52 protein-coding genes and 2 pseudogenes (2 of these 54 cut by a window edge) are annotated in these 55,936 nt (G+C 72.2%); 29 read left to right on the top strand and 25 right to left on the bottom strand.

Annotation, left to right across the window (positions count from 1 at the left end):
- Both ACFY0D_RS05835 and ACFY0D_RS05830 read right to left on the bottom strand, forming a co-directional pair.
- Positions 1-79 carry the start of an epoxide hydrolase family protein gene (locus ACFY0D_RS05835; RefSeq protein ID WP_390797156.1) on the bottom strand. Its footprint begins 1,094 nt before the window's first position, so 79 of the gene's 1,173 nt are visible here — the first part of the coding sequence; it begins with the start codon at positions 77-79; its stop codon lies off the left edge, out of view.
- Between the two features lie 46 nt (positions 80-125).
- Entirely contained in the window at positions 126-1,064 is a 939-nt protein-coding gene (locus tag ACFY0D_RS05830) for an MBL fold metallo-hydrolase (RefSeq protein WP_390797155.1), read from the bottom strand.
- Between the two features lie 102 nt (positions 1,065-1,166).
- Here ACFY0D_RS05830 and ACFY0D_RS05825 point away from each other — a divergent pair, with 102 nt between their 5' ends.
- A complete protein-coding gene (locus ACFY0D_RS05825; protein WP_390797154.1) occupies positions 1,167-2,234 on the top strand; it encodes an AraC family transcriptional regulator in 1,068 nt (355 codons plus the stop codon).
- 147 nt (positions 2,235-2,381) lie between these two features.
- Here ACFY0D_RS05825 and ACFY0D_RS05820 read toward each other — a convergent pair whose 3' ends face one another.
- Positions 2,382-3,125 (bottom strand): TetR/AcrR family transcriptional regulator, encoded by a 744-nt coding sequence (locus ACFY0D_RS05820; RefSeq protein ID WP_390797153.1) that lies wholly within the window; start codon positions 3,123-3,125, stop codon positions 2,382-2,384.
- A 98-nt stretch (positions 3,126-3,223) separates the two neighbouring features.
- On the opposite strand from ACFY0D_RS05820, the gene ACFY0D_RS05815 reads away from it, so the two are divergent.
- Positions 3,224-4,486, top strand: coding sequence for an FAD-dependent monooxygenase (locus ACFY0D_RS05815; protein WP_390797152.1), 1,263 nt, complete (start codon positions 3,224-3,226; stop codon positions 4,484-4,486).
- Between the two features lie 179 nt (positions 4,487-4,665).
- Positions 4,666-5,310 (top strand): ScbR family autoregulator-binding transcription factor, encoded by a 645-nt coding sequence (locus tag ACFY0D_RS05810; RefSeq protein WP_390797151.1) that lies wholly within the window; start codon positions 4,666-4,668, stop codon positions 5,308-5,310.
- Between the two features lie 98 nt (positions 5,311-5,408).
- Here the strand turns inward: ACFY0D_RS05810 and ACFY0D_RS05805 are convergent, their stop codons facing one another.
- Entirely contained in the window at positions 5,409-6,623 is a 1,215-nt protein-coding gene (locus ACFY0D_RS05805) for a hypothetical protein (protein WP_390797150.1), read from the bottom strand.
- A 144-nt stretch (positions 6,624-6,767) separates the two neighbouring features.
- Positions 6,768-7,706, bottom strand: a complete 939-nt coding sequence (locus ACFY0D_RS05800) for an alpha/beta fold hydrolase (RefSeq protein WP_390797149.1) — start codon at positions 7,704-7,706, stop codon at positions 6,768-6,770.
- A gap of 135 nt (positions 7,707-7,841) precedes the next feature.
- Between ACFY0D_RS05800 and ACFY0D_RS05795 the strand changes: the two genes are divergently transcribed.
- The 3 genes from ACFY0D_RS05795 (at position 7,842) to ACFY0D_RS05785 (ending at position 13,446) form a co-directional block, all read left to right on the top strand.
- A complete protein-coding gene (locus ACFY0D_RS05795; RefSeq protein ID WP_390797148.1) occupies positions 7,842-8,447 on the top strand; it encodes a TetR/AcrR family transcriptional regulator in 606 nt (201 codons plus the stop codon).
- Between the two features lie 260 nt (positions 8,448-8,707).
- Positions 8,708-10,390 carry a glycosyltransferase family 2 protein gene (locus tag ACFY0D_RS05790; RefSeq protein WP_390797147.1) on the top strand — a complete coding sequence of 561 codons (1,683 nt, stop codon included), beginning with the start codon at positions 8,708-8,710 and terminating at the stop codon, positions 10,388-10,390.
- Between the two features lie 14 nt (positions 10,391-10,404).
- Positions 10,405-13,446 carry an acyltransferase family protein gene (locus tag ACFY0D_RS05785; RefSeq protein ID WP_390797146.1) on the top strand — a complete coding sequence of 1,014 codons (3,042 nt, stop codon included), beginning with the start codon at positions 10,405-10,407 and terminating at the stop codon, positions 13,444-13,446.
- A 133-nt stretch (positions 13,447-13,579) separates the two neighbouring features.
- Here the strand turns inward: ACFY0D_RS05785 and ACFY0D_RS05780 are convergent, their stop codons facing one another.
- Positions 13,580-13,942: a subtilase-type protease inhibitor gene (locus tag ACFY0D_RS05780; protein ID WP_390797413.1), complete on the bottom strand. Its 363-nt coding sequence runs from the start codon at positions 13,940-13,942 to the stop codon at positions 13,580-13,582.
- A 459-nt stretch (positions 13,943-14,401) separates the two neighbouring features.
- Here ACFY0D_RS05780 and ACFY0D_RS05775 point away from each other — a divergent pair, with 459 nt between their 5' ends.
- Both ACFY0D_RS05775 and ACFY0D_RS05770 read left to right on the top strand, forming a co-directional pair.
- The gene (locus tag ACFY0D_RS05775) at positions 14,402-15,571 is read left to right on the top strand and encodes an alpha/beta hydrolase family protein (RefSeq protein WP_390797145.1); all 1,170 of its coding nucleotides are present in this window, start codon (positions 14,402-14,404) and stop codon (positions 15,569-15,571) included.
- Positions 15,572-15,631: 60 nt separating this feature from the next.
- The gene (locus ACFY0D_RS05770) at positions 15,632-16,246 is read left to right on the top strand and encodes a class I SAM-dependent methyltransferase (RefSeq protein ID WP_390797412.1); all 615 of its coding nucleotides are present in this window, start codon (positions 15,632-15,634) and stop codon (positions 16,244-16,246) included.
- Positions 16,247-16,364: 118 nt separating this feature from the next.
- Here ACFY0D_RS05770 and ACFY0D_RS05765 read toward each other — a convergent pair whose 3' ends face one another.
- Positions 16,365-17,336, bottom strand: coding sequence for a helix-turn-helix transcriptional regulator (locus tag ACFY0D_RS05765; RefSeq protein ID WP_390797144.1), 972 nt, complete (start codon positions 17,334-17,336; stop codon positions 16,365-16,367).
- Between the two features lie 136 nt (positions 17,337-17,472).
- On the opposite strand from ACFY0D_RS05765, the gene ACFY0D_RS05760 reads away from it, so the two are divergent.
- A complete protein-coding gene (locus ACFY0D_RS05760; RefSeq protein WP_390797411.1) occupies positions 17,473-17,868 on the top strand; it encodes a RidA family protein in 396 nt (131 codons plus the stop codon).
- Between the two features lie 193 nt (positions 17,869-18,061).
- On the opposite strand, the gene ACFY0D_RS05755 is transcribed toward ACFY0D_RS05760, so the two are convergent.
- From ACFY0D_RS05755 to ACFY0D_RS05740, 4 genes are all read right to left on the bottom strand, one after another.
- Positions 18,062-18,640, bottom strand: a complete 579-nt coding sequence (locus ACFY0D_RS05755) for a GNAT family N-acetyltransferase (RefSeq protein WP_390797143.1) — start codon at positions 18,638-18,640, stop codon at positions 18,062-18,064.
- A gap of 250 nt (positions 18,641-18,890) precedes the next feature.
- Complete coding sequence (locus ACFY0D_RS05750; protein WP_351160224.1) at positions 18,891-19,115, bottom strand: hypothetical protein; 225 nt, start codon at positions 19,113-19,115, stop codon at positions 18,891-18,893.
- Between the two features lie 154 nt (positions 19,116-19,269).
- A complete protein-coding gene (locus ACFY0D_RS05745) occupies positions 19,270-21,063 on the bottom strand; it encodes a WG repeat-containing protein (protein WP_390797142.1) in 1,794 nt (597 codons plus the stop codon).
- A 309-nt stretch (positions 21,064-21,372) separates the two neighbouring features.
- Positions 21,373-22,359, bottom strand: a complete 987-nt coding sequence (locus ACFY0D_RS05740; protein ID WP_390797141.1) for an aldo/keto reductase — start codon at positions 22,357-22,359, stop codon at positions 21,373-21,375.
- 351 nt (positions 22,360-22,710) lie between these two features.
- On the opposite strand from ACFY0D_RS05740, the gene ACFY0D_RS05735 reads away from it, so the two are divergent.
- From ACFY0D_RS05735 to ACFY0D_RS05725, 3 genes are all read left to right on the top strand, one after another.
- The gene (locus ACFY0D_RS05735) at positions 22,711-23,004 is read left to right on the top strand and encodes a DUF1905 domain-containing protein (RefSeq protein WP_390797140.1); all 294 of its coding nucleotides are present in this window, start codon (positions 22,711-22,713) and stop codon (positions 23,002-23,004) included.
- A gap of 440 nt (positions 23,005-23,444) precedes the next feature.
- Positions 23,445-24,236, top strand: a complete 792-nt coding sequence (locus ACFY0D_RS05730; protein ID WP_390797139.1) for a TSUP family transporter — start codon at positions 23,445-23,447, stop codon at positions 24,234-24,236.
- Positions 24,237-24,476: 240 nt separating this feature from the next.
- Positions 24,477-25,889 (top strand): amidohydrolase family protein, encoded by a 1,413-nt coding sequence (locus ACFY0D_RS05725; protein ID WP_390797138.1) that lies wholly within the window; start codon positions 24,477-24,479, stop codon positions 25,887-25,889.
- A gap of 188 nt (positions 25,890-26,077) precedes the next feature.
- Here the strand turns inward: ACFY0D_RS05725 and ACFY0D_RS05720 are convergent, their stop codons facing one another.
- Positions 26,078-26,812: a hypothetical protein gene (locus ACFY0D_RS05720; RefSeq protein ID WP_390797137.1), complete on the bottom strand. Its 735-nt coding sequence runs from the start codon at positions 26,810-26,812 to the stop codon at positions 26,078-26,080.
- 216 nt (positions 26,813-27,028) lie between these two features.
- Positions 27,029-27,688 carry a maleylpyruvate isomerase N-terminal domain-containing protein gene (locus ACFY0D_RS05715; RefSeq protein ID WP_390797136.1) on the bottom strand — a complete coding sequence of 220 codons (660 nt, stop codon included), beginning with the start codon at positions 27,686-27,688 and terminating at the stop codon, positions 27,029-27,031.
- A 671-nt stretch (positions 27,689-28,359) separates the two neighbouring features.
- On the opposite strand from ACFY0D_RS05715, the pseudogene ACFY0D_RS05710 reads away from it, so the two are divergent.
- Positions 28,360-28,926, top strand: a pseudogene (locus ACFY0D_RS05710) (FkbM family methyltransferase); the annotation flags it as partial.
- A gap of 689 nt (positions 28,927-29,615) precedes the next feature.
- Here the strand turns inward: ACFY0D_RS05710 and ACFY0D_RS05705 are convergent.
- A complete protein-coding gene (locus tag ACFY0D_RS05705; protein WP_390797135.1) occupies positions 29,616-31,784 on the bottom strand; it encodes a PQQ-binding-like beta-propeller repeat protein in 2,169 nt (722 codons plus the stop codon).
- A 350-nt stretch (positions 31,785-32,134) separates the two neighbouring features.
- Positions 32,135-32,543 (bottom strand): annotated as a pseudogene (locus ACFY0D_RS05700) (GNAT family N-acetyltransferase); the annotation flags it as partial.
- A 157-nt stretch (positions 32,544-32,700) separates the two neighbouring features.
- Here ACFY0D_RS05700 and ACFY0D_RS05695 point away from each other — a divergent pair.
- Positions 32,701-33,936: an IS701 family transposase gene (locus tag ACFY0D_RS05695; RefSeq protein ID WP_390797410.1), complete on the top strand. Its 1,236-nt coding sequence runs from the start codon at positions 32,701-32,703 to the stop codon at positions 33,934-33,936.
- Positions 33,933-34,274, top strand: coding sequence for a hypothetical protein (locus ACFY0D_RS05690; RefSeq protein WP_390797134.1), 342 nt, complete (start codon positions 33,933-33,935; stop codon positions 34,272-34,274). Before ACFY0D_RS05695 ends, ACFY0D_RS05690 begins: the two co-directional genes overlap by 4 nt.
- A gap of 68 nt (positions 34,275-34,342) precedes the next feature.
- Here ACFY0D_RS05690 and ACFY0D_RS05685 read toward each other — a convergent pair whose 3' ends face one another.
- The 5 genes from ACFY0D_RS05685 to ACFY0D_RS05665 all read right to left on the bottom strand — a co-directional run bounded on the left by ACFY0D_RS05685 (position 34,343) and on the right by ACFY0D_RS05665 (position 39,058).
- On the bottom strand, positions 34,343-36,391 hold the full coding sequence (locus tag ACFY0D_RS05685; RefSeq protein WP_390797133.1) for an MMPL family transporter: 2,049 nt from the start codon (positions 36,389-36,391) through the stop codon (positions 34,343-34,345).
- A 307-nt stretch (positions 36,392-36,698) separates the two neighbouring features.
- On the bottom strand, positions 36,699-37,352 hold the full coding sequence (locus ACFY0D_RS05680; RefSeq protein ID WP_390797132.1) for a DinB family protein: 654 nt from the start codon (positions 37,350-37,352) through the stop codon (positions 36,699-36,701).
- Positions 37,353-37,511: 159 nt separating this feature from the next.
- On the bottom strand, positions 37,512-37,988 hold the full coding sequence (locus ACFY0D_RS05675; protein ID WP_390797131.1) for a hypothetical protein: 477 nt from the start codon (positions 37,986-37,988) through the stop codon (positions 37,512-37,514).
- Complete coding sequence (locus ACFY0D_RS05670) at positions 37,985-38,353, bottom strand: MerR family transcriptional regulator (RefSeq protein ID WP_390797130.1); 369 nt, start codon at positions 38,351-38,353, stop codon at positions 37,985-37,987. The genes ACFY0D_RS05675 and ACFY0D_RS05670 overlap by 4 nt, the downstream gene beginning before the upstream one ends.
- Before the next feature lie 189 nt (positions 38,354-38,542).
- Positions 38,543-39,058 carry a winged helix-turn-helix transcriptional regulator gene (locus tag ACFY0D_RS05665; RefSeq protein WP_390797129.1) on the bottom strand — a complete coding sequence of 172 codons (516 nt, stop codon included), beginning with the start codon at positions 39,056-39,058 and terminating at the stop codon, positions 38,543-38,545.
- A 101-nt stretch (positions 39,059-39,159) separates the two neighbouring features.
- On the opposite strand from ACFY0D_RS05665, the gene ACFY0D_RS05660 reads away from it, so the two are divergent.
- From ACFY0D_RS05660 to ACFY0D_RS05650, 3 genes are all read left to right on the top strand, one after another.
- On the top strand, positions 39,160-40,569 hold the full coding sequence (locus tag ACFY0D_RS05660) for an MFS transporter (RefSeq protein ID WP_390797128.1): 1,410 nt from the start codon (positions 39,160-39,162) through the stop codon (positions 40,567-40,569).
- Positions 40,570-40,735: 166 nt separating this feature from the next.
- A complete protein-coding gene (locus ACFY0D_RS05655; RefSeq protein WP_390797127.1) occupies positions 40,736-40,897 on the top strand; it encodes a hypothetical protein in 162 nt (53 codons plus the stop codon).
- A gap of 119 nt (positions 40,898-41,016) precedes the next feature.
- Positions 41,017-41,457: a VOC family protein gene (locus ACFY0D_RS05650; protein WP_390797126.1), complete on the top strand. Its 441-nt coding sequence runs from the start codon at positions 41,017-41,019 to the stop codon at positions 41,455-41,457.
- A 57-nt stretch (positions 41,458-41,514) separates the two neighbouring features.
- Here ACFY0D_RS05650 and ACFY0D_RS05645 read toward each other — a convergent pair whose 3' ends face one another.
- The 4 genes from ACFY0D_RS05645 to ACFY0D_RS05630 all read right to left on the bottom strand — a co-directional run bounded on the left by ACFY0D_RS05645 (position 41,515) and on the right by ACFY0D_RS05630 (position 45,009).
- Positions 41,515-41,802, bottom strand: a complete 288-nt coding sequence (locus tag ACFY0D_RS05645) for a hypothetical protein (RefSeq protein WP_390797125.1) — start codon at positions 41,800-41,802, stop codon at positions 41,515-41,517.
- Between the two features lie 127 nt (positions 41,803-41,929).
- Complete coding sequence (locus ACFY0D_RS05640) at positions 41,930-42,733, bottom strand: trypsin-like serine peptidase (protein ID WP_390797124.1); 804 nt, start codon at positions 42,731-42,733, stop codon at positions 41,930-41,932.
- Between the two features lie 366 nt (positions 42,734-43,099).
- A complete protein-coding gene (locus ACFY0D_RS05635) occupies positions 43,100-43,999 on the bottom strand; it encodes a hypothetical protein (RefSeq protein WP_390797123.1) in 900 nt (299 codons plus the stop codon).
- A complete protein-coding gene (locus tag ACFY0D_RS05630) occupies positions 43,996-45,009 on the bottom strand; it encodes an SPFH domain-containing protein (RefSeq protein WP_390797122.1) in 1,014 nt (337 codons plus the stop codon). The genes ACFY0D_RS05635 and ACFY0D_RS05630 overlap by 4 nt, the downstream gene beginning before the upstream one ends.
- A gap of 232 nt (positions 45,010-45,241) precedes the next feature.
- Here ACFY0D_RS05630 and ACFY0D_RS05625 point away from each other — a divergent pair, with 232 nt between their 5' ends.
- The 8 genes from ACFY0D_RS05625 (at position 45,242) to ACFY0D_RS05590 (ending at position 53,138) form a co-directional block, all read left to right on the top strand.
- On the top strand, positions 45,242-46,654 hold the full coding sequence (locus ACFY0D_RS05625; protein ID WP_390797121.1) for a lamin tail domain-containing protein: 1,413 nt from the start codon (positions 45,242-45,244) through the stop codon (positions 46,652-46,654).
- Positions 46,655-46,992: 338 nt separating this feature from the next.
- The gene (locus ACFY0D_RS05620; protein ID WP_390797120.1) at positions 46,993-47,229 is read left to right on the top strand and encodes a hypothetical protein; all 237 of its coding nucleotides are present in this window, start codon (positions 46,993-46,995) and stop codon (positions 47,227-47,229) included.
- A gap of 323 nt (positions 47,230-47,552) precedes the next feature.
- Positions 47,553-48,200 (top strand): hypothetical protein, encoded by a 648-nt coding sequence (locus ACFY0D_RS05615; RefSeq protein WP_390797119.1) that lies wholly within the window; start codon positions 47,553-47,555, stop codon positions 48,198-48,200.
- A gap of 178 nt (positions 48,201-48,378) precedes the next feature.
- The gene (locus ACFY0D_RS05610; protein WP_390797118.1) at positions 48,379-49,014 is read left to right on the top strand and encodes an isochorismatase family protein; all 636 of its coding nucleotides are present in this window, start codon (positions 48,379-48,381) and stop codon (positions 49,012-49,014) included.
- Positions 49,015-49,037: 23 nt separating this feature from the next.
- Complete coding sequence (gene argB, locus ACFY0D_RS05605; RefSeq protein WP_390797117.1) at positions 49,038-49,943, top strand: acetylglutamate kinase; 906 nt, start codon at positions 49,038-49,040, stop codon at positions 49,941-49,943.
- 212 nt (positions 49,944-50,155) lie between these two features.
- Positions 50,156-51,553 carry a lysine N(6)-hydroxylase/L-ornithine N(5)-oxygenase family protein gene (locus ACFY0D_RS05600; RefSeq protein WP_390797116.1) on the top strand — a complete coding sequence of 466 codons (1,398 nt, stop codon included), beginning with the start codon at positions 50,156-50,158 and terminating at the stop codon, positions 51,551-51,553.
- 115 nt (positions 51,554-51,668) lie between these two features.
- A complete protein-coding gene (locus ACFY0D_RS05595) occupies positions 51,669-52,883 on the top strand; it encodes a condensation domain-containing protein (RefSeq protein WP_390797115.1) in 1,215 nt (404 codons plus the stop codon).
- Positions 52,884-52,931: 48 nt separating this feature from the next.
- Positions 52,932-53,138, top strand: a complete 207-nt coding sequence (locus ACFY0D_RS05590) for an MbtH family protein (RefSeq protein WP_030386649.1) — start codon at positions 52,932-52,934, stop codon at positions 53,136-53,138.
- 87 nt (positions 53,139-53,225) lie between these two features.
- On the opposite strand, the gene ACFY0D_RS05585 is transcribed toward ACFY0D_RS05590, so the two are convergent.
- The gene (locus ACFY0D_RS05585) at positions 53,226-53,726 is read right to left on the bottom strand and encodes a GNAT family N-acetyltransferase (protein WP_390797114.1); all 501 of its coding nucleotides are present in this window, start codon (positions 53,724-53,726) and stop codon (positions 53,226-53,228) included.
- Between the two features lie 204 nt (positions 53,727-53,930).
- On the opposite strand from ACFY0D_RS05585, the gene ACFY0D_RS05580 reads away from it, so the two are divergent.
- The 3 genes from ACFY0D_RS05580 to ACFY0D_RS05570 form a co-directional block, all read left to right on the top strand.
- Positions 53,931-54,170 (top strand): phosphopantetheine-binding protein, encoded by a 240-nt coding sequence (locus tag ACFY0D_RS05580; RefSeq protein WP_390797113.1) that lies wholly within the window; start codon positions 53,931-53,933, stop codon positions 54,168-54,170.
- A 36-nt stretch (positions 54,171-54,206) separates the two neighbouring features.
- On the top strand, positions 54,207-55,574 hold the full coding sequence (gene entS / locus ACFY0D_RS05575) for an enterobactin transporter EntS (protein ID WP_390797112.1): 1,368 nt from the start codon (positions 54,207-54,209) through the stop codon (positions 55,572-55,574).
- Between the two features lie 103 nt (positions 55,575-55,677).
- Positions 55,678-55,936, top strand: the 5' portion of a protein-coding gene (locus ACFY0D_RS05570) for an amino acid adenylation domain-containing protein (RefSeq protein ID WP_390797111.1). Its footprint extends 14,036 nt past the window's final position; only the first 259 of its 14,295 coding nucleotides appear in the window; its start codon is at positions 55,678-55,680; its stop codon lies beyond the right edge, outside the window.

The raw sequence follows: 55,936 nt of genomic DNA, 5'->3' as shown, positions 1-55,936 counted from the left end.
GCCGCTCCCGCAGGTCGTCCAGCTCCCCCTGCCCCACATCGAGCCGGAACCCGTGCAACCGCTCGTCAAGATCACTCATGCCCCGCATGCTAGGGCGTGTCATGGGGCCGCGCTGGGGGCGCAGGTCAGGGGTGCTGCGGGGCGGCCGTGTCGTCGGAAGGGGGCCAGGAGGCCCAGCGGGCGGGGGCGAAGGTGTCGGCGGTAGCGCGGATGTTCAGGGCGCCCGGGCCGGCGAAGTGGGCGGGGACGACCAGTTCCCGCTCGTCCGCGGCCCGTTGGAGGACGCGGCGGCGGCTGGCCGCCGCCTGTACCGGGTCCAGACAGAAACAGCTGTTGCAGGAGGGCTGGACGATCTGCACCGGGCTGTGCATGAGATCGCCGACGAACACGGCCCGCTCACCTTGGGAGGCCAGACGCAGGACGCAGGAGCCGGGGGTGTGGCCGGGAGCCGCCTCCAGGGTGAGGTGTTCGTCGATGCGGTGGGCGCCGTCCCACAGCACGGCCTGTCCCGCCCGGTGGATGGGCGCGATGCTGTCCTCGTAGACCAGGGCGTCGTCCGGGTCTCGGCCCTGCCCCGAGGAGTTGTCCGGCCCGAAGTGGAAGTCGTCCGCCGCAGGGATGAGGTAGCGGGCGCGGGGGAACGTCGGGACCCACTCTCCGCCCACGTCGTGGGTGTTCCAGCCGACGTGGTCGGCGTGGAGGTGGGTGTTGACCACGACGTCGACGTCCTCCGGGTGGACGCCGGCGCCGGCCAGGGCGCCCAGGAAGTCGGTCTGCCAGTGGTGGAAATGGGGGGTGTGGGGGCGTTCGCGGCCGTTGCCGACCCCGGTGTCGATCAGGACGGTCTGGCCGGCACTGCGCAGGACCCAGGACTGCAGGGCCATCACAGCCTGGTCCTGCTCCGGCTGCCAGTGGTCCGGAGCCAACCAGTTCCTGTTGTCCTCCCACACCGCGGCGGAGTCCGGCACCAGGTCGCGGGGGGAGGTGAAGAAGCCCTGCCACTCGCGGACCCGGATGACCTCGACATCGCCCAGCCGGATCGACTGCTTGTTCTCATTCGTCATGCCACGACCCTAGAAAGAATCCGGTGAGCTCCTCAATGCCCATCCGGCTCACAGCAATACGCGAGCGTCTCATACCGGGCGTCGGCCCGGTAGCGTGACGGGATGGACGTGGTGAGTGATGCGATCTCGACCGTACGGATCGGGCGGCCCTCCTCGCAGCGGGTGCGGGTGAAAGGGAGTTGGTGCGCCCGCCTCGACCCGTACGACGGCGCCGGGTTCCACATCGTGCTGGAGGGCAGCTGCTGGCTGCTGCCCGACGGAGGTGGTGCGCCCCTGTCACTGGGCGTGGGGGACGCGGTGCTGCTGCCGCACGGGGCGGGCCATGTGATCGCCGACCGTCCGGCCGGTGCACGGGAGTTGGAGCGGGCGGTGCCGTTCCGACAGTGGGACGCGGTACGCACGACAGGCGTACCGGGGCGGGAAGTCGGAGCGGGCCGGCGCGGGGGGCCTGAAGCCGGGGGTGAACCCGGCGAGCCTGGCGGGCTCCGGGGCGGGCCTGGTGGTGTGGTGGAGATGCTGTGCGGCAAGTACCGGCTCGACCGCAGCCGGGCGCATCCGCTGATGGCGGAGCTGCCGCAGATCGTGCACCTGCCTTCCCGGGTGGGGGCGCGGCCCGAACTACGGTCCGCCATCGACCTGCTGGGGCGTGAGCTGGGCGAGCAGCGCCCTGGTTCCGGCATCGCGGTGCCCGGCCTGCTCGACCTGCTGCTCGTCTACATGATCCGCTCCTGGGTGGCCGAGGGCGGGAGCGGGACGTGGCCGGCGGTGCTGGGCGATCCGGTGGCGGCCGGCGCGCTGCGGGCCCTGCACGCGGACCCGGCCGCGCCGTGGACCAACGAGCGTCTGGCGGCGCAGGTCGGGGTGTCCCGGCCCACCCTGGCCCGGCGTTTCGCCTCCCTGGTGGGCCGGCCTCCGATGGCATACCTGACGTGGTGGCGGCTGAGTCTGGCCGCGGCGGCACTGCGCGAGTCCGAGGAGCCGCTGGCCGCGGTGGCGCGGCGGGTCGGCTACGGCAGCCCGTACGCCCTCTCGCACGCCTTCAGCCGCGAGTTCGGCACCACCCCCGGCCGCTACCGGGCTCAGGACCGGCCGGAAACAGGCCCGGAGACGGAAGCCGGTGCCGGGACCGGTGTCTCGGGGGTGGTCAGCGGGGGGCCTTTCGCAGGGTGAGCAAGGTACGGGCGCCGGCGTCGGGCAGGGCGTCGGCACTGCTCGAAGCTGCCCGACACGGGTCACGCCGGCGTCACGCCACTGCCGGAAGCGGTTGTGAACAGTCGGCCGACCGCCGGACTCCCCCGGCCGGCCGACGCGTTGACGTCAGCGCGCGCCCGCGCGGCGGGTCATCAGCAGTTCGAGCCCGTCCAGGATGCGCCCCAGCCCGAACTCCAGGGCCTGGTCCCGCCCGCCGTGTTCCGCCGCCGAGGCCAGCGCCGCGCCGAGTGCGGGGAACCGCTCCCCGTGCGTGCGCATCACCTCGCCCAGCATCGCCGCGAGTTGGGCATCCGGGCCCGCCCCCGCGGCCCCGGACCCGGACCCCGCGCCGGCGGCCCGCTCCTGCTCCGCGATGCCGCGTACGTGCCCGGCGAGCAGCACCACCGCGTCCATCGCCTCGGCCCCGGTCAGCCCGCAACCGTCGAGCGCGGCGAGCGCCTGCTCCATCCACTCCAGCTCCCGCGGGCCCATGACCCGTACGCCGACGGTCGCCTCCACCAGCCACGAGTGGAGCCGAAGGCCCTCCAGCAGCCCCCGCGCCCATTCCTCAAGCCGCTCCCGCCAGGAGCCACCCGGCGACTGCGCCACCGCGGGCATGGCGCCCTCCACCATCAGCGCCACCAGTTCGGCCTTCCCCGGCACGTACCGGTACAGGGCCATCTTGGTGACGGCCAGCTCCGCGGCCACCCGCTGCATCGACGCGCCGCCCAGGCCCTCCGCGTCGGCGATCTCGATGCCCGCCCGGGCGATCCCCTCCAGCGTGAGCCCCCGCTTCGGTCCGCGCGCGGGCCCGGCAGCCGGCGGCCCCCACAACAACCGCACGGCCGGGCCCCACTGATCGCTCGTCATCGCCTTCGCCTTGCGCTCGCACGGAAACTGCGTCTACCGTACACGGAATCGAATCAGTGTCCGTCGGACACAATTAAATCTCAGGCCGGGAGTCCTCCATGACCGCACCGTTCGACCAGACCGGGGGCCCGCGCCCCGCGGCCCGTACCGTCCTCATCTCGGGCGCCGGCGTCGCAGGCCCCGCCCTCGCCCACCGGCTCGGCCGCCACGGCCTGCGCCCCACCGTCGTCGAGGTCGCCCCCGCCCTGCGCCCCGGCGGCCAGGCCGTGGACTTCCGCGGCGGGACCCAGCTCCACGTCCTTCGGCGGATGGGGATCCTCGACGAGCTCCACCGCGTCCGGACCGGCGGCAGTCCGATGACCTTCGTCGACGCCGATGGCCGCGAACTCCTGCACCTGCCGGCCGAGTTCGCGGGCGGAGACATCGAGGTCCTGCGCGGCGACCTCTCCCGGATCCTCTACGAGGCCTCGCTCGCCACCGGCGCCGAGTACCTCTTCGGGGACTCCCTCACCTCCCTCACCGAGACGGCCACCGGCGTCGACGTCACCTTCCGCCACGCCCCGCACCGCACCTTCGACCTCGTCATCGGCGCCGACGGCCTCCACTCGAACGTCCGCCGCCTCGCCTTCGGCCCGGATGCCGACCACGTCACCCACCTCGGCCACTACGCCGCCACCTGGAGCCTGCCCAACCACCCGGACCTGGGCGTGGACCTGCGCCCGGGCACCGGCTCCATCGGCCACAACACCCCCGGGCGTCTCGCCAGTGTCGCCGCGGACCACACCGACCCGGCCCGGGCCCGCGCCTTCCTCGTCTTCGCCTCCCCGGAGCTCGCGTACGACCGCCATGACCCCGAGGCCCACAAACACCTCCTGCGCGAGGCGTTCGCGGGCCTGCCCTGGAAGGTGGACCGCCTCCTCGACTCCCTCGGCACCGCCGACGACCTCTACTTCGACTCGATCAGCCGCGCCGACTCCCCCGTCTGGTCCACCGGCCGGATCGCCCTCCTCGGTGACGCCGCCTGCGGCGCGACCATCGGCGGGATGGGCACCGGCACGGCGATCCTGGGCGCGTACGTCCTGGCCGGTGAACTCTCCCGCTCGCCCGCGGACCACCGGGCCGCCTTCACCCGCTACGAGTCCCTGCTGCGCGCCTACGCCCAGGACCGCCAGAAGGGCGGAGACCGCACGGGCCGCTTCCTCGCCCCCTCGTCGAAACCGGGCCTGCGCCTGCGCAACACCCTGCTCGGCAGACGGCGCATCCTCACCTGGATGCTCAAGGCGGCGAAGGACGGCACCGCACTCGCACTCCCGGACTACCCGGACCTCCCGGCCAACTCGCCTTCGGCACAGGTCCATTGACGTCCAGGGGCGCTCGCCGCTGAAAAAGAATCACGCAAAGGGCCACACAACTCCCCGAACCGCTCCCCGCCTCCGCAAAAAAGTACCTGCCGACTGGTTTCGTTTCGCATTGCCCGACTACATTGACGGCACACCGCGGCGAACACCGCTCGGGCAGTGACCAAGGGGACGAGCAGAACGTGGCGAGGGCCAGACAGGAGCGGGCCGAGATCACCCGCCAAGCCATACTCGACGGCGCGGCGACCGCCTTCGACCTCGGCGGGTTCGAGGGCACCAGCCTCAGCGACGTCGTCAAGCACGCCGGAGTCACCAAGGGCGCCCTCTACTTCCACTTCCCGTCCAAGGAAGCCCTCGCCCGCACCCTGATGGACGAGCAGTTCCAGGTCTCCGAACACCTCCCCGCCGTCGAGAACCCGGGCTTGCAGACCGTCATCGACCTCACCCACCGGATGGCCCACGGGCTGCGCACCGACGTCCGTATCCGCGCCGGCATCCGCCTGGTCATCGAGTTCGGCTCCTTCACCCACCCCGACCCGACCCCCTACGACGCCTGGATCGACACCTGCCGCAGTTGCCTGACCCCCGCTCAGCAGCGCGGTGACATACACCCGTCGCTCGACGTCCAGGACTTGTCGACCCTGCTCGTCGGAGCCTTCACCGGCATCCAGGTCGCCTCGCACGTCCGCACCCGCCGCGAAGACCTCCACACGCGCGTCACCGACCTGTGGAACTTCCTCCTCCCCGCACTGGTCCCCCCGCAGCGCATCACCCATTTCCACCCCACGGGCACGCCCGAGGCGGCCCCGCCCTCCCCCACCCGCTGACGCAGGGCGGCCTCGCACACGCCGTGGCGAACCACGGGGGTGCTCGCCACGGCGTGCCCGAGACCGCCCTGCCCCGAGCGAAACGAACCGCACCGGCCCTACGGCCGGGGGCTCTCCAGTACGTACGCCTGCTTGGACGCACAGGTCCAGATCACCGGCCGGACCCGGTTCTGCGCGTCCAGCGCGGCTCCGCCGACCCGGTCGTCGTCCGTGACGGCGAAGGCGGCGGTGAACAGGGACGGGCCCAGTCCCGGCAGGACGCGCATCGGCCCCTTGCCGGTCCAGTACTGGGCCCGGGCCGGCGGGCTGTCCGGCGGGCGCGGCGACGCGTAGGTGAACTCGGCCAGGCCGACCGCGATGCCGGTCTTCGGGCTGATCGAGTCGAACGTTCCGCCGATCGCGCCGGGTGCCCAGGGTGCGTACACCGCAGGGCCGTCGGGTCGGTTCCACACCACGGCGAACTCCGCGCTGTCGGGCCCCTTGCCCCGCCGCGCGTAGCCGACGATCCGTCCCGTGTCGTCGATCTCCCGGGTGACGTGGTGGTCCCCCGTGTCGTCGAAGGGCGCCATCACCGAGGGCGCCGAGTCCGGGTACGCGGGCCAGTAGAGCCCCGGGGCGGCGAGGAACTGGGCGCCGGGGCGCCGTTCCAGCTCCCAGCCGTTGCCCGATACCTGCCCGGCGTTGTTGAGGCCCGACGTCTCGTAGAGCATGTATCCGGCGGGCGAGGGCAGTTCGCGGCGCGGCCTGCCGTGCGACCATTCCACGCCGACGGTCCGGTTCTGGGCGGCGTCCCGGAGACTGCCGACGATGACGCCGCGGTCGTTGACCCCGCTCGCCTCGTCCCCGCCGGGCAGTACGGTGATGGCGGGATCGCCGTGCCGGTAGCTGAACGCCTTGCCGCCCTCGCGGGTGGTCACCTGCCCGACCATGAGGCCGGACCGGTTGACGTCGACGACCCGGCCCGTGCCGGAGCCCTCGGGCACCGGCACCGCGTACACCTCTTCCCCGATCCAGTACGCCGGCTTCATGCCGGACATGCCGACCGCCAGGCGCGAGGGCCCCGGTGCGATGGCCGAGACCTGGGTGTGGCGCACCCAGGGGCTCGGATGCGGATCGTCGGTGCCGGGCAGCGTCTGAAGGATCTGGATGGCCGGCTTGCAGGATGCGGCCGTCGCCCCCTCGGCCGCCTGCGCGGGAGCCGTCATACCGAGTGCGGCGAGGAAACTGCCCGCCACGGCGAAGCCCGTACGGCTCGTACGCCGCGTACGTCCCGTACCCCTCGTGTTCCTGGTGCGTCGCGTTCTCGTTGTCATGAATCCCCCCGGATCACGTCACGTGGAAGCCGAATCGCAGGGAGACATCCTTGCCCCACCGGATCGGGATGAACAGCGACGATCCGGACAAGCGACACGTCAGTTCCGGACCTGTCCGCGCGATCCGGCGGCACCGGGCCCGGTTCAGGCGCCGGTGGGGGCGAGGGAGTCGACGTCCTCCATGAAGCTCAGCATCCGGGCGTTGACCAGCTCGGGGTGGTCGATCTGCGGGCCGTGGCCGGTCGCGGCGACGATCTCGGCGCGGGCGCCGGGTATCAGGCGCGGCACGCGTTCCAGCTGACGCTTCGGGTGTACGAGCAGGCTGCGCTTGCCCAGGACGAGGTAGAGCGGGGTGCGGATGGAGCGCAGCGCGTCCTCGGCCAGCGGCAGGGGTGCGGGGCGTCGGATCCGGAAGGCGCGGGCACCGAGCTGGACCCACTTGCGCAGCTCGGGCACGACGATGACCGGCTGCTCCAGCCAGGCGGCGAGGCGCGGGCGCAGCGCCTTGGGCGCGAAGCTGGCGAAGAGGCTGACGAAGACCCAGGCGAAGAAGCGCAGGCCCACCTTCTCCAGGCCGCCCGGGTCGAGGAGCGTGACGGAGGCGAGCCGGCCGGGCCGTCGGTGCGCCTGGTTGAGCACGAGCCAGCCCCCGTAGGAGGAGCCGACGAGGTGAACGCGGTCGAGGCCCAGTTCCTCCAGTGCCTCGTCGAGCCACTGGGCCGCGCGCTCGGGCTGCCACATGGGTTCGCGGTGGATGCTGCGGCCGGCGTCGCCCGGGGTGTCGAGCGCGTAGACGGGGCGTTCGGCGCTGAGTGCGGGGGTGTTGGGGTACCACATGGCCGAGCAGTAGCCCGCGCCGTGGATCAGGACGACCGGGGTGCGGGACTCGGCGGCCGGGTCGTCGGGGCCGTAACGGTAGACGTGCGTGGTGCCGAAGCTGGTCGCGACGTCCGTCTCGTGGCGGGCGGGTGCGCCCATCGCGTAGAGCGCGTCGCCCGCGGCGAAGTACCGGTCGCGCAGCTCGTCGTTCACATAGCGGCCGACGTCGCGGCGCGGACGGGTTCGGCTGGTGTTCTCGGGCACGGGGCACCTCCGGTCTTCGAAGATCCGTTCTTCGTAATACGAACGTACCATAACGATGATACGGCGGTACCATGAAAGAGTCCGGGGGGCCGGACATGAACGCGAGCGCACCACCGACGGGCGGAGAGACGACACATGCCGAAGCGCGTGGACCATGAGGAACGGCGCGCCCAGATCGCCGAGGCGCTCATCCAGGTGGCCGGGCGGCGCGGACTGCACGCCGTGGGCATGCGCGACGTCGCGGCGGAGGCGGGGGTGTCGCTGCGACTCGTGCAGTACTACTTCGAGACCAAGGAGAAGCTGCTCTTCTACGGACTCCAGCACCTCACCGACCGCTTCACCGCACGCGTGGGCGAGCGCCTGCGCGCCGTCGGCCCGAACCCCGGCCCGCGCGCGACCATCGAGGCACTGCTGCTGGCTTCCCTCCCCACCGACGACGAGGGCCGCACCTTCCACCTCCTCTACAGCTCGTACTCGATCCTGTCCGTGACCGACGAGGCCCTCGCCGCCCAGCCGTTCATCGACAACCCCGACGCCGCGGAGAACGCCGTCGCCGGACTGCTCCGGCAGGCACAGGAGAGCGGCCTGGCCGACCCGGCCGTCGACGCGCGCACCGAGGCGATCAGCCTGCTGGCCATGACGGCGACCATGGGCACCAGCATCCTCGTGGGCCAGCGGAAGCCCGAGTCGGCCGTCGCGGTGCTCCACCACCACCTCGACCGGATCTTCACCACCTCCTGACCCCCGAGACCCCACGCCCGGCCGGCGAGGGTCCGGCCGCCCCAGCGAGTTCCCGGACTGTTCACCCCCACGTGACCCGCGCCTTCCCGGACCCGCCCGGCGCGGGCGGTCGAATGGCGACCAAGAGGTCTGGACCATTGAAGTCGCGCCAATCCGTGGCGCATTGGCTCCGGCGCCACACTCTCGCAACAACTGGTCTATACCTTTACTACTAGGATGGGCCACCTGAAACGGGTACATGCACAGCCGTGGGGGGCTTTATGACCTTTCATCATCTTCCGCAACCACCATCCGACGAAGAGCTCTACTGGTACTTCGGACCGCAGCGCCGCTGGGTCCTCGTCAGCACCTCGCTCGCCTTCGTGTTCACGGCGGCGACCATGTTCGCCTTCGCCCTGCGGACACCGGCCCTGTGGGCGTTCCTCGCCGTCCTCGGGCTCAACCTCGTCGCCCTCGTCCTGTCCTCCGTCAACAGCCTGCGCCAGCGCCGGCTCACCCGGCCGTCGCACGAGGTGCTCGTCCATGCCTGGCGGCCCGCCGCCCTGCCGGACGTCGATCTGTACCTGCCCACCTGCGGAGAGCCGCTCGACGTCCTGGCCAACGCCTACCGCGCGGTCGCGGCCGTCGACTGGCCCGGCGCGCTGACCGTCTGGATCCTGGACGACGCCGACCGGCCCGAGGTCGCCGCGCTGGCCGCCTCGTACGGCTACGCGTACGTCGTACGACCCGACCGGGGGCACCTGAAGAAGGCCGGCAACCTCAACCACGCGCTCACCCTGAGCAGCGCCGAGTTCATCGCGATCCTGGACGCGGACTTCGCCCCGCGGCCGGACTTCCTGCGCCACCTCGTGCCCTACCTGGCCGACCCGGCCGTCGGCATCGTGCAGAGCCCGCAGTGTTTCGACACCGACGAGACCATGGGGTGGATCCAGCGGGCCGCCGGCTCCGCGCAGGAATGGTTCTTCCGATGGATCCAGCCGTCCCGGGACGCGAGCGACGCCGCCATCTGCTGCGGCAGCAACGCCGTGTACCGGCGCAGCGCGATCGACCTGGCCGGCGGGTTCGCCCGGCTCGACCACAGCGAGGACCTGTACACCGGGCTCGCCCTGCACGAGCAGGGGTTCCGCACCCAGTACGTGCCGGTGCTGGTCGCCAAGGGCACCTCACCCGACCGGGTCACCTCCTTCGTCAACCAGCAGTACCGGTGGGCGATGGGCAACCTCCACCTGATCGGCACGCCCGTGCTGCGGCGGATGCGCGCGCCCTGGCGGATGCGACTGTGCTTCTACGAGGGCATCGTCGGCTATCTGACCACCGCGGTGAACACCTTCGCGGCGCCGTTGCCGCCGCTGGTGATGATGTTCTGGTTCCCGGACCAGATCCGGCCCTGGCACGTGCTGCCCCTGCTCGCCCCGCTGTGGCTGTGGCACGTGCTGCTGCCGAGGATCAGCCGCACCCGCTGGCGGGTGGAGGTCATCCGGGCGAACGTCCTGACCAGCGTGGCCGCAGCGACCGCGTTCGCGCACACGCTGCGGGGCCGCAGCGCCGCCTGGGTGCCCACCGGCGCGCGAAGCGCGGGAGCCCCGGGCGGGATGGCCCGCCGGGTGATCGCCGTCTCGCTCGTCTGGCTCGTCCTCTCCAACGGCGCCGCGGCCACCGGTCTCGCGCTGGCCGTGGACAGGGGCGGCTGGGAGCCCAACTGGGGACTGCTCCTCTACCTGCTGGTGCAGTGCCAGATCAACGTCCCGCTGATCCGGGACCTGGTGGCCGAACTGCACCCGGCCGCCGGGCCGGTGCGCACCCGGGTACGGGCCGCGCTGCGCCCGCGCGGCGGCGTGCTGCCGCGCCGCTGGCCCGAGACCGTCGCCGCTTCCGCGGTCCTCCTGCTGACCGGCCTGCTGGCATCGGGGTGGGTCGACCCGATGCTTCCCTGGCTGAGCTGAAAGGCACCATCCGCATGTCCTTCCTCGTCACACCCGGCCGGCGCCGGCCCCGCGGGGGCTCTGCCCCGAGGGCCGGAGAGCTGCCGTCCGGCTCCCGTTCCGGCAGCGAGTCCGGGCCGAGCCCGCACCGGTCCGCCTTCCGTCCCGACATCGAGGGTCTGCGCGCGGTCGCCGTCCTCGCGGTGCTCGCCTTCCACGCCGGTCTTCCCTGGGCGACCGGCGGTTTCGTCGGCGTGGACGTCTTCTTCGTCATCTCCGGCTACCTCATCACCGGCCTGCTGGTCCGGGAGGCGATCACCACCGGCCGGATCCGGCTCGGTGACTTCTTCTCCCGGAGGGCCCGGCGGCTGCTGCCCTCCGCCGCCGTGGTGCTCGCCGCGGTGGCCGTCGCCGGGGCCTGGCTGACCGTACCGCTGCGCCGCGCCGACATGGAGTACGACGTCGTCGCGGCGGCCCTGTCCTTCGCCAACTGGCGGTTCGTGTCGCAGCGGACCGACTACCTCGCCGCCGGGCACGACCAGAGCCCGCTGCTGCACTTCTGGTCCCTCGCCGTCGAGGAGCAGTTCTACCTGTTCTGGGCCCCGCTGCTGGCGGTGCTGGTGCTGTGCGCGGCCCGGGCGGTCCGCCGGGGCCGGGCCGTACGGCTCGTGGTGCTGCTGGCCGCCGCCCCGCTCGCCCTGGCCTCGTTCGCGCTGGCGGTGTACTGGACCGGGCACTCGGTATCGCTCGCGTACCTCGGAACTCCCTCGCGGGTCTGGCAGTTCGGCGTCGGGGCGCTGCTCGCCCTGCTGCCCTGGCACCTGATGCGCGGTCCCCGGCCCCTGCGGCTGCTGTGCGGCTGGGCCGGGGCAGCGGCGATCGGCTGGTGCGTCGTGTCGTACGACGCCGGGACCCCGTACCCCGGTTACGCGGCGCTCGTGCCGACCCTGGCCGCCGCCGCCGTGATCCTCGCCGCGATACCCGGCCGGGGCGAGCGGCACACCCCGCGCACGTGGGACGTGGGGCGGCTGCTGGCGGGGCGGGCGCCCCGGGCCGTCGGGCGGCTCTCCTACACCCTGTACCTGTGGCACTGGCCGGTGCTCGTCCTCGCCGAGGCCCGGCTCGGCACGCTCGGCTGGCCCGCGAAGACCGCGCTGACCCTGGCCGCCGTACTGCCGGCCCTGGCCACCATGCGCTGGGTCGAGCAGCCGCTGCGCCGCTCCCGTACGGTCTCCGAACTCCCCCGCCGCGGACTGTCGGTGGGAGTGTCGGCGATCGTGCTGCCGGTGGTCCTCGCGCTGGTGGTGGGTACGACGACACTGCGCGTGCTGGGCCCGGCCGGCCCGGTCGACACGCAGGGCCTGCCCCCGGGCGCCGCCTCGGGCCCCACCCTGCTCGCCCGGACGGCCGGTACGCCGCTCGCCGGCGGGCCGGTGGTGCCCAGTCCCGCGCAGGCGCGGGGGGACTTCCCGCCGGACGGGGCCTGCGAGGTCGCCCCGGCCGAGACGCGCAGCCCGGACTGCCTGTTCGGCGCGGTGGACAGCCCGGACCGGATCGTGCTGCTCGGGGACTCGCACGCCGGGCAGTGGTTCTCCCCGATGCTGGCGCTGGCTTCGCAACGGGGCTGGGCGCTGCAGGAGCTGGTGAAGCAGGGCTGTCCGCTGCCGGAGCTCGCGGTGGACAGCCCGCAGCTCGGGCGCGCCTACCGGGAGTGCGACACCTGGCGGGCGGACTCCCTGGAGCGGCTGCGGCAGCAGCCGAAGCCGCGCCTCGTCGTGATCGCCTCGCTCAACCGGTACACCGACGACGCGAAGCTGCTGGCCGAGGCCTGGGAGAAGACGCTGACGCCGCTCCGGGCCCTGGGGGCGCCGATCGTCTACGTCGAGGACACTCCCGTACCCGGCAGGGACATCCCGGCGTGCGTGTCCGGCAGTCCCGGATCCCCGGCCGACTGCGCGTTCAGCCGCACGGACGCCCAGCTGCCGGATCCGCTGGCGCAGCGGATCGCGTCCGGCGCCCTGCCCGGCGTACGGAGCGTCGGCGTGAACCAGGTGCTGTGCCCGGGCGACGGGCCGACCTGCCCGGCCGTGCTCGACCGGATCCTGCTCTACCGGGACGACGCCCACCTGACCAACGCGGCGGCCGTGGTCCTGACCAGCCGGCTGGAGCGGCTGCTCACGGAAGCCGGGCTGCTGCCCGCCGTGGGGGGAGCGGCACCGGGGGCGCCGGCCACGGGGACGCCTGTGCCGGGGGCGGAGGGGTGGACGCGGCTGCTGCGCGACGACTTCGACGGCCCGGCGGGCGCCCGCCCGTCCGCCGCCGACTGGATCCACGACATCGGCACCTGCTACCCGGGCTGCCCCGCGCCGCAGTGGGGCACCGGCGAGATCGAGACCATGACCGACTCGACCGACAACGTCCGCCTCGACGGGAAGGGCGCGCTGGAGATCGTGCCCACCCGCAAGGACGGGCAGTGGAGTTCGGGGCGGATCGAGTCGCGGCGCTCCGACTTCGCGCCCCCGCCCGGCGGGGTCCTGCGGATCGAGGCGTCGATCGCCCTGCCGGACGTGACCGGGGAGAAGGCGGCGGGATACTGGCCGGCCTTCTGGACCCTGGGGGCACCGCTGCGCGACGGGTACACGGGGTGGCCGGGGGTCGGGGAGCTCGACGTCATGGAGTCCGTGAACGGGCGGGACACCGTCTTCGGGACGATGCACTGCGGTGTGCTGGAAGGCGGACCGTGCCGGGAACCCGCCGGCCTGACCTCCGGTCCGCAGCCGTGCGACGGCTGCCGCACGGCGTTCCGCTCGTACGCCGTCGAGGTCGACCTCGCGCCCGGAGCGCAGGAGGTGCGCTGGTATCTGGACGGGCGCGTGTACCACCGGGTGACCGCCGACCGGATGGACCCGGGGACGTGGAAGGCGGCCGTCGACCACGGGCTGTTCCTGATCCTCAACGTGGCGGTCGGCGGCAGTCTGCCGCTCGCCGACGGCGCGAGCGCGGGTCCGGCCACCGAGCCGGGCCATGCGATGCGGGTGGACCACGTCACCGTCTCGGCCCGGGCGCGGAACACGTAGGGGTGTAGAGGTACAGGCCTGTGGAGGAAAGGAGCGCCTCGCTTCCGGGCCGGGAACGGTCCGGAAGCGGGGCGCGCTCCACGGGATGCCCTGAGCACACCCGGAGCACGCCCGGCACAGGTCCGACGCGGGATCAGAACGCGAAGACGGCGTTCCCGTTGAGGGTCGCGGACATCACGCAGGTGTTGGAGAAGGTGTACTTCCAGGCGACGCGGCTGCCCTTCCACACACCGTCGGCGGTGACGGTGACCGGGGCGTAGTGCATGGGGCAGGCGCGGTCCGGGTCCGGCGAGGCCAGCAGGCGGTCGAGCGCTCCGCCGGTGGAGTTGAGGGCGCTGCAGGCGGCCTGCGGGTCCGGGTGGGTGCCCTGCGCGGTCGGGGCGCAGCTGAGGGTGGTGGCCCGGACGACGGTGGAGGTGGCGACGTCGTCGCCTTGCGCGACGGTGAACACCAGGGCGGACGGGGCGTACAGGCTGGAGGGCTGGGCGGCTGCCATGCCGGTGGCGCCCACCAGACAGAGGAGCGTGGCGGCGGAGGCAGCTGCGATGCGGTGACGCACGACGAAACTCTCTTTCGATTCAAAGGTTGAACGCGATATTTGCTTTCGATATCGCGCCCTTGCGGGATCAGACTGTCTGACGCGAAGGCAAGTCGCACACGCAGGACCGATTTACGGACACAGCCTTCACGTGGCGGCGACCGAATGGTCGTTCGGGCAGCTCACAGGGGGCGCCTCCACTCCCCGGCCATCCCCCGGCGCCGCTCACGCCGTCCACGACGTGCGGCCCCACCCCTCCCTGACCTGCCGCCGGCCGCGCGCGGTTCATCCGACGGCCACTCAGCTTGACCGGATATGCGCACCTGAACCCCGAGAGCGCCGGGCCCGGCCGGTCCAACTCCACGGCATCTCAGTAAAGTTAGGTAAGCCTTGCCTAAAATGCCTTACGATGCCGACATGAAGAAGATCATCCGCGTGCTGACGGCGGTGGCGACCGGCCTGGTCCTCGCCGCGCCCGGCACGCTCGCCACGCCCGCCGTGGCCGCGTCCGCGCCGGCCGGCGTCTCCAGAATCGAACTCCCGAAGCCCACCGGCGACTTCGCCGTGGGCCGCGACACCCTCCACCTGGTGGACCGGGAGCGCAAGGACCCCTGGGTGCCCACGGCCGACCGGGAATTACTCCTGTCGCTCTACTACCCCGCGATCGCGCGCACCGGAACTCCCGCTCCCTACACGAGCGCTCCCGAGGCCAAGGCGCTGCTGACCGACCGGGGGCAGCTCGGCGAGTACGTCACCCCCGAACGCCTCGCGGCCACCCGGACGAACGCACGCACGGACGCGCTGCCCCGGCCCGCCGCGAACCGCTACCCGCTGATCGTGCTCTCCCCCGGCTTCACCATGCCCCGCTCCTCGCTGACCACCCTGGCGGAGGACCTCGCCAGCCGCGGGTACGTCGTCGCGGCGGTGGACCACGCGTACGAGTCGGACGGCACCGTCTTCCCCGGCGGCCGGATGCTCACCTGCAAGGCGTGCGAGCAGGTGTTCCCCGACGGGTCGCTGCACCGGGTCTCCGACGGCCGGGCCCGTGACATCCCGTTCGTCCTCGACCGGCTGACCGGCCCGCGCCCGGCGTGGCGGTACTCCTGGCTGATCGACCCCCGCCACATCGGCATGGCCGGGCATTCGATCGGCGGCGCGGCCGCATCGGCCACCATGGCCGTGGACCCGCGCGTGGACGCCGGGGTCAACATGGACGGCACCTTCTTCACACCCGTACCCCAGGCCGGTCTCGGCGGACGGCCCTTCCTGATGCTCGCCGGTGACCCCGCCCTCCTGCCGCCCGACTTCCCCGACACCTCGTGGGAGGACAGCTGGCCCCGGCTGGACGGCTGGAAGCGCTGGCTGACCGTCACGGGGGCGGGGCATCCCGGATTCACCGACTGGCCCGTACTGGGCGACCAGGTCGGGTACCCGCACCCGGAGACACCGCTGTCGGGCACCCGCTCCCAGCAGATCACCCGGGCGTACGTCGGCGACTTCTTCGACCTGCACCTGCGCGGGAAGCCGGCGCCGCGCCTGGACGGTCCGACGGCGGCCGACCCGGAGGTCGTGTTCCACCGCAGCTGACGCCGGGTACGGGGGCACCCGCCCGTCCCGGCGGGTGCCCCCGTAGCCACCCCGTTCTCCCTGAAGCCGAGGCCGATCCCGGCGATCGATCCGCGTCGACGCACCGATCCGGGTCGAACCGCGTCGAACCGAGGAGTCCACGCGCATGTCGGTTCGGTCCACCGCGCCATCGTCTTCGACGAGTTGACCGCCGCCTTCTGCCGGGAACACCCCGACGCGGTGGTCGTCTCGGTGGGCATCGGCCTCGACACCCGCGCCGAGCGGCTCGCGGGGGCCCTGCCCGCCGCCGTCACCTGGCTCGGCGTCGACATGCCCGAGGTCGTACGCCTGCGGGCGGAGCTGCTGCCGGGGGACCACTCGCGCGTGTTCCCCGCCTCGATCACCGGGCCCGACTGGGCGGATCAGCTGCTTCCGCTCGTCGGGGAGCGCCGGAACGTACTTGGTCCTGGCCGAGGGCGTCCTGATGTACCTGGACCCGGCCGGCCTGCGGGCCTTCCTGACCTCCTGCCGGTCCGCCTTTCCCGCCGCCGAGCTGGTGGCGGACTTCTTCCACCCGAAGGCTGCGCTCAGCGGGCGGCACCCCGTCGTCAAGGCGACGGGGGCGCAGTTCCGCTCCGGCGCCCGGGGCGGCCGCGGGCTCGCCGCCGTGGCACCCGGCTGGGAGCGGGTCGGTGACCACCGGGTGATGGAGCGCATCGGCATCGGCCACCGGGCGGCCGCGGGCCTGTTCCGCCTCCTGACCCTCGGCGCTCCGGCGTACTCCGCGTCCCGGCTGCGCGCCACGCGGCAGGGCTCAGGACGGGTCAGCGTAGCGGGCGGCGAGCGCGGCGGCACGGTCGCGCAGGGCGGTGCGCAGCGACGGCGGGGTCAGGGCTTCCGCGTCCGTCCCGAGCTGCCACAGTGCCCATTCGGCATGTCGTGAATCCTGGAAGGTCAGCTCCAGCCGCAGCCGGCCGTCCGGGTCGGGTCCTTCGGCGCGGACGGCGACCGCGGTGTCCAGCAGGTCCTCCCGCCGCGCCGGGTCGACCCGTACCAGCACGGTGAGGTGGCCGTCGCTGAGGAACCGCGCGGAGCGTTCCCGCCAGATCCGGTCCAGATCGACCCGGTTCGTGCGCTCTGCCGTTTCGGGGAGTTCCTCGGCCGCCAGCACCCGTGACAGCCGGTAGGTACGGTCCGCACCGGATCTCGTGGCCAGCAGGTAGACCCGGTCGCGTACGGTCACCAGGCCGATCGGGTCCACCGTGCGCCACTGCGGAGGCCGGCCGGTGGGCGCGTAGTGGATGCGCAGCTTGTGTCCGGCGAGCACCGCGCGCCGGACCTCGCTCATCGTGGTGCCGGGTACCTCGTCGGTGACCACCCGGCGTGAGAGCAGGTCGGTCTCCGGCTCGACGAGAAACCGCTGAGCCGCGTCGCTCGCGGTGGTCCGGTGGCTTTCGGGCAGCGCGTCGACCACCTTGCGCATGGCCGAGGCGAGCGCCGAGCCGAGGCCGAACACCTGCTCGCCGCGCCCCGATCCGGCGGCCAGCAGGGCCAGGGCCTCGTCGTGGTTCAGTCCGGTGAGCTCGGTCCGGAAACCGGGCAACAACTCGAAACCGCCGTGCCGGCCGCGTTCGGCGTAGACCGGGACGCCGGCCGCCGACAGCGCCTCGATGTCGCGCAACACAGTACGGGTGGATACCTGCAGCTCACGGGCCAGTGTGTCCGCGGTCAGCCGACCGTGCCGGCGCAGCAGCAGCACCAGTGAGACCAGCCGGTCGGCGCGCATGCGGGAACCCTAACGAAATACCTGACCAAGGGTGTCGTGATTTGTTGGGAGGCTCGTCCACACGACGTCGAGGCCGGCGGGTGCCGGGCCGGTGGACGTACGTACGCCCGATGAATCGAATGGAGCTGACGTGGCGATGGAACGAACGGCGGTCAACCCGGTGACGTGGTCGGTGGAGATGGGGTTCAACCAGGGTGAGGTCGTCTCCGGGCACACCCGGACCCTGTACATCTCGGGGCAGACCGCGATGAGCGGCGAGGGCACGCCCCTGCATGACGGTGACATGGCGGCGCAGTTGAAGCTGAGCATCGACAACCTGGAGGCCGTGCTCGGTGAGGCCGGCATGTCTCTCGCGCACCTCGTGCGGCTCAACGTCTACACGACCGACGTCGATCTGCTCTTCCAGCACTACGGCGGGCTGGCGGCGCGGTTGGGTGCCGCCAGGGTCGCGCCGACCACCACGATGCTCGGCGTGACCCGACTGGCGATCCCCGGTCAGCTGGTCGAGCTGGAGGGCACGGCCGTCGCCTGATCCGGCCGGGGGGAACGGTGGGCGCGGGCGCGTCCTGGTCCGGGGCGGTCCCACCCCGCCCAGGGTCGACGACAAGGGACGCACCGACTGGTGGGAGTGGGCGCCGTGCTGCTCCCGGGCACTTGCCGTGGTGATCGTCCGGTCTCCTCCACCTGTCCGGCGAGACTGTTCTTCTGCCGGGTGATGCGCCTGGTCATGAGCGCGGGTGGGCTGGTTGCCGGAAGGGGCCGGACGGCGTGAGCGGGGAGCGCACGCCGAACCACTGCTCGGCGCCGTACTCCTCGAACCTCTCCACCTCGGTGAATCCCAGCTTCGCCGCGAGGCGCATCGCGCGGTCGTTCGCGGTCTGGGTACAGAGGACCACCGGCTCGCCCGGAAGGGCGTCGGCGAACCAGTCGAGTGCCGCCGCGCACGCCTCGGCGGCGTACCCGTGCCCCCAGGCCTCCGGGAGGAACATGAATCCGAGTTCGGCCTCTCCGGCCTCCGGGCGGACGTGACCCGGGCGCCCTGCGTCGCGCCGGTCGAGCGTGATCATGCCGATCATCGCTCCGTCGGCATCGATCACGAAGAAGCCAGGGCGCCGCCCGGGCACCTCGGGCGCCGCGCGTTCGAGTTCGGCACGCGGTCGGGGGCCTCCGACGTAGGTGCCCACCTCCGGCGATGCGAACAGCTCGATGAAGGCCGCACGGTCCCGGGCCTCGGACTGACGCAGTACGAGCCGTTCGGTCCTGATCGGGGCAGGCGGCCAGGTGTCAGCTCCAAGTTCGGTCATGACAGGCAACCTATCGCAGGTGCGTGCGGGTGATCCGAGGGGGTGGGACCGTTTGGCCGTTCAACTACCCGACGGACCGTGCAGGTTGGGACCGACCCCGTGCGCCCGCAACGGTGACGGTGTACTCGTCGAGAGCGGTGAAGACCTCCTCCACCAGCCGTCGCCTGCCTGCCCGCCCGCCTTGAGTCAGGCGGCGCTCCGGATCTCTGGAGCGCTCTTCGGCAGCACCTGCCGCCTGGGCACGGTGGCGTCAGATGTCGCTGGTCCACACCTCGGGGCCGCCCCCCTCCCACCGGATCGGCCCGTCCTCGGACAGATCCACATCCTCCAGCCCGGCCCGGCGCAGGAACTCCGACACGTCCGCGGGCGTGAACGCCCGGCCGAGGTCCGCGTCCACGCCGAGCGCGTGCGCGGTGACCTTGCGCCCGCCCTGCGGCGACACGGGGTGGATCACGATCTCCGTCTGGTCCGCCATACGTCCACAGTGCGGCGGGCCGGCCCGTACGGCATCCGGCGGCGACGGCAAACAGCGGAATCACGGGCAGAGCCCACCTGGAAGACGTCACCAGGGCGGAGCACGGCGCCCGGCGCCCGGCGCCCGGCTCACGCCGCGCCGGTAGGGCCGGTGGCTACGGCTGCGCGGCCTCGTCGGACGGGGCGACGGCGGCGAGCCAGAGCTGGATCTCCACGTCCCCGTCGCCGACCAGGAAGTAGGACTGCAGGACGAGCTGCCGCGCGCCGACCTGCCACACCGTGGACGACTCGCCGTCGCCGGAGCGCAGGCACCGCTCGACTCCCGGGAGCGGGTCGCCGAAGCGGGAGGTGAGCCGGCCGATCGTGTCGGCCTCGATCTCACCGAACCGTTCGTTCGCCCAGTCCTGGAGGAAGGAGAAGTCGTGCTGGTGCTCGGCGTAGAGGAAGGTCTGCGCGACCACGCTCATGGCGCCGAACGAGGTGCCGTCCGCGTCCGGGTCGTCCTCCGGATCGGCGGGCTCGTACGGGTCCTCCCTGTCGTCGAAGATCAGGGAGCAGGGCTCGAAGGGGCGGGGCTCGGCGGCGAGCAGGTCGCCCGCGAGGTCGGCGACGTCCCGTTCCGGGGCACCGGGGTAGACCAGGTACGAGTGAGTCTCCTGGCAGTGGGCGGGCTCCGCGGACGCAAAGGTGCCCTCGGCCGCGACGGTCTCCCAGAGGGTCGTCCCGGCCCGGTCCGCCAGGCGCAGGGCGGCACCGTCCGCGGTGGCCTCGACCCGGCAGACGTCCAGGCCGTCGCGGTCCACGTGGGCCACACCGCCGTCGCGGGTGACGAACGCGGCGAGTCCGGTCCCGAAGCCGAATCCGAGCACCCAGCCCTCGGCGTCGGTGAGGGGCTCCGGATGGTGGACGGGGATGAACCGTCCGTCCGAGCGCAGGACGCCCCACGCCCGCCCGGAGGGGCGGTGCGCGGCGGCGGCTCGGGCCTCCTCGGACGCGTCCTCGTCCAGGGGTTCGAGGTAGTGGGCCACCGCGGCTCCGGCGGCGTCGAAGTCCTCCGCCCACTCGTACTCCTGCTCGATGACCTCCTCACCGGCGGCGTCGAGGTAGCCGTGCGCGTAGCCGTTGTCGAAACGGACGAGCCCGCACCGGAAGTCGTCGGACATCCGGTCACTCGCCTTGATCACCACCTCGCCGCGGGCATTGAGGAAGCCTCGGAAGCGGTCACCGACGGCACCGCCCAGGACGTGGGCGAGGCCGTTCGCGTGGAAGGCGTTGAGCATCGGGAAGGACGGCTCGACGACCCACTCCCCCCTCTCGTCGATCAGGCCCCACAGGTCACCCACCCGGACGGGCGCCGCGCCGTCGGGGCCGAAGGGCCTCGCCCCGTCGAACCGCGGCGCGACGACCGTACGGCCCGCGCGGTCGATGTAGCCGCAGCGCCCGCTGTCGGCCACCCTCACGCCGGCGAGCCCGTTCGGCGCGAACGACCCCGCCGCGGCGTACTGCGGGCGTATCACGAAGCGGCCCGTGGCGTCGATGTAGCCCATTCCGTCCTCGGTGCGGGCGGCGGCCAGGCCGTGGCGGAACACGTGGGCCTCCGTCAGGGTCGCCGGTATGACGGGAGTGCCGTCCGTCCCGGCGTAGCCCCAGCGGCCGTCCTCCGCCTGGAACCGGGAGAGCCCGTTGTCCTCGAACGCCTCGGTGTAGGGCAGCGCCGGTTCGGCCAGCCACGCACCGCGGTGGTCGAGGTAGCCGTACCGGCCCTCCTGGTCGGCGGCGGGGGCGACGAACCCGCCCCGGCCGTCGGGGTGGAACACCCCGACCGCGCTCAGCTCCGGGGGCCGCACCAGCCGCCCGTCGGCGCCGACGAGGGCGTACCGCGCCCCGGAGCCGGCCGGCCCCGCGCAGGGGACGACGTACGGCGGCCGGACGGTGGTGCTGGACGGCATGGTGCGGCTCCTCGCGCGGGGGCCGAGGCAGCGGCACCGGCTGCGCGGCCCGGGGATGATCAGGCGTGGCTCATGCTAGAACGCCTCGGCGGCGGCCTGCCGAGCAGCAGCGATGACCGGGTGCGGCCGGCCGCTGATCCGGCGGAATACGGTTCCGCACAGCAGCCGGGCTCCGGGGACCATGGCTGGTCCCCGGGGCCCGTGGCTGGTCCCCGGGGCCCGTGGCGTGACCGGCTTCGGGTCGGATCTGTCCGGCCGCGGTGGCGGTGAGCCGGTCGGCGGATTCGGCGCCGGTCCCGCCGCTCGGACTCAGTTGTCGACGAAGGTGAGGCTGGTCGCGTCGTAGCGGGTGCCCGCGACCTGCTCGGGTGGGGCGGCGGCCTCGATGGCGGCGAGGTCGTCGGCGGACAACTCGACGGCCAGGGCTGCGAGGTTCTCCTCCAGGTAGCGCTGTCGCCGGGTGCCGGGGATCGACACCACGTCGTCGCCCCGGTGCTGCACCCAGGCCAGGGCGAGCTGGCCGGCGGTGACTCCCTTCGCCTCGGCGAGCTCGTTCAACTTCTCGACGATCAACAGGTTTCGCTTGAGGTTGCCGTCGGCGAAACGCGGCTGGCTGCGCCGCACGTCGTTCTCGGCCAGCCCTTCGACCGAGCTGTACCGGCCGGTCAGGAAGCCGCGCCCGAGCGGGGAGAACGGGACCAGCCCGATGCCGAGTTCGCGGCAGACCGGGCCGATCTCCGCTTCGAGGTCGCGGGTCCACAGCGACCACTCACTCTGCAGCGCCGCGATCGGGTGCACCGCGTGCGCCCGTCGGACGGTGTGCTCGGCGGCCTCGGACAACCCGAGGTGGCGGACCTTTCCGGCCTGCACGAGTTCGGCCATCGCGCCGACGGTCTCCTCGATCGGCACCTGCGGATCGACCCGGTGCTGGTAGTAGAGGTCGATGTGATCGACCCGGAGCCGACGCAGCGACGCCTCGCACGCCTGCCGCACGTACGCGGCGTCGCCTCGGACACGGGTGGGCTCGCCCAGGCGGTTGGCGAAGCCGAACTTCGTGGCCAGCACCACCTCGTCGCGGCGCCCGGCCACGGCCCGTCCGATCAGTTCCTCGTTGTGCCCGGCGCCGTAGAAGTCGGCGGTATCGAGAAGGGTCACCCCCAGGTCGAGAGCACGGTGCACGGTGGCGATGGACTGCGCGTCGTCCGTGGCACCGTAGCCATGGCTCATGCCCATGCATCCCAGGCCCTGCGCGGAAACCGCCAGACCGCCCAGGTGCCGGGTGGGAACGTTGCTCATGCTGCTGCTTCCTGAGCTCGTCATCATGCTGAGGACGCTAGGTGTTGGAGCACACTCCAAGTCAACCCGGCGCCGCCTCCCGCCCTCCGGGCGCAGAGCGGCTCCGGCCATCCGGCTCGCACACGGCCACGCTCCGCGTGGGGACGTACCGCTGCACCGGGTTGTCCGTGCCGACGTGTACGCCGACACCGAGCCGGGCGCCGAGCGTCGGGGTGCGTGTCCGGTTCCGGGGCGAGTTCCGGGGCCCGTCCCCGGCCTTGCCCTCGGCCCGACGGTGAACGGGTGGCCGCCGCGTAGGGTGAGCGGAACCAGCACGCCGCCCACCGCCCTCTCCAGGAGAGAACTGCCCTCATGCGCATGGTCTTCGCCAGCCAGGTGATCGAGTGGCGTGGACCCGCGCCCTTCTACTTCGTCCCCGTGCCGGAAGAGCCGTCCGCCGACGTACGGCAAGTGGCTTCGGCGGCCACCTACGGCTGGGGAGTCGTCCCTGTCGAGGCCAGTATCGGCGAAGTCACCTTCGAGACGTCCCTCTTCCCGAGGGAGGGCGGGTACTTGCTGCCCGTCAAGAACGCCGTCCGGACGCCGCTGGGGCTGGTGACAGGAGACGAAGTGACCGTGGAGATGACGGTGCGCCTACCGGGCTGAGTGCTGCCGGTCCCGCCGGCGGCGCGGTCCGCGCCGCACCCGCCCCGCGGCGTGGCCGTTCCCCGCACGGGGCCGAAATCCGCGCGGGGCCGAAATCCGCGCCCGCGTGTTCCCGGCCCTGCACGAGATCGCCCGCGCCGACCGCAGCAAGGGCCCGCCCCGGGCCCTCCTGGCCGCGAGGGAACTCCTTGCCGTCATCGGCACGCTGGCCCGCGTGGCCACTTCACCGGCCGGTCGGGCGTGCCCGCCGACCCGCGCCGTGAAGAACGGCCAGGCCATGGGGAGTCCGGCCACACCCCGGCAGTCTCGGCACGGGCGTTCGCGCAGCTTCCCGACCACGCCCGGGCCGCACCTGCTTTCGTGAACATCGCGTGGCCGACCGGCCGCCGGGGGCGGGGCCGGCCTGATACTGGCCGGACGATCTGTGAGCGGGGGCAGCGGTGGACGGGTGGCTCCTGCCGGGAGGGCTGGCCGCCGGGCTGCTGATCTCGATGGTGACCGCGCCGGTCGGCGTCTCGGGCGCGGTATTCCTTCTCCCGGTGCAGCTGAGCGTGTTCGGCGTCCCGAACCCGGCCGTCACCCCGACCAACCTGCTCTACAACGTCGTCGCCGGCCCGGGTGCGCTGTGGCGGTATCACCGCACGGGCAGCCTGTGGTCCCCGCTCACCCGCCGCCTGATCACCGGAACCCTCCCCGGCGTGGTCGCCGGAGCCGCCCTCCGCGTCTTCGTGCTCCCCGGCCCGGCCCTCTTCCGAATCCTGATCGCAGCACTCCTCCTCCCCCTTGGTCTGTGGCTGTGCGCCCGTACCCTGCGTCCCGTCGCCCCGGCCGCGACGCCCGCCGCCGATGAACCGTCCCCGCGCATGCTCACCGCGCTCGCCCTGGCCGTGGGAGCGGTCGGCGGCGTCTACGGGATCGGCGGCGGCTCCCTGCTCGGCCCGCTCCTCGCCGGCCGCGGCCTGCCGGTGGCCCGGGTCGCCCCGGCGGCCCTCGCCGCAACGTTCGCGACCTCCGTCGTGGGCGCCGCCACCTTCGCCCTCCTGAGCCTGGTCCACGGCGGAGACATCGCCCCCCACTGGTGGCTGGGCCTGGCCTGCGGCCTCGGCGGCCTGATCGGCGGCTACCTCGGCGCCCGCCTCCAACCCCACCTCCCCGAAACCTTCCTGCGCCTGCTCCTCGGCGTCCTCGCGGCCGGGATCGGCGCCCTCTACACCGTCCAGACCCTCACCTGAGGAGCTGAGCAGGCTGTTGTACGGCCTGGGGCCGGTGCATGCCGTGCTGCCGGTGCGGGAACGCCCCCTCGGCGAACTCTTCGGACCGGACGGTGCCAGAACGGAAAGAGTTTTCCGCATACGTCTATCGAATGGCCGTTCGCTGGGAATGCTGCGTGTAATCTCCCGCCCTGCCCGACGCTCCCACACGGCGTTGCCCGGGCGGGCCTTCCGTTCTGAGCCCTCGGGAGGTACTACGCCATGCGGTCATCCCCCACTCCGTCGCCGGCCCCCAGCCGCCGCGACATCCTCACCGGCCTCGGCCTGGCCGCTGCCACCCCGCTCGTCCTCGGCATCACCACCCGCCCCGAACGCCCACACGTCCCGGTCGGCCCGACGGTCCTGCTGCGCGGCGCCTCCCTCGTACTCACCATGGACCCGGGCCTCGGCAGCGGCGCCCTCGGCGCCCTCGACAACGCCGACGTCCTGATGCGAAACGGCACCATCGCCTCCGTCGGCACGGGCCTGCGGCCCCCGCCCGGCACCTGGATCGTGGACGCTTCGGGCAAGCTGGTCATGCCGGGGTTCGTCGACACCCACACGCACCTCTGGCAGGCGGTGATCCGCGGGGGCTGTACCGACGGGGACCTGTTCGGCTGGTTCACACGATGTACCGACCCCCAGCGGGGCCGCCTCACCCCCGAGGCCCTGCACAGCTTCGTACGCCTCGCCGCCCTCGACGCCGTCCAGTCGGGGGTGACCACCCTCGTGGACTGGGTGGACATCTTCGCGTACGACCTCATCGAGAGCTACGTACGGGCCCTGGCCGGAAGCGGAGTGCGGTTCACCTACGCGATGTTCCCCTCCGAAGCCGACCCGGCGCTGGTCACGAAGGTGAAGAAGGAACTCGTCGACCCCGTTCCGCTCGGCGGCTTCCAGGTCGCCACGCACGCGGCGCGAGCCGTCCAACACCTCAACCACGCGCACTGGGAAGCCGCCCAGGACCTCGGAGTCATGCTCAACTCCCACGTCCTGGAACGCCCCGAGCAGCGCGCCGACGACCCCATCGGGGTCCTCGCCGACATCGGCGCCCTCGGTCCGCGGCTCCTGATCAACCACGCGATCCACCTGACCGACGACGAGATCGCCGCCGTCGCCGCGCACGACGTGCGGGCGGCTCACTGCCCGCTCAGCAACATGCGGCTGGCCTCCGGCATCATGCGGCTGTCCGAGTTCGGGCGCCGGGGCGTCAAGGTCGGCCTCGGCCTGGACGGCGGCACCAACGACAGCTCGGACTTTCACGCGCTGATGAAGACGGCCATCGGCCTGCAGCGCGCCCGCGCGACGGAGGCCGGGATCTTCCCTCAGGTGCCCGAGGTCCTGCGGATGGCCACGCTGGGCGGCGCCGAGGCCCTCGGGATCAGCGACCGGACGGGCTCCCTGACCCCCGGAAAGCGAGCCGACGTCGTGGTCGTCGACCCGGCCGCCCTGAACTTCGCGCCGCGCTTCGACTGGGTCGGCCAGACCGTCTTCAACGGGCGGCCCGAGAACGTCGAGGCCGTGTTCGTGGACGGACGGCCCCTGAAGTTCGACGGCCGGCTCGTGGACGTCGATACGAACCGCGTCGTACGGGAGGCGGAGACGGCCGCCGCCCGACTCCGCGCGGCCGGATAGACCACGCCGGCCCGGCGGACCGTACGCCGCCCTCTTCCGGTTTCTCCAGCCCCCTCGCTCCGGCTGCGGTGGGTGATCCCAGGCCTGCCTCGGTGGCCCGGCCGTGCACCGGGCGGGACGCTGTTCCGCTCCGGTGGGGCCGCCTCACCCACCTGCCCCTCACAAGCGCCGAGGCCGGCGCCGCAGGGTCAGCCCACCGCGTCCCAGGCCCTCATCGGACCGTCCAGCCAGGCGGGTGGCAGCTCGGCGGCGTCCCACTCCTCCCGCAGTGCGGTGGCCGCGGGCGTGGCGAGCCGCTCCAGCACGGCGATGCTGGTGGCGGAGTGCAGAAGGGAGTAGCGGCCGTGGATGGCGGTGGCACTGGCGGGCCCGTACTCCACGTACAACCGTTCCAGACGGGCCCGGTGCGCTGCGGCGAACTCCGCCAGCCGGCCGGCGTACCCGGCCCTCTGCCGGGGGGTCATCGTGGCGAGGACCGCACGGAGCACCTCCTCGGAGACCTCGGGGTCGAGGTCGGAGACGGCGGTGAAGGTGAGGTAGAGGGGGGTGACGGCCGCCTTCGCCTGCTCCACCTCCATGCGCCCGACCGGCGGCCGGGCTGCCGAGGCGGCGCTCGGTCCGTCGGGGTCGACGGTCTGCCGCAGTGCCCGTTCGGCGATCCCGCCGAGCTCGTCGGTGACGGCACGGGCGCCGTCCAGCCAGCCCGACTCGTACGGCTCGCCCTTGTCTCCCGGTACGGACCCCCCGAGCGCGCCGACCTCCTCGCACGCGCCGGCCAAGGCGCCCGCCTCGACCAGGGCGATCAGGCCCTCCGCATCGTCGGCGGAGACCCCCGCCCGGCCGAGCAGCTGGAGCAGCGTCCTCTTCGCGTTCAGGACGCTGACCGAGTCCAGCTCGTGCCGGTTCTCCTCGGCGGCATGCATCGGATCCTCCTCATCCCATGGGTCGGTGGGCGCTGCACTTGGCGCGAAGCGCACCGTTTGAAGGTTCAACGCGGGATGGGGCCGCTGTGATCCCCGGGGATGCCCTGCTGCTCGACGACTGTATCCGTTCGGCGGAACGAGCGCCTCGACCGCCTGGAGGGCGCGCGGCATCCCTTGACCAGGCCCGGAGCGGTTCCTTGTTGCTGCGGGGGCGGGTCAGCCCAGGACGAGCGGGAACCTCACCGCCGCGTCGCGCAGTTCGGCCCGCTGCGCGTCGGTGGGCGCGCTGCGGCCGGTGCCGACCAGGAGTGCGTCCCGGTCGGTGAACGACGTGGGGAACGCCGCCCCGGCGATCCGCTCCAGCATGGCGCGGGAGCGGGCCAGGCACTCCTCGGGCGGCCGGGTCCGCGCGTCGGGGAGGTCGGCGATCAGGTCGAGGTGGTGCAGCGTCCACTCCAGGACGTACGCGCCGAGGTAGTCGCCCACGGTGAGGACCTCGTCGCGGGTGCCCACCCGGGCCCCCGGGTCGGCGAGTGCGGCGGCACGGCCGGCGGCGGAGCCGACGTCGTCGAGGTGGAACCGGAGCAGGTGCGGGTCCCCGTACGCGGCGGCCAGCCGCACCGTGAGGGCGTCGAGCGGGTCCTCGCCGGTCGGGGGCCGGTCCTCGACGTGCCAGTAGGTCACCGCATCGGCGGTCGGCTCCGTCGCGGCGGGGGTGGCGAGGGTGATCAGGACGTCCTGGGCATCGATGACCAGGTGGCACACGAGATCCCGCACGAGCCAGCCGGCGCAGCCCGACGGCCGTGCGAAGTCCGGGTCAGGGATCTCGGCGACCGCCGTGCGCAACGCCGTCCAGGAACGGGTGAAGAGGTCCACACCGGCACCGTAGTGCGGCGCCGCCGCGGCGGACAAGCGCGGGCTGCCCTGTCCCCGCCGGGCGTGTGTCCCCGTCACGGAGACCTCTTCGCCGCCGGTCGAACGGGCACGGCTCTCCCTCCGTGCTCGGACGGACAACCTGGCACGGTCCGCACCGGGAACGGCCCATAGCCTTCAACCGCGTTCCCAGTAGGTACAGGAGTGTGGGACGCCCGCAGCTTCCGCGGTCGGGTCGGGACAGCGCGACGGCGTGCCACTCGGAACGGGAGCCCGCTCCCAGTGGGTAGACCCCGAACCAGGATTCTCCGATTCGTCCAGGTAGAGGGTGAATGCACCGCATAGCACCACGAGAGCCAACCATCCCGCCCCTGCCCACAACCAGACCTTCCGCGACACCGCTCCCCCTCGACCCCGATTCACCCGGGGATCAGTCTGCCGGGCCGCTTCGGCCCGCAGGACAGGTGCAGTCGAATCCGGCCACCCCTTCTCCGGCATCACGGCCGCGGGCGCCTGGCCCGGCTCGGCATCACGCCCCAGCCGACAGGGTTTGTCACCCGGGCCCGACGTCGGCAAGGACCACGGCATGACGACCAGAAAGGGCCATACCGTCTAGTACTCCAGCTGTAGATCGTGATCTTCATGTCTGGGATGTGGCTCGTCGCCGGTAATGGCTGGTGCGGGATCGTTTCTCAGCAGGCAAGGCCCTGCTCGCCAGCCGGGTCCTCAATCGCCACCTGCAGGAACACCCCCGCCGCCGCGTCACCGAGACCCGGAGCCCGGGTCGCCGTCGACACTCAGGACCTGATCCAGCGGTTGCTCTACCTGTTCGGGGTCTGGGATCCGTACATGCCCGGTTGGCTCCAACGGCGGCTGCGGCCAGGGGAGCCGTACATCGACGTGGGCGCCAACCCCGGTGTTCCACCAGCGGCTCCTGCGGAACGTGGCACTCAACGAGTACGGCAACGTCCGAGCGATCAATGGCGCCGTCTCGGACACCGAGGAGCTCCTGAAGTTCGTGCTCGCCAGCTCTGCCAACATGGCCGCGAACAGCATCGTCCCGTACGCGTGGCCAGCCGAGTCCACCTTCGAGATCGCGGCGCACCCCCTGCCGGATCTCCTCACGGGAGGAGAGAGCTCGGGCCCGTGTGATCAAGATCGATGTGGAAGGCGCAGAGGGAAGCGTCGTTCGGGGGATGGCGCCCATGCTCGACCTGATCTTCTCCAGGGTCGACGCGGAGACTCTGCCCTGACGCGGCCTCGGACCTCTGGTTGTCAACGCCGGACTCCAACGCTGCGCCGTTCAGGCGAACGCATGCCACCACTGAGGGACTTGGCTCCACCGACGCTGCCGATCAAGCTGGAGGCGGCCACCGAGAGCCACTCGATAGCCTTCCGGCAGGTCCACCTCACCGAGGGGACGGCGACGTCGACGGCCGGATCCGCTACCGCAAGGTGCGCGAGCTCCCGACGGCGAAGGCGATCGGGATCGGCTGCTGCCAGGGAGTCGATCGATCCCGGCACATCAGTGCGTCATCGTACTACATCTCCGCTGACGGCCCTATCTAGATCTCGCCAAGATCTGTTCAGGGCAGCGGTGTGTGGCAGCGTGAGGGACGTGAGGTCACGGGCGTCAGCCTGGCTCGTCAACCGTGAGCCTGCACCGCCGCAGCCCTCCTCCTGGAACTCGCACTCGTCTCCCACCACGCCACCCGCAGCGACGACCTCGAGGTCGGGGACCTTCTCGTCCGGCGGGGGCGAACTCACCCAGGACGACGACCACACCCACTACCTCGACATCGCCCACCACTTTGCCGGCCTCACCTCTCCCGCCTCCGCCCTCCGCTGGGCCGACAGCCCCAAGACCGTAGGGTCCCGCTGGCGGAACCTCACAGCGGCGAGGCAGGCAACTCCTGAGCACACAGGGTCCTCAACGGCTACTCCCGACCGGCCCGGTGACCGCGTTCAGGGCGTACACGTTCTTGTCGCGGCTGCCGATGTACACGACCCCGTCGACCACTGCGGGCGACGAGGTCACCTTGTCACCGGTCGTGTAGAACCACTTATTCGCGCCGGTGGCCGCGTCCAAGGCGTACACGTTCCTGTCGAAGCTGCCGACGTACACCACCCCGTCGACCACTGCGGGCGACGAAGTCACCTCGTCGCCGGTGGTGTAGGACCATTTCTTCGCGCCGGTGGCCGCGTCCAAGCCGTACACTTTTTTGTCGACGCTGCCGATGTAGACCACCCCGTCGACCACCGCGGGCGACGAGTAGACCTTGTTGCCGGTGGTGTAGGACCATCGCTGCGCGCCGGTGGCCGCGTTCAGGGCGTACACATTCTTGTCGCCGCCGCCGATGTACACCACCCCGTCGACCACCGCGGGCGACGAATTGACCCCGTCGCCGGTGGCGTAGGACCACTTCTGTGTGCCAGTGGCCGCGTCCAGGGCGTACACGCTCCACTCATTGCTGCCGATGTACACCACTCCGCCGACCACCGCGGGCGACGCGTAGATCCTGCCGGTGGTGTACGACCACTTCTTCGCGCCGGTGGCCGCCTCCAGGGCGTACACGTTCCTGTCAGTGCTGCCGATGTACACCACCCCGTCGACCACTACCGGCGACGAAGTCACCTCGCCGCCGGTGGTGTAGGACCACTTCTTCGCGCCGGTGGCCGCGTCCAGGGCGTACACATTCTTGTCGCCGCCGCCGATGTACACCACCCCGCCAGCCACTGCGGGCGACGAATTGACCCCGCTGCCGGTGGTGTAGGACCATTTTTTCGCGCCGGTGGCCGCGTCCAGGGCGTACACGTTGTTGTCGAAGCTGCCGACGTACACGACCCCGCCAGCTACCGCGGGCGCCGACATCACCTCGTTGCCGGTGGCGAAACTCCATGCACGAGAGAGCCCGGGAGTACTGCGGTCGGTGGGGGGGCTGGCAGAGGGCCCGGAGCCGGGGCTTTCGCGGTCTTTGAGGGCGACGGCGGTGGTGATGCCCCCGGCGGTCACCGCAGCGCCCGCGGCCAGCCAGAGGAACCGACGGCGCCCGAGGGCCACGGCAGAGGGCGCGGCCCCGTCGGCGCCGGTCCTTTCCTCGTCGTCGCTCACCCCGGCCTGGTCCGGGCCGACAGTGGGCGCGTCGTGGACGGGGTCATCGTCGCGGGTGGCCCCGACGGTCGAGCCGTCATGGATCCGGGGAGGCGCCGCCGGGTTGGGTTCGGTGGCCACCGCGTCCGCGTTCTCCCGTGGGCGCCCATCGCCCGGTCCCGCCGACGCCAGCGCAGAAGTGGTCGCGGCGTTCAGGCGCTCGCGGACCTGCCCGGCGGTGGCGGGCCGGTCGACGGGGTCCTTGGCGAGGAGGTCCAGGACGAGCTGGTCGAGTGCGGGTGGGATGCCGGGACGGTGTTCGCTGGGACGGGCGGGGGTCTTGAGCAGGTGGGCGTTCATCATGCCGACCGGGCCGGTGGCCTCGAACGGCACTTTTCCGGTGAGGAGTTCGTGGAGGACGCAGCCGAGGGAGTACAGGTCGGAGCGGGCGTCGCCGGGGTGTTCCGCGAACCGCTCTGGGGGCATGTAGGCGAGGGTGCCCATGACCTTGCTGGAGTGGTTCGTGGACTCCATGAAGCGGGCGATCCCGAAGTCCAGGACCTTGACTCGCCCTTCCCGGGTGAGCATGAGGTTCGCCGGCTTCAGGTCCCGGTGCACGACCCCCTCCGTGTGCGCCCGGCCCAGCGCGGCCGCGGCCTGCGCGGTCCAGTCGACCGCGTCGGCGACTGGCGGCACACCGTCCTCGCGCAGCAATGCGGACAGATCCCGGCCCTGAACGAACTCCATGACCATGAACAGCAAACCGTCCGCCGCAGCCTGCCCCACGTCGAACACCGTCACCACGCCGGGATGGTCAAGCGCCCCTGCGGTCTGGGCCTCGCGCAGGAACAGCGCTGCCTCGGACGTGTCGCCTCTGCCGTGCGGGAGCAGTTTGACCGCCACCCGCCGTCCGATCCTGCGGTCCCAGCCCTCCCACACCTCCCCCATCCCGCCCCGGCCCACGAACCGCACCAGCTCGTATCGCCCGTCCAGAACACGCACCACCACCCGGCCCCACTTCCCCGTCGTCCGGCCCCGCCCCGCGACGATCCCTGCCGCTGATTCGATCACCCGCACCGGGAAGCTCTCGGCCGGAGCACGGCACACCACTCCAGGTACTCCAGCCGGAGCGCCCGCGTACTTCCCCGACACTGACCTACACGGCTAACTCGGACACCATTGTCGGCGTCTGACCGTCGGTCTTGCCCCATAGCCCGGATAGTCGTTGACGCGACCGTAAGAGGGCTAAATAGGGAGACGCAAGTGCGGAGCGGACCCGATTGGATCAGCACGCCGATTTGCCTCGATACGGCGGAGCTCAGGTGATCAATCGGCGGTCGGAGCGTAGGCGGACGAATCATGGGGAAGTTGCCCTGGTCCGTCGCTGACGAACTCCGCGCCCTGCTCGACGAGGAGGTGGGTGCACTCCGTGAGGAGGTCGTAGGCGTAGCCGTGACCGCGCTGTTCCGGGATGACTCCGATGAAGCCGATGGTCGGGCCGGAGGGGTTGTGGGCCCCGGGATGCGGATGCCGGCCAGGTCGCCCTCCGGCGTGTGCGCGATCTGCCACCACTCCCGTGGGGAGGGGCACCAGTGGAAGAAGTCGAGTTCCTCATGGGCGGCCTGGTCGAGGCCGCCCTTCTCGATGGCCCTGAGTGCGTGGGTGTCCAGGGTGACGGAGTGGATGCGGCGCAACGCGTCGAGAACACGGTGTCGTCGGGTTCGGCGCTGAAGCGCCTCCGGGCCGCTCGGGCAGACCTCGCTCTGGCGCAGGTGGCCCGGGCGTCGAACCACATCGTGCCCCAGTGCGGGCCAGTGACAATGAGGCCACTGTTGATCATCGGTGTGTGAAGACAGAAGATCAGTCGGTGGCCGCAGGTCACAGCATAGATCCTGCCCGCTGGCAGGAAGCGTTCGAGGTCCTGATGGGCCGTATTGCGGGGCGGTTCGCGCGGTTGGAACCACGGCGCCGGGCACGGGCGTTCGTGCTCGGGTTGTTGTCGGACCTGCCGCGCAAGAACTGTTGGACGCTTGCCGAGCATGCCGGGGACGCGACCCCGTACGGTCTGCAGCACCTGCTGTCGAGGGCCAGGTGGGACGCGGACGCGGTACGTGATGACATCCGCGGCTTCGTCGTCGAGCACCTGCACCACGAGGACGCGGTGCTGGTCGTGGATGAGACCGGCGACCTGAAGAAGGGCACGCACACGGTGGGCGTGCAGCGTCAGTACACCGGCACCGCCGGACGCATCGAGAACAGCCCGGTCGCCGTCTACCTCGCGTACTCCACCCCGCTCGGACACGCGGCCATCGACCGGGAGCTGTATCTCCCGCGCTCCTGGACCGAGGACACCGCCCGCTGCCGGGCCGCCGGAATCCCCGACAGCGTCGCCTTCGCAACGAAACCCGCCCTCGCCGCCCGCATGATCGGCCGCGCACTGGACGCCGGCGTCTGCGCGTCCTGGGTAGCCGGTGATGAGGTCTACGGCGGCAACCCGCACTTGCGGACCGCGCTGGAACAACGGCAGGTCGGCTATGTACTCGCCGTCGCCTGCGACCACCAGATCACCACCCGGGCAGGCACGTTCCGCGCCGATGCCCTGGTCAAGAAGCTGCCGAAGAGGGCCTGGCAGAAACTCTCCGCCGGAGCCGGAGCCAAGGGGCACCGCTTCTACGACTGGGCCCTGGCCGACCTCGCCGACGATCGCCCCGGGCACCACCAGCTGCTCGTCCGCCGCAACCGGTGCACCGGCGAACTCGCCTTCTACCGCTGCTACTCAGCCACCCAGGTGCCGCTGTCCACCCTGGTGCGGGTCGCCGGACGCCGATGGACCGTCGAGGAGACCTTCCAGTCCGGCAAGGGCCTGGCCGGACTGGACGAACACCAGGTCCGGCGCTGGGCGTCCTGGCACGGCTGGGTCACCGTCGCGATGATCGCCCATGCCTTCCTCGCCGTCGTCCGCGCCGACGAACACGCGCGTCACCCGAAGCCGGAGGGGCTGATACCGCTCACCTGGAACGAGATCCAGCGGCTGTTCATCGCGCTCGTCGTCCGGCTCGTCCACGGCGTGACTCACCGGCTCGACTGGTCTCACTGGCGACGCCGCCACCAGGCCCAATCCCAGGCCAGCCACTACCAGCGACAAGCCGCCCAGACATGAAGATCGCGATCTACAGCTGGAGTACTAGGCGGCCCCCTCCGCTCGCGCACCACCGGTCGCAGCTCATACGGGCGAACACCCTGCGGGGCGCCGGTGCGGTGGCCGTCCACGGCGAGCGGGTCGCCTTCTACGGCGGCTACGGCGGCTACGGCGCGGAGCGGGACCGACTCGCCCACGGAGAGCTCACCGAGACCTCCGTCGAGCCGACGGAGATCGGCCTGCTCACCCCGCCCGACGGCACTCCCCCAGGCCACCGGCGGGCCGTCGCCCGAGGAAGCAGGAGCTACGTCCAGGCCGAGCCGTTCACCGCATGGGGCGTGTTCGACCTCAGCAGGTGACACCCGTCGCCCGAGAGGACCGTCTCCGCCATCCCGCCGAGCCCGCGGGGCGCGGCGGTCCGGCGGATTCAGCTCGGGCGGCGGCTCAGCCGGCCCGGCCACCAGGCCGCGGGGCCGATGTCCAGGACCAGGGCGGGGACCAGGAGCGAGCGCACGACCAGCGTGTCCATGAGGACGCCGAAGGCCACGATGAAGGCGATCTGCACGAGGAACGCCAGCGGGATGACACCCAGCGCGGCGAACGTGGCTGCGAGGACCACCCCCGCGGAGGTGATCACCCCGCCGGTGGCCGTCAGACCCCGGATCACACCCCCGTGGACGCCGTGGCGCAGCGACTCCTCGCGCACCCGCGACATGAGGAAGATGTTGTAGTCCACGCCCAGGGCGACGAGGAAGACGAAGCCGTACAGGGGGACGGACGCATCGGTGCCACTGAACCCGAACACGTGGCGGAACACGAGGGCGGACACGCCCAGCGTGGCGAAGTAGTTGAGGGCCACCGTCGCCACCAGCAGCAGCGGCATCACCAACGAGCGCAGCAGGGCCACCAGGATGACGAGGATGATGGCCAGCACCACCGGGACGATGACCCCACGGTCCCGCTCGGCCGTCTTCTGCGTGTCGTAGGCCTGTGCGGTGTATCCGCCGACCAGGGCGTCCGCGCCCGGCACCGGATGCACCGCCTCGCGAAGCCTGACCACCGTCGCCTTCGCCGCCGCGCTGTCCGCCGGGTCCTTCAGGACGACGTCGATCCGTACGAGGCCGTCCTTCTCGCCCCGCACGGCGGCCGAGTCCACGCCCCGGGTGCCTTCGGCGCGCTCGCGTACCTCTGCCTGCCGGTCGGCGGCGGCGATCACGACGGCCGGGTTGCCCGCCCCGCCCGGGAAGTGCCGGCCCAGTTCCTTCTGCCCCGTCACCGAAGGAGCCTCGTTCACGAAGATCTCGTCCAGCGGAACACCGCCCGAGTGCAGCGTGGGCGCGAAGGCGGCGCACGCGAGCAGGCCGGCCAGGGCCACGGCCCACACCCGCCGGGGAGCGCCGCTGACCAGGGCGGCGATCCGGCTCCAGACCCCGGCCGCGCCGCCGGCGCCGCCGGCGGTCACGTGCGCCGGCCAGTAGGCCCTGCGCCCCAGCAGCACCAGCGCCGCAGGCAGGAAGGTGAGGGCGCTCGCCACCGCGCAGACGATCCCGATCGCCCCGACGGGCCCCAGGGCCCGGTTGTTGGTCAGGTCACTGAGGAACAGGGCGAGCAGGCCCAGAGCCACGGTGCCGCCGCTGGCCACGACCGGGCTCCAGGACTGGCGCAGAGCCGCGCGCATGGCCGCGTACGGCTCCTCCGTGCGCCCCAGTTCCTCGCGGAAGCGGGCGGTCAGCAGCAGGGCGTAGTCGGTGGCCGCGCCGATGACGAGGATCGAGAGGATCCCCTGGACCTGCCCGTCGACCCGAACCAGCCCCGCACTCGCCAGGGCGTAGACGATCGCGCAGGCCAGGGAGAGGGCGAACACCGCCCCGATGATGATCAACAGGGGCAGGAGGACGCTGCGGTAGACGAGCAGCAGGATCACGAGGACGGCCGCCAGTGCCACGCCCAGCAGCAGGCCGTCGATTCCGGCGAAGGCCTCCGACAGGTCGGCCCGGGTGGCCGCCGGTCCCGTCACATGGAAGGTGGTGGCCGCGACCCGGGAGCCGGCCTCCCGGATCTCGGCGACCGCCGCGGGCAGTTCATCGCCCAGTGCGGGGTCCAGTGGTACCACCGCCTGCAGCGCCCTGCCGTCGCGGGACGGGACGATCGGGGAGGGCGGGCCCGCAACCCAGGGACGGGCCTTGAGTGCGGCCAGGGCGGCCTGCGCGGACGCGGTGGTGGCCGGGGTCACTCCCGTGACGCCGTCCGCCGTCCAGAGCACCACGGCCGGCAGGAACTCCTCCTGCCGGAAAGCGCCCTGGGCCTGAGCCACTCGGGTGGACTCGGCGCTGCGGGGGAGAAAGGCCGCCTGGTCGTTGGTGGAGACCTCGCCGAGCTTCCCCGCGTAGGAGCCGAGGGTCCCTCCCACACCCAGCCAGACCACGAGGAGGAGGACGGGCAGCAGCCACCGGGCCGGTCGGGGCGGGGTACGCATGATGCTCCTGGAACGGGTGCGGTGGACCGGGGAGCGGGTGAACGGCTCCCCCGCGAGGGAACCCACCATCCCGGGGCGGGCACCCCAGGGGCAACATGCAGCGTTTCTGCATCATTTCCCCGCCCCGCGCACTCCTCTCGCTCGGACCGCCGCCCGCCCGGGGGCGGGTACGCCCGGCCCGGCAGTTCGGCCACCGCGAGCAGCGCCCGGCGGACCGCGTCCGTCACGGCCACAGCCGGCTGGTGGGCCATCGCCGCGGTCCGCCTCCTGCGCGAGTGCTCCGCCAAAGGGTTCGGGCCGGGCCGAGCTAACTGCTGCTGCGCGGCGAGCCGTACCAGCGCCAGTTGGTCCGGCGTGGGCGATCGGGCATCTCGATGCGGCCGGTGGCCCACAGCAAGGTCGACCATGGGGTGCCGATGACGGGCACGTCGGGGAACAATCGCGCGAGGGCCCACTCGCACAGGTCCTGCGGGGGCTCCCCGCCACGGCCCAGGCCCTGGGTGATGTCGTGGGTGTGGACCACCGTCTCGACGACGCCCATGGCTGCAAAGCCCTCCGGGTCGGAGGCTCCGAAGACGTGTGGGGCCAAGGTGGTTGCGGCCGCGGTCTCCACGACGCTTGCGAGCAGTCCGCCGCAGGCTTCCACTACGGTCAGGAGTCCCTCCGGCCCTGCGTCACGGTCTCCGAAGATGACGTTGGCCGGGCCGCCGGGTCGATCGCGGGTCACGCGCAGCGGGACGCGCGGCACTCCCATGGGCTCCGCGAGCCCGAATCGCAGCGCGTAGGTGAGCAGGTCGTCCGCGAGGTGTTCAAGGGTCTCCCAGCGCGTCCACTCCAGGCCTCCGGCCCGGTCGTGCCATTGGGCAGCGGGAATGCCTCCGAGGGCGTCGAGGCAGTGGGCGACGGCCCGGCGTACGTGTTTCCCCGACACTGGCATGTGCGGTTCTCTCGACTGTGGCATTCGAGGAGCCTACAAGGCTACGAAACCGGGCCGATGCGCTCCTGCCCCGCCACGGCCACGCCGGGCGGTGCAGCCCGCACGTCCCGGGGTTCTGTCGGCCGGCCCGCATCGCGGACGCGGCGCTCACGCAGGGAGCCGGGGCGGCCTCCAGAGCGGTGACTACACTTCACGGCCATTTCGCAGGGCGTGGACGAGCCAGGGGTACACCGGCGCCAGGCTCGGTACCACCTGCCAGCCGTTGACGATCCACACCAGCCGCCAGTACCGGTCCACCCGGGGATCGTGTGCCTCTTCGAGCTGCTCGGCCATCCAGTCCCGGAATTCCGTGTCCGGGGTGCGTGCGAACACTGCGGCGAAACGGTGTACGAGGTCGTCGATGATGCGAGTGCCCCTGTCACCGAGCGGGTCGATGCCCGACTCCAGGGCCTCGGCGACTCTCTGACGGGTGAGAGCCATCAGTTCCTCGCCGGCCTCGCTCTCGATGTGGAGTGTTCGCCCGGTGGCCTGGTACACGGCCGTGCGGCGCATCCGGGCACGGAAGTCCTCGTCGCCGACCAGCTCGGCGAGTTCCGCCCACGCCTCGACCTGCTCGCTGGAGGGATCGTCGGGGAGGTCGGGAGTGGCAGCACGAATCATGGCCACCGCGGCCGGGACGGCGTCTGACTGGACCCGCCTCTGGCCACCGTCCGCAGGACGCTCCGGCGCAGGTGCAGAACCCGGATCCGGACGTCCAGAGCGTCGGCGTGCGCCGCGGCGACTTCCGCCACGGAGAGCTCCCGGTCCAGCACCCGTCGAACCGTGGCCAGGTCCATGCCCAGCTCACGCAGTGTGCGCAGGAGTTCCAGCCGAAGCAGCGCGTCGGTGTCGTAGAGCCGATAGCCGGCGGGACTTCGTGTGGTCGGCGCCACCACCCCCGCATCGGAGTAGAACCGGATGGTCCTCACGGGCAGGCCGGTCCGTCGGGAGAGCTCCCCGATCGAGTGGAGGGTCGTAGCGTCCATGTCCCCCACTCTGCTGTCTCCAGTCGCTGGAGACTCAAGGCCATTCCCCGGCGCCTTGTGTACTGCGCTGCGCTTGGACCCAGTCGTTCAGGTACAGGCCATCCGGCCGAAGCCGGAACCGTCGGGCCCGCAGCGCGTCACCGCCGTCTGCTTCGTGACTCAGCCGCCCATGTCCCGTGTCCCCTGAGTTCAGGAGCCTTCGATCGGCCCGGCCCGATCCCACCCGGGCGCCCGTACGTCGATCGTGAGACTTCCCGACTCGACCTCCTCACCGCAGGTCCGGCACGTCGACGTCAGATCGAGGTCGTGCTCGGAGCCGGGCCCGCCGCGATGCCGGAAGGCGACCGGCGGAGTGTCCACCGCCCAGCGATCGCCCCAGGCCAGCAGCGCCTGCATCACCGGTGCGAGATCGCGGCCGGCCTCCGTGAGGTGGTATTCGAAGCGCACGGGGCGCTCGCTGTAGGCGCGGCGCTCGACCACGCCCGCCTCCTCCAGCGCGCGCAGTCTGGCGGCGAGGCGGTCGCGGGGGGCGCCGGTGTTGCGGATGATCCGGTCGAAGCGCTGGTTGCCGTAGAAGATCTCGCGGATCGCCAGGAGGGCCCAGCGTTCGCCGACGAGTTGCAGCGCGGCGGCTGCGGAACACGGCCGACCAGGCACTTCGGGGTGCGGGACCGAGTTCTCGCCCGGCTTCCTGTTCGAGGTCACGTCCCCATTCTCTCCCGAGTCCGTTGTGTTTTCAAACCCACCCGGCTAGCCTCCGATCCATGACAGTTGGAATTTCAAACCCACACCGGGCGTCCCGGGCTGTGTTCGCGACGGTCGCGGCCGCGGTCTTCATGTCGAACCTCGACCTCTTCATCGTCAACGTGGCCCTTCCGGCGATCGGCCGCTCGTTCGGCGGCAGCGGCCTCGGCTCCCTCTCCTGGGTCCTCAACGGCTACGCGATCGTCTTCGCAGCGCTCCTCGTGGTCGCCGGCCGCGTCGCCGACCGCTCCGGCCACAAGCCGGTCTTCCTGACCGGCTTGGCGGTGTTCACCCTCGCCTCGGTCGGCTGCGCACTCGCTCCCGACGTCGGGACGCTGGTCGCGGCGCGGCTCGTGCAGGCCGCCGGCGCTGCCCTGCTGATACCGACGTCGCTCGCGCTGCTGCTCGACACGACGGCGCCCGAGAAGCGCGCCGGGGCGGTGCGGGCCTGGGCCTCGATCGGAGGGATCGCCGCCGGACTCGGGCCCGTGGCCGGCGGGCTGCTGGCCGAGGCCGGATGGCACTGGGTGTTCATCGTCAACGTGCCGGTGGGCATCGCTGCGTTCGCGCTCGGTGTCAAGGTGCTGCCGTCGCCCGGACGCGCCGGTACGGAGAAGAGTCCGCTGCCCGACCTGTTCGGCGCCGCCCTTCTCACCGGATCGATCGCCACGCTCGCGCTCGGCCTGGTCAAGGCTCCTGACTGGGGTTGGACGAGCACGGGCACCCTCGGCGGCCTGGCTGCCGCGGTGCTGCTCGGCGTCTGGTTCGTCCTGCGCTCGGCCCGCCACCCCGTGCCGATCGTCGAGCTGCCTCTGCTCCGGGTTCCGGCGTTCGCATCCGCCGCGGCCGCCCTGACGCTGTTCACCGTCGCGTTCGCCGGAATGCTGCTCGGCACGGTGCTGTGGTGCCAGGGCGTGTGGGGCTACTCGGCTCTGCTCACCGGCCTCGCCATCGCGCCGGGACCCTTGCTGGTGCCGCCGGTCGCGCTGCGGATCGGGCCCGCCGTCGCCAGATTCGGTGCGGGCCGCATCGCTCTGGCGGGAACCGTCCTGTTCGCGGCCGGCATCCTGTGGTGGGCCGCGACACTCGACACGGGCTCGGCCTACGCAGCCTCGCTCCTGCCCGGCATGATGCTCACCGGGCTCGGCGTGGGCATGACCCTCCCGGTCCTGACCGGGGCCTCGGCGGCCGCCCTGCCGCCGGCCCGCTTCGCCACCGGTTCGGCCATCACCTCGATGGGCCGCCAGATCGGCGCGGTCCTCGGCGTCGCGATCCTGGTCGGCATCCTCGGCACTCCGGCCCCCGGACACGCTGTCGCCGAGTTCCGGCACGCCTGGTACGCGGTGGCCGCGGCGTCCCTGCTCGCCGCGTGCGCGACGGTCCCGCTCGCCCGCAAGCCTCGACCGGCCGCCACGAAGGCGGCCGCGAAGGCGGCCGACGTCGCCGAGGCCGCGGAGGTGGGGACTGTCTGAGAAGCGAGTCCCCTCCGTCGACGGACGGACGGGTCGTTGATCGTCACCGCCGCGCGGTCCCAGGCGGCCCGACCCGGGCCCGCCGGGGGTCGGCGCGGCCCCCAGCTCGCGGAGAACTCCACCCGCCGAAAGGGGGACCCGGGACCGTGAATACCGGGGAGGCGCCATGCGCGAGCGCGCGCGCTGCGAATCATCGAGGAAGCATGGAAAGCAGGCGCGGCGGGTCGGCGGGCGGCGGCGGCTGATCTTCTTCCTGGGAGCGGCCGTCTGCGCCGCACTCACCCTCGGTCGTGGCGCCCTGCTCGCGGGTCCGCTGCAGCGGTGCTGAGGCGCGATCCGGATTTTTCGGAGTTCGGCGGTCGTGGGATGTCGAGAACGTGCCACCGGCTCCGTCCCGGGGACATCAGCGGCCACCACCGGCCGCACGAGGAAGAAGGAGTTGCCGGCGTGGCGATTCAGCGGATGGACAACGTCGGCATCGTCGTCGAGGACATGGATGCCGCCATCGCGTTCTTCGTGGAACTCGGTATGGAGCTGGAGGGCAGGGCGGAGGTCGAGGGCCCCGTCGCCGACCAGTGCACCGGACTCGACGGCGTCCGCTGTGACATCGCGATGGTCCGGACCCCGGACGGTCACAGCCGGCTTGAGCTGGCGAAGTACCGCAGCCCCACGGCGATCAGCGCCGGGCCGCGAAGGCGGCCGCACAACATTCTGGGCACGCACCGTGTCATGTTCGCCGTCGACGACATCGAGGACACCGTTGCCCGCCTGCGCCCTCACGGCGCCGAACTCGTCGGCGAGATCGCCCGGTTCGAGGACAGCCATCTGCTCTGCTACATCCGCGGCCCGGAAGGCATCATCGTCGGACTGGCCGAGCAACTGCGCTGAGAAGGAGAAACCGAACCACGCGGCGGAACGAGATCATCGCGATGCTGAACTGCCTGATCAGCCAGGAGCTGTCGGCGTGACGTGACCCGCCGGCTCCGGCCGGGCACCGGCAGCCCCCCGAGCCGGGCATGCATCGCCTGTCGCCCTCCAGTCCCAGCGGGTGAGGTCGAAGGTGTCGAACCCGTCCTCGGTGCGGCGGGTGGGGTGCTCGAAGGTGACGTACCAGTTCCGCAGCCGGCGCCCGTCGCCGCCGGGGACGACCCGCAGCGCCTGTTCGCTCCACACTTGTCCGGAGCGGTGTACGTCGCGCCGCACGACCGTCCGGCCCGTCTCGAAACCGCGCACCGCTTCCTCCTCCACCGGCCGCGGACGGGATATGTCCGGCCGGGCTTGCCCAGGCTCCCCCTTGGGGTTGTCAGCGGCTGCCGGCCACGCGCACGATGGCCCCTCCCCGGCCATGCCCACGGCTTCGTCAGCCGTGCTCGGACTGTTGGTAGAGGCTCTGCGCGAAGGCGCCGAGTGCCGTTCCGTAGCTCGCGTCCTCGTCACTGCTGACGTTCACCGCGACGACGACGCCCTCCCCCGCGGCATCGCCCGCGACGTAGGGGCCGCCGCTCGAACCCCTCCCCATCACGCAGGGGACACGCAACAGGGTCTTGCCGGCCGCCCATGCGGTGACGCCCGAACAGTGCAGGATGCGGTCTGTGTACGGGTAGCCGAAGAAGTGCGTCGGCGCGCTCGGTCGCGCGGTGAACGAGATGGGTTGGGCGCCGGTCACTTCGGAGATGTTCCGCCCGTCGGGGCCGGGGTTCATTTCCAGCATCGCGACGTCCTGGCCGTCCTTCTGCCAGTCCTCGGCCATCCTCACCCGGCGGACCGTGAAGCCACCGTGTGGCCCTGCCCCCTCCTGATACCCCGGAACGAAGTAGAGGCCCTTGTCCCAGGTGGCCGCGCGCGCCGGAGCTCCTTCGACCGATGTCCTGACACAGTGCGCCGCAGTGATCACGGTGCGGATGCCGACGACGGTTGCGGTGCAGGCACCGGAGCCGCCGTCCGCGCCCGAGGCGTACAACCGGCCGACCGTACGGGCGATCGAGCCGCCGCCGGTCCACGCGGGCTGGACCAGATCATCCTTGGCGTCCATGCGGGCCACGGCCGCCATGCCGCCACCGGCCCAATGCTCCTCGGCCTCGATGCGTTCACTCTCGGCGCCGGCATCGTCGTGCACCACGGTGCGTATGTCGGCGAGCGGCGGGCCGTCGAGTCCGGCCGTCATGGCCGCGCCACAGCCCGTGGCCCCCGACAGGACGAGAGCGGCCGCGCCTGCAGCCCCCCATCTGCCGCGTGCGTTCCTCATGGTCCTGACACCCTCGATCCCGGTTCTCGTTCGTCTCCGGGCGCATCGGGGCGCCGTGCCCTTCCCGGTCGTGGTTCAACCGTCCGCGTACGTGGTTGATCACCGCGCGGAGCCTACGGCAGTGCCGGCCGGCCGTCGCAAGGGGGGACGGTCGCGAGAGGCCGTCCCCTGCCGTGCATGCCCGTGCCGCGTTTCCGCCCAAGCGCTTGCCGCGGCCGCAGCCGCAGGAACCGTGGTGCGTCCCTACGGGGGTCTGCAGTGGCGACAGCCGGCCTGGCAGGGCGCTCAGGTCACCAGGCGCAGCGACGTTCCCGCGACACCCAGCCGTACGCTCTGACCCCAGGTCAGCTCCAGGGCGTCGCTCTCCATTCCGTCGCCGAAGACCACGATCCGGTCCGACTCCACGGTCAGCCGCAGCTCCTGCCCCCGCCCCAGCTCACCGGCGACCTTCGTCGTTCCGGTCGTGGGAGAGGGCCAGGCCTCGCGCACGAACCACAGGAGCCGCCGGTCGCTGGGTGCGGGCAGCCCCGCGTGGCTGCCGCGCTCCAGCCACAGGGAACGCAGCCAGCCGGTGGCCCCCGTGCCGGTGCCCACCAGCACCCCGGAGGACGCCTGGGCCTCGCCCGGGCCCTCGTCGCCGCCGGAGCCCAGGCGGTAGCGGGCCGTCTGGTGACCGGGCGAGCCCAGGTAGATCTCGTTCAGCGCGAGAAGGCGCTGGGTGTCGTCGGCGACGGCCTCGACCATGGTCAGCTCCTCCGCCCGGCCGGCGGCGGCGGTCGCCGCACGCAGCAGGGCGGCCGTGTCGGCGCAGCGGTGCCGGACCAGGACCCCCGGGTTGCGCCCCGGGTCGGTGTCGATGCCCACCACCGGCTGTCCGCGCAGATACTTCGCGGTGTTGGCGACCAGACCGTCCTGGCCGACCACGACCACCACGTCCTCGGGGGCGAACAGGAAACGGTCCAGGTCGGCCCGCTCCACCCGGGAGCTGCGCCAGGTGAGCGGCACCGCCGCCGCCACCTCCCGCAGCGCCTGCCGCGTGCGCTCGTGACGGCGGACCACCTCGTCGATCGACCGGCCCCGGCTGGAAAGGAAGAACGCGGCCTGCCCGTGCGTCCCGTGCCGGGCGAGCAGTTCCTCGTACTCGGTCCTGCGGTGCACGAGCACCGCCCGCGGGGCCAGGCTCACGCGCCCGCGCCGCCTTCCGGACGTCCGAGCCTGGTGAGGAGCCCGGTGAGGACGTCGGGAGAGAGTGTGACGCTCTCGATCCGCGGCAGGTTCTCCGCCAGCCGGGTCACCGCCAGGGCGTGCAGCGTGTCCGGGGCGGCTTCCTCGTGCACGCGCAGCCAGGCAGCCTGAGCCTCGGCGCGTGCCGCGCCCGTCTCGCGCGCCGCCTCGGCGTCCGCGCGGGCCAGGCGGACCTTGCGGGCCGCCTCGGTCTCGGTGCGTACGCCGTCCGCCGCCGCCTTCTCCTCCGCCTCGCGGCGGGCGTTGATGCCGCGCTGGTCGATCAGCTGCGCCTCGCGCCTGGCCAGTTCGATCTGACTGGCCAGCTCGTTCTCGGCGATGGCACGCTCACGCTCGACGGCGACGGCCCGCCGTTCATAGGTGGCCCGGTCCGCCTCCTGCTGGATCTGCTCGCGGGCCGGGGTGCGCAGGGCGCGCTCCACCTCGGCCTCGGGGCGGATCGCCACGACCCGCACGGCCACCACTTCGATGCCGGTGGCCGGGAGCCTGGGCTCGGCGGCGAGACCGGCGGCGACCCGCCCCCGCACGGAGGCGACGCCGTCCACCAGGGCGACGGCCAGCGGAGTCCGGGCCAGTACGTCCAGCGTGTGCTGCTGCGCGGTCTCGGTGAGGAGAGTGGCGATCTGCTCCAGGGGAGCGCCGCGCCAGCTCCCGGTGTCCGGGTCGACGGAGAAGTCGAGTCGGTCCGCGGCCTCGGCCGGGTCGCTGATCCGGTAGGTGACGGTGGCCTGCACGGCGACGTCCTGGAAGTCGGACGTACGGGCGTGGAACGCCATGGCCAGCTCCCGGTCGTCGACCGGTACTTCGGAAAGCGCCGCCGACAGCGACCGGTACCAGAAACTGAGCCCCCGCCCGTCGTGGACGATCCGGCCGCGCTTGTGGTGGCGGATGTGGGCGGTGGGCGCGGAGCGCAGATGACGCCAGCCGAAGCGCCGGGTGATGTCGGCCATGGCGAACCCCCTTCATTTCGTCAGTGCGACGATAACGAGACGCGCCCATATCGTCAAGAGGACGAAAAGAGGGTTTCGGTGGCGCTGCCCCTGCAGCAACCCGGGGGAGCCCGTTCTGCGAGCTACCCGCGCTGTTCGCGGCGTGTTCAGCCCGCGGCTGCCGCTGTGCCCCACGCTTCGCCGGGAGCGCGGGCGCGCTCGCCTGCCCACCGGATGAGACGAGGACCGGCCGTTGCGTACGAACTGGCGTAGAGAAGCCCCCATCATCGCCGTCGCCCTGACGGTCCTGGCCGTCGGCCTGTCCGGTGCGCCGGCCTCGGCGCAGGCGCAGCCGACGGTGCGGATCAACGAGGTCGAGTCCAGCGGCGGCAGCCCCGGTGACTGGATCGAGCTCGTCAACACCGGGACCACCGCGGTCGACATCTCCAAGTGGGTCGTCAAGGACAACGACAACTCCCACTCCTACAAGGTCGCCAAGAACACCTCGCTGGCTCCGGGTGCCTTCCTCGCGCTGGACGTCGAGTCTTCGTTCGGCCTGGGCAGCTCCGACTCCGCGCGGCTGTTCACGGCGGACGGCACCACCCTGGTCGACTCCTCCACCTGGACCGACCACGCGACCACCACCTACGGCCGCTGCCCGGACGGCACCGGCGCGTTCACCACCACGACCACCACGACCAAGGGCGCGGCCAACGCCTGCGGCACCTCCGGCGGCGGCCAGCCCACCCATGGACCGTGGCCCGGCAACTCGGCGGTCGCCATCGCGGACGCCTCCAACGTGTTCGGGGAAAACCTCAGCGGCCTGTCCTTCGAGAGCGCCGGCGTGCTCTGGGCGGTGAACAACGGGCCCGGCAGGCTGTACCGGCTCGTACCCGACGGCACGACATGGCGTCCCGACCCGGCCGGCGGCTGGGCAACGGGCAAGGCCCTGCACTACGCGAACGGCAGCGGCGACCCCGACGCCGAGGGCGTCGTCGTCACCCCCGACGGCCTGTTCGTCGCCACCGAACGCGACAACGGCAACGGCTCCACGAGCCTGCCGAAGATCCTCCGCTACGACACCGCCTCCAGCGCCTCCTCCCTGAACGCGACCGCCGAGTGGAACCTCACCTCCGACCTGCCCTCCCTGCCGGCCAATGCCGGACCCGAGGGCATCTCGTGGGTACCCGACTCGTTCCTGACCGCGCACGGCTTCCGTGACGAGCACACCGGCGCCGTCTACGACCCGGCCTCCTACCCGGGCCACGGCAGCGGCCTGTTCTTCGCCGGCGCCGAGGCCAACGGCACCGTCTACACCTACGCCTTGAACCTCTCCGGCGGCGGCTACACCCGTGTCGCCGCCATCGCCAGCGGTTTCACCGGCGTGATGGACCTGGAGTTCGAGCCCGCCACCGGCCACCTGTGGGCGGCCTGCGACGACACCTGCCAGGGCCGGACTTCGACCCTCGACATCGACGCCCAGGGCAAGTTCACCGCAACCGCCGTCCACGACCGGCCCGCCGGCATGCCCGACTACAACAACGAGGGCTTCGCCATCGCCCCCCAGTCCACCTGCACGGCCGGCCACAAGCCGGTCCTGTGGTCCGACGACAGCAATGACGGTGGCCACGCACTGCGCGCCGGCACCCTGAACTGCACCCCCTGACACCGGCACCCTGAACTGCAGCCCCTGACACCGGCTCCCGTCCCTGACGCACCCGTGCCCCGGCGGAAGACCGCCGGGGCACAGTGCTCAGGAGGCGCGGGGCTTTGCCCTGTGGCCGCGTCGGCGCCCGGGGGACCACCCCCTGGAACAGCGCTGAGGCGCGGCATCTTGAGTACGCGTACTCATGCGTCCGCGTGGGAGAGCCACGAGAGTGGGGGCGAGACGGTCAAGCCGGCTCCCACCAACGCCGCTTACCTCACCGCGCCGCGCCCGAAGGTCACGTAGGGCGGAGCTGACTCTCCCCGCACAAGACACCCTCGCTCCGCAGGAGGCACCCCGTGACGCTCACCTACGAAGAACTGGCCTGGGCAGCGGCCTTCATGCTTGCCTGGGTGATCGGCGCGCTCCTCCTCTGCGGAATCACCATCATCGTCATCGTGGCCCTCACCGCCACGGTCAAGGAGCACACGAAAACCTCACGGCAACGGACCTCGCGCCGGCAGTCGGCCGCGAAGAGGTTCCGGCACTCCCCCGACACGAGGTCGAGGAGGACGAGCCCGCCCTCGAAGAAGTAGCCACCGCGGCCGTCCGGTGCGCGCGTCGGTCCGCCGCCGCCCCTACAACACACTGCGCCGTCCACGAGGTGGGGGTGGTCGACGCGGGCGGGTGGGCGCGCCGGAGTTCGGTGACGTCATTCCTCAACGGATGGCGCCCATCTCGTCGCGGTGCCGGGGGCGTTCCTCGCCGGCGGGCACCTGGACCGCGTCGGCGGGTGTCGTCGCGGGCATCGCGATCGATGTCGGCCGACCGTGCCCCGGGAATCCCACGACTGCGGTCGTATATCTCTCCCTTGCACTTCACAATTAGGTTAGGCTTACCTAAGAATGGGGGTTCGGGGATGCAGGACAAAGCGCGAGACCAAGCGCAGCAGGACGAGTGGGCCGACGAGGTACTGGCCTGGATGAGCTCCCAGGAGGAGATGGACCGGGCACTGCGCGACGCACTGCGCCGCACGCCCAGTCAGCGGGAGGAAACGATCGCCCGGATGGCGGACGCCCTCCGCGGTGCGGCCCAGGGACTGACCATCCCCGGGTGCGCGGCGGCGGCCGGCGTCCCCGAGCGCATCCTGTGCGAGTGGCTGGAGATCGACGCCAGCTTCGCCACGGCGCTCCGCGCCGCGCACGCACTGGCCGAGGCGCACGGGCTGAGACCGGGGGCGACGCCCACCCCGGCCGCGTTACAGCTGATGCTGAACGCGATCCGCAAAGGGGCCGCCTGGCCGGCCGCGGCGACCCTCGTGGGCATCTCCGTGCGCGGGTTCAACCGCCTGCGCGCCGAGGCGCCGCCGGTGGGGGCCCTGATCGCGGCGGCTCAGCGGGCGCGCTCGATACAGGCCGGTGCGGGTCGGCGACGCAGACCCCCCAGGGCGGCGAGCCGCCGGGTCGGGTACCGGATCGTGCAGCTCGACGACCCGCTCCTGTCCCCGGACAGCCAACCGGACGATTCCGCTGGCGGGTTGAGCGACCGCGCCACGCGCCGGGACTGAGCACCCGCTCGCACGAGGACCGAATCCGGAGGGCGCCGCTCACCCTCCCCATGGGATAGTTAGGTTAGGCTAAGCTAATTAATTGATGAGGGTCGGGCGTACCCCGCCCCTCGTCGAGCTCCGCGCGCCCGTTCACCACCGGCGCTCCGCGCAGCGCCGGTGACAAGGAGATCCAGCCGTGGGCCCTGTGACCATCGATCCGTATCCCATGCCCACCCAGGACCTCGTGCCGCGTTCCGTGGCACCTTGGTCCGTCGACCCCGACCGGGCCGCTCTGCTGATACACAACATGCAGAACCATCTGCTCCGGCCCTTCCCCCGCGATCGTTCACCCCTCGTGGACCTGATCGGCAACATCACCGACCTGCGCAGGTCCGCACGGCGGCTCGGCCTCCCGGTCGTCTTCAGCACCGTACCGGCGGGCGAGCGACCCGAACAGCGGGGCCTCGCCGCCGAGATGGAGACCGGACCGGTGACGGCGGACCACGATGTGTCGATCACGGAGGAGCTGACCCCGCGCCGGGGCGAGCACGTGATCGCCAACGCGCGGCACAACGCCTTCCTGCGCAGCCACCTGGAGCGCATCCTGCGCACCACGGGCCGGGACCAGCTGATCCTGTGCGGCGTGTTCGCCCACTCCGGCGTGCTGCTCACCGCGGCAGACGCGTTCATGAACGATATCCAGCCGTTCGTCGTCGCCGACGCGGTGGCGGACACCTCCGCGGAGGAGCACGCGCTCGCCCTGCGCTGGACGGCCGCGCGGGGCGCCGTCGTCCACACCACCACGACCCTCATCGACGAACTGGAAGCCTGAATGACGACCGTACGCCTCACCCCGTGAGCGGACAGGCGGCGCCGCGGGCGCGCACACTCATCGAGGCCCTGCCGTGGCTGGAGCGGTTCCAAGGACGCACGGTCGTGGTCAAGTTCGGCGGCAATGCCATGGTGAACGAGGAGCTCAAGGCGGCCTTCGCCCAGGACGTGGTGTCCTTGCGCTACGCGGGGCTCCGGCCGGTCGTCGTGCACGGCGGCGGCCCCCAGATCAGCGCGATGCTCGAACAGCTCGCGCTGGAGGTCCGGTTCGCGGCGGGACTGCGGGTGACGACCCCCGCGGTGATGGACGTCGTCCGCATGGTGCTGGCCGGGCAGGTACAGCGGGACATCGTCGGCCTGATCAACCGTCACGGAGCCTTCGCCGTGGGGATGACCGGCGAGGACGCACGCACCCTGTCCGCCGTCCGGCGGCCGGCCGTGGTGGACGGCGCCGAGGTGGACATCGGCCTGGTGGGCGACATCGTGCACGTCGACCCCGACACCGTACGGGGGCTGCTGGAGCGCGGCCGCATCCCGGTGATCTCCCCCATCGCCCGGGGAGCGCACGACGACAGCGTCTACAACATCAACGCGGACCTCGCGGCCGCCGCCCTCGCCGAGGCGCTGGAGGCCGAGAAACTGGTGATGCTCACCGACGTCGCGGGCCTCTACGCGGACTGGCCGCACAGCACGGAGATCATCGACCGGCTCACGGCCGGTGAACTGGCGCAGCTGCTGCCCTCGATGACAGGCGGCATGGTGCCCAAGATGGAGGGCTGCCTGCGTGCGGTGCGCTCCGGGGTACGGATGGCGCACGTACTGGACGGCAGGGTTCCGCACACCTTGGTCCTGGAGGTCTTCGCCGACGAGCACACCGGCACCACGGTCGTGCCCGACGGCCCGCCAGACGAGGAGCACCTCCCCCGCTGAACCCGGGGAGGGCCGCCCTGCCCCGGCCCTCCCCCGCCACACCCCGGAGCCGCTACGGCCCCGGGGCCTTCCGTGTGCCCAAATGCGCTCACCAGCAGCCGGGTTGGTGTGGTTCGAGACAGTCGCGGGTCCAACTTGACAGCTTCCGGCCCGTCAGAGATGTTAGGCCAGCCTTACCTAACCACATAGGGTAGGACCGAGGAAGGATGGGCATGTCCGCACCGCACGCGAGCTCCACACCCGGGGACGCTCTCCCGGACATCAGGGACCTGGTGGGCATCGGCTTCGGGCCGGCCAACCTGGCCCTGGCGATAGCGATCCGGGAGCACAACGGCCGACGCGCCCCCGGCGAGGCGATCCGGGCCTCGTTCATCGAGCGCCAGGACGACTTCGGATGGCACCAGGGCATGCTCCTCGAAGGGGCCACCATGCAGGTCTCCTTCCTGAAGGACCTGGTGACGATGCGCAATCCGGGGAGCTCCTTCAGCTTCCTGCACTACCTGCAGGACCGGGACCGGCTGGCCGACTTCATCAACCAGAAGTCCTTCTTCCCCACCCGCCTCGAGTTCCACGACTACTTCCGCTGGTGCGCCGCTTCCTTCAGCGGGCTGGTCGACTACGCCACCGAGGCCGTCGAGGTACGCCCGGCGGGTCCGGCCGGCGCCGCGGACCAGCTGGACGTCATCACCCGGCCCACGTCCGGGACCGGGCCGCAGCGCGCCACCCGCACCCGCAACCTCGCACTCGGGACCGGGCTGCGCCCCCGCGTCCCGGACGGGATCAGCACCGGACCGCACATCTGGCACAACCGCGACCTGCTGCACCGCGCACCGGAACTGACGGCCCGTCCCCATCGCCGGTTCGTCGTCGTCGGCGCCGGACAGTCCGCCGCGGAGACCGCCGACCATCTGCACCGCACCTTCCCGGACGCCGAGGTCTGCGCCGTGTTCACCCGGTACGGGTACAGCCCGGCCGACGACAGCCCGTTCGCCAACCGGATCTTCGACCCGGCCGCCGTCGACGAGTTCTTCAGCGCCCCGGAGGAGGTCAAGCGGCAGCTCATCGGCTACCACGCCAACACCAACTACGCGGTGGTGGACGGTGATCTGATCGAGCAGCTGTACCGGACCGTCTACCAGGAGAAGGTCGCCGGCACGGAACGGCTGCGCATCCTGAACGCGACCGCCCTGTCCACGGTGGAGGAACTCCCCGACGGGGCACGGGCCGTGGTGCGCTCCCTCACCACGGGAGAGACCCTCACCCTCGACTGCGACGCGGTGGTGCTGGCCACCGGTTACCGGCCCACCGAGCCGGCCGAGCTGCTCGGCGACCTGGCCGGGGAGTGCCTCACGGACGGGCAGGGCAGGCTGCGCGTGGGCCGCGACCACCGGGTGGAGACCACGGACCGCGTCCGGGCCGGCATCTACGTCCAGGGCGCCGCCGCCGAGCACACCCACGGCATCACCGCCTCCCTGCTGTCCACGCTGGCCGTGCGCTCGGGCGAGATCTGCGACTCCCTGCTGCTGCGCGTCGCGGAGCGCGAGGTGCGGGCCGCTCTGGCGACCAGGGCGGCGGCCGCCGCCGAGGGCGTCCCCGCCCACCGGGGCTGAGCGGCCGTGCCGCGCACCGATCCCCCGGAGGCGGCCGGGCCGGCCGGACTCACGGCGGGCGCAGGCGCACATCCTGGCGGCGCAGAACGCGGATCCCTCGTACGCCGGCCACAACGTGGGCCAGTACATCGAGCTCGTGGGACCGCTCGACACGGCGGCGCTCGACGAGGCCGTGCTCCGCACCTTCGACGAGGCTCCCTGGCTCCGCTCGCGGCTGATGACCCGGGGCGGCCTGCCGCGCCTGGACACCTCCGCGGCGGCCGACCCGGTGGGCGCCGCCGTCGCTCTGGTACGCGGCCAGCTCGCCTGCCCGCCCCGGCCCGAGCCGCTCACCGACCCGGCGGGCACCGGCATCGCACCCGACCTCACCGGCGCCCTGCTCGTCACGGTCGGCCCCGAACACCATCTGCTGGTGCAGTACTTCCACCTGCTGGCGGTCGACGGGTACGGAGTGGCGCTGCTGAGCCGGCGGATCGCCGAGGTCTACACGGCCCTGGTGCACGGCCGCCCGCCCGGCCCGACCCCCTTCGCGCCGGTCTCCGTACTGGCCGACGCGGACCGCGCCTACACCGGCTCGGCGGCGCAGGCCGCGGACCGGCGGTACTGGACGGGGCGGTACGCCGACCGCCCCGCGCCCGTGTCCCCCGCCGGACGGGCGGCACCGGCCCAGGACACCGCGCGGCGGCACACCGTGCACCTCGGCGCGGCGGACAGCGCGGCCGTCCGCGCCACCGCCCGCTCCGCGCGCGTCACCTGGGCCGAGGTCGTGCTCGCCGCGACCGCGGTACGGGTGACCGCACAGGCCGGCGCGCGCGAGGCCCTGCTCGCCGTGTACGCGGCGGCGCGCACCGGCCCGGGGACGCTACGGGTGCCCGCCACGGCGGTGAACGTCCTGCCGGTGCGGCTGCCGGTCCGGGGGGCGGACACCTTCCGGACGCTGCTGCGCGCGGCGGCCGGTGAGCTGACCCTGCTCCGCCGTCACCAGCGGCTGCGCGGCGAGGAACTGGCGCGCGAGCTGTGGCCGGAGTACGGGGGCGGCCGTGTCCCCGGGCCGCTGGTCAACCTGCGGCCGTTCGAGACGGAGCTGGACTTCGGCGCAACCCCCGGCCGGGTCGTCAGTCTCGCCTCGGGGCCGGTCGAGGACCTGTCGGTGTCCGCCGCGGCGGGCCCCGACGGGCGGCTGCGCCTGGACTTCGACGTGAACCCGGCGCTCTACGAGGAGGCCGAACCGGCCCGGTTCGCAGGCCTGTTCACCGAGGACCTGGCGGCGCTCTGCCGCGCCCCCGACGTACCGGTCGCCACCCTGCGGACCTCCCCCGTCCACCCCTGATCCCCTGCCCGAACCGACCGTCCCGGTCATCACCCAAGGAGAGACACCATGGCCACCAACCCCTTCGAGGACGACGACGCCCGCTACTTCGTGCTCGTGAACGCCGAGAACCAGCACTCGCTCTGGCCCGCCTTCGCGGAGGTGCCCGCGGGCTGGACCGTCGTGCACGGCGAGGACAGCCGCGAGGGCTGCGCCGCGTACACGGAGACGCACTGGACCGACATGCGGCCTGCCAGCCTGGTCGCCAGGAGCTGATCCCGGGGGCCGCCCGGCCCCTGCGGTCCCACGCGCGGGGCCGGACCGGAGCACGTCCTCCGGTCCGGCCCCGCGCGTGTGCGGGGTTCACAGCCTCCGGGAGAGCACCTCCGAGCCGCGTGCGGGGTCCAGCGCCCCCGCCCAGGCCGCGGGCGCCCGTCCGGGGCCGGCCGGTACGAAGCCGTGCCGGCGGAAGAAGGCCGCGCCACCCGTGGTCGCCGTGAAGACCTCCCGTACGAGGCGGCTTCCGGCGTCGGCGAGCGCGGTGCGCAGCAGGGCTGCGCCCAGCCCCTGGCCCTGGTTCCCGCGGGCGACGCAGAAGTTGTAGAGCACGGCGGTCCCCTCCCCCTCGTCGCTCAGGGCGAGAGCGCCCAGGACCGGGGTGCGACCGCGACCGGTAGCGAGGAGGAACTCCCCGGCGTGCGCCAGGTAGTGGTCGATGCTGCGGGGCCGCAGGGCGCCGGAGCGGATGAAGGCCAGCGAGAGGGCGTGCAGGGCGGGGGCGTCGTGCAGACGCGCCCGTCGGACCAGCGGCGGGGAGCCGTCCGTGCCGGCGAGCGGGGGACGGGGGGTGGCGGCAGTAATCACGAACTTAGGTTAGCCTTCCCTAAATTGAGCCGCAATTCCGCCTCCCGGCCCAACACATCACACCCAGAGGCCAGTTCATCAAAGCGGCAGCCGGATGTTCACCGGACCCGGCTTGACGTGCACCTTCGCGTTTAGTTAGGTAAGCCTTACCTAATGCTGAAATACAGCCGCCTTTCCACCGATTCCCGAGGAGAGAGTCCCTCCATGTCCGCTTCCCCGTCCTTCACGCTCGACCGGCTGGTCCGCGACGTCGCCGACGTGCTCTACACGGAGCCCTCCGACGTCTCCCTGGAGGAGGACCTGCTGGACCAGGGACTCGACTCCATCCGGCTGATGTCGCTCGTCGAGAAGTGGCGATCCGAAGGCGCCCGCATCAGCTTCGTGGACCTCGCCGAACGGCCGACCCTGCGCCAGTGGGCCGAGCTGCTCACGCCCACCCCCTGACCCCCTCCCCCACACCTGCCCGCCCCGGAGCCTGCCGTGCCTCTGCGTGACTTCGTCATAGACATCGAACCCCTGCGCGCCAGCAGGGACTTCCGCGCCATCTTCATCGCCCGCGTGGTGTCCCTGTTCGGCCTCGGCATGGCGACGGTGGCCCTGTCCGCCCAGGTGTACGGACTGACGCGCTCGACCTTCGAGGTCGCCGTCGCCAGCATGATCATGAGCATCACCGTGCTGCTCGGCTCGCTCTGGGGCGGCGTCATGGCCGACCGGACCGACCGCCGGCGCCTGATCGTGTGGGCCCGCGGCGCCGCCGCCCTCGCCTTCGCCGGCCTCGCCGTGAACGCGATGCTGCCCGACCCGACCCTGTGGGGCATCTACGTGTGCGTCGCCTGGGACGGCCTGGCCACGGGTGTCAGCGTGACGGCCCTGATGGCCGTCGCCCCGACGCTCGTGCGCCCCGACCAACTCCCGGCCGCGGGCGCCCTGATCTCGCTGACCGGCGAGATCGGCTCCATCAGCGCCCCGTTCCTGGGCGGCGTACTCCTCGCCCTGTGGGGACCCGGCCCGGTCTTCGCCTTCACCGCCGCCACCACGGCCGTCACCACCCTGCTGATCTCCCGGATCCGGCCCCTGCCGCCGGTCAAGGACAACGGGGACGACGAGGACGAGCACGGCGCCGACAGCGGATCGCTGCTGGTCGCCTTCAAGTACGCGGTGCGCAACCGCGTCGTCGGCGGCCTGCTCGCGCTCGGCGGCGTGATGGCCCTCTTCAACCTCCCGGTCGTCCTCTTCCCGGAGATGGTCGACCGGCAGTTCCACGGCGGTGAGGTCATGCTCGGCCTCCTCTACACCGCCCCCGCCGTCGGCGCGGTCGCCGTCTCCGCCACGAGCGGCTGGCTGACCCGGGCCGCCCGGCCCGGCCGGCTGCTGATCATCGCGGCGTTCACGGGCGGTCTCTCCGCCGTGGGCTTCGGCCTCAGCGGCAGCATCTGGGTCGCCTTCGCACTGCTCGCCGTGGGCGGCGCCGCCGGAACGGTGTACGAGATCCTCGAGTACGCCCTCGTCCAGCACAGCACCCCGGACCGGCTGCGCGGCCGCATCGTCAGCGTCATCACCACGCAGGGCACCACCGGAGGCGTCGTCGGCGACGTCGAGGTCGCCGCCCTCGCCCGCTGGTTCAGCCCCGGTGGCGCGGCCGTCGTCAACGGCGCGATCTGCGCCGTGGCCGCCCTCGCCGTGGCGATCGCCGTACCCGGCCTGCGCAGGGCCACCCTCCCCCGCGAGGAGGGGGAGGAGGGGGACGAACACGACGACGAGCGGCCCGGACCCGGCCCCGACACCGTGACCGGCACCGCCGGCCTGAAGCCCGCCGCCCCCGCCGCCCCCGCCGCCCCCGCCGCCTGACGGGCCCGCCCCGCCCGCCCGCAGACCCCCGCATCCCGTCGACCTCACCCCGCCGGTCCCGCCACCGGACGGGGACCCGCAGCGAACCTGGAGCACGATGTCCATGACCGAGCGTCCCTCCCAGCGCCTCCCCCTCACCGGGGCCCAGACCGGTGTCTGGTACGGCCAGCGGCTCGACCCCGACTCCCCGGTCTACAACGTCGGCCAGTACGTCGAGATCGACGGCCCGCTGGACGCCGCTCTGTTCGTGGCGGCGCTGCGGCGGACGGTCGCCGAGAGCGAGGCGCTCACCGCGCGCTTCGCGGAGGGCCCCGACGGCGAGCCGTACCAGGTCGCCTGGAGCGGTCCCGCCGCCGGACCGC

Origin of the sequence: Streptomyces sp. NPDC001502 (genome assembly GCF_042894785.1) — a bacterium.
GTDB lineage: Bacteria > Actinomycetota > Actinomycetes > Streptomycetales > Streptomycetaceae > Streptomyces > Streptomyces kutzneri.
This window is presented reverse-complemented; position numbering and strand designations above follow the sequence as displayed.

What these genes read in the sequence shown, in the direction of transcription:
- ACFY0D_RS05735 (WP_390797140.1), top strand. Translation starts at nt 22,711, where the DNA reads ATGCGCATGGTCTTCGCCAGCCAGGTGATCGAGTGGCGTGGACCCGCG.
- ACFY0D_RS05775 (WP_390797145.1), top strand. Translation starts at nt 14,402, where the DNA reads ATGAAGAAGATCATCCGCGTGCTGACGGCGGTGGCGACCGGCCTGGTC.
- ACFY0D_RS05830 (WP_390797155.1), bottom strand. Translation starts at nt 1,064, where the DNA reads ATGACGAATGAGAACAAGCAGTCGATCCGGCTGGGCGATGTCGAGGTC.
- ACFY0D_RS05820 (WP_390797153.1), bottom strand. Translation starts at nt 3,125, where the DNA reads ATGACGAGCGATCAGTGGGGCCCGGCCGTGCGGTTGTTGTGGGGGCCG.
- ACFY0D_RS05815 (WP_390797152.1), top strand. Translation starts at nt 3,224, where the DNA reads ATGACCGCACCGTTCGACCAGACCGGGGGCCCGCGCCCCGCGGCCCGT.
- ACFY0D_RS05670 (WP_390797130.1), bottom strand. Translation starts at nt 38,353, where the DNA reads ATGGACGCTACGACCCTCCACTCGATCGGGGAGCTCTCCCGACGGACC.
- ACFY0D_RS05640 (WP_390797124.1), bottom strand. Translation starts at nt 42,733, where the DNA reads ATGACGGCCGGACTCGACGGCCCGCCGCTCGCCGACATACGCACCGTG.
- ACFY0D_RS05630 (WP_390797122.1), bottom strand. Translation starts at nt 45,009, where the DNA reads ATGGCCGACATCACCCGGCGCTTCGGCTGGCGTCATCTGCGCTCCGCG.
- ACFY0D_RS05675 (WP_390797131.1), bottom strand. Translation starts at nt 37,988, where the DNA reads ATGATTCGTGCTGCCACTCCCGACCTCCCCGACGATCCCTCCAGCGAG.
- ACFY0D_RS05685 (WP_390797133.1), bottom strand. Translation starts at nt 36,391, where the DNA reads ATGCGTACCCCGCCCCGACCGGCCCGGTGGCTGCTGCCCGTCCTCCTC.
- ACFY0D_RS05695 (WP_390797410.1), top strand. Translation starts at nt 32,701, where the DNA reads ATGGGCCGTATTGCGGGGCGGTTCGCGCGGTTGGAACCACGGCGCCGG.
- ACFY0D_RS05750 (WP_351160224.1), bottom strand. Translation starts at nt 19,115, where the DNA reads ATGGCGGACCAGACGGAGATCGTGATCCACCCCGTGTCGCCGCAGGGC.
- ACFY0D_RS05740 (WP_390797141.1), bottom strand. Translation starts at nt 22,359, where the DNA reads ATGAGCAACGTTCCCACCCGGCACCTGGGCGGTCTGGCGGTTTCCGCG.
- ACFY0D_RS05825 (WP_390797154.1), top strand. Translation starts at nt 1,167, where the DNA reads ATGGACGTGGTGAGTGATGCGATCTCGACCGTACGGATCGGGCGGCCC.
- ACFY0D_RS05795 (WP_390797148.1), top strand. Translation starts at nt 7,842, where the DNA reads ATGCCGAAGCGCGTGGACCATGAGGAACGGCGCGCCCAGATCGCCGAG.
- ACFY0D_RS05655 (WP_390797127.1), top strand. Translation starts at nt 40,736, where the DNA reads ATGCGCGAGCGCGCGCGCTGCGAATCATCGAGGAAGCATGGAAAGCAG.
- ACFY0D_RS05790 (WP_390797147.1), top strand. Translation starts at nt 8,708, where the DNA reads ATGACCTTTCATCATCTTCCGCAACCACCATCCGACGAAGAGCTCTAC.
- ACFY0D_RS05615 (WP_390797119.1), top strand. Translation starts at nt 47,553, where the DNA reads ATGCAGGACAAAGCGCGAGACCAAGCGCAGCAGGACGAGTGGGCCGAC.
- ACFY0D_RS05805 (WP_390797150.1), bottom strand. Translation starts at nt 6,623, where the DNA reads ATGACAACGAGAACGCGACGCACCAGGAACACGAGGGGTACGGGACGT.
- ACFY0D_RS05690 (WP_390797134.1), top strand. Translation starts at nt 33,933, where the DNA reads ATGAAGATCGCGATCTACAGCTGGAGTACTAGGCGGCCCCCTCCGCTC.
- ACFY0D_RS05785 (WP_390797146.1), top strand. Translation starts at nt 10,405, where the DNA reads ATGTCCTTCCTCGTCACACCCGGCCGGCGCCGGCCCCGCGGGGGCTCT.
- ACFY0D_RS05760 (WP_390797411.1), top strand. Translation starts at nt 17,473, where the DNA reads ATGGAACGAACGGCGGTCAACCCGGTGACGTGGTCGGTGGAGATGGGG.
- ACFY0D_RS05780 (WP_390797413.1), bottom strand. Translation starts at nt 13,942, where the DNA reads ATGGCAGCCGCCCAGCCCTCCAGCCTGTACGCCCCGTCCGCCCTGGTG.
- ACFY0D_RS05680 (WP_390797132.1), bottom strand. Translation starts at nt 37,352, where the DNA reads ATGCCACAGTCGAGAGAACCGCACATGCCAGTGTCGGGGAAACACGTA.
- ACFY0D_RS05720 (WP_390797137.1), bottom strand. Translation starts at nt 26,812, where the DNA reads ATGCATGCCGCCGAGGAGAACCGGCACGAGCTGGACTCGGTCAGCGTC.
- ACFY0D_RS05600 (WP_390797116.1), top strand. Translation starts at nt 50,156, where the DNA reads ATGTCCGCACCGCACGCGAGCTCCACACCCGGGGACGCTCTCCCGGAC.
- ACFY0D_RS05725 (WP_390797138.1), top strand. Translation starts at nt 24,477, where the DNA reads ATGCGGTCATCCCCCACTCCGTCGCCGGCCCCCAGCCGCCGCGACATC.
- ACFY0D_RS05755 (WP_390797143.1), bottom strand. Translation starts at nt 18,640, where the DNA reads ATGACCGAACTTGGAGCTGACACCTGGCCGCCTGCCCCGATCAGGACC.
- ACFY0D_RS05590 (WP_030386649.1), top strand. Translation starts at nt 52,932, where the DNA reads ATGGCCACCAACCCCTTCGAGGACGACGACGCCCGCTACTTCGTGCTC.
- ACFY0D_RS05580 (WP_390797113.1), top strand. Translation starts at nt 53,931, where the DNA reads ATGTCCGCTTCCCCGTCCTTCACGCTCGACCGGCTGGTCCGCGACGTC.
- ACFY0D_RS05765 (WP_390797144.1), bottom strand. Translation starts at nt 17,336, where the DNA reads ATGCGCGCCGACCGGCTGGTCTCACTGGTGCTGCTGCTGCGCCGGCAC.
- ACFY0D_RS05745 (WP_390797142.1), bottom strand. Translation starts at nt 21,063, where the DNA reads ATGCCGTCCAGCACCACCGTCCGGCCGCCGTACGTCGTCCCCTGCGCG.